We start from the raw sequence: 57,671 nt of genomic DNA, 5'->3' as shown, positions 1-57,671 counted from the left end.
TTTGATCAATTGAATCAAGTGAAAAGCGGATGGCACGGAAGCTCCATTTACTGGACTTTTGTGCCTTCTTTTTTCCATGTATGGGATGGAAAACCTGGGGCTAGAAAGAAGAATAGTCTTACTGAATGCTGCCAGTTGAGTGGCAGTGGAGGAGAAAGCAGATGAAAAGGAAAGACGACCCCGCGAAGGGCCGTCGATACATTCTCCAGTCAAACGGTCGATCTGATTATTTTCGGCCACTCCCACATCCCGCTATGGGAAGAGAGGAACGGCATCCTGTTGTTCAACCCCGGTTCTCCGACAGACAAGCGCAAACAGCCGCTCTTTACGTATGGCATCGTGGAAATCGGGGCTGAAATAACGGCCAGGCATGAAGCTTACGAACAAAAGTAGGCAGCGGTCAAGCGATCAGGAAAACACCTTGATGATCCAGTACACGATACGGCCAACGATGTAGCCGAGAAAGATAGTCCAGCCGATCTTAGCCCAGACGCTTAACCCTTTGACGTATTCACGCAAGCTTTTTCGGCGGGGCGGCAGATGGTTCACCGGATTCCACTCCTTTGGATGTTTGATTGTTGCGGATAAACAGGTAGATACCGGCCAGAATGATCAGACCGCCGACATACTGCGGCATGGTAACGACCTCTCCGAGGATAAAATAGGCGAGAATGGCAGTACCGATCGGCTCGCCGAGAATGCCCATGGAGATCGTCGTCGTGTTCAGCCACTTGATGATCCAGTTCAGGATCGAGTGGCCAAGCAAGGTAGGGAACAGTGCCAGGCAGAAGAACCAGCCCCAATTCGCCGCTGAATAGCCCGTGAGCGAATACCCGAATGCCAGATCGTACGCCACCAGGATGACGCTCGTGATCGAGTAGACGACCAATGTATAGCTGAAGGAAGAGAGGTATTGGCGAATATACTGGGCGATGAGCCAATAGCCGGTGACAGTGGCGGCTCCGGCCAAAGCGAGGATGTCTCCCCACAGGGCCATGCCTCCGACGCGAAAGTCGCCCCAGCCGATGACGAAGCTGCCGGCGATGGCGAGCAGGCCGCCTGTCAGCGCGAGCGGGCGCAACTTTTCCCCAAAGAAGAAGTACCCGCCGATAAAGGCGAACAGCGGCTGCAAGGTTACCAGGACAGTCGAGCTGGCGACGGATGTATAGTTGAGCGATTCGAACCAAAGCAAAAAATGGCTGGCCAAAAATGCGCCGGAAAGAGCGCAAAGCAACCACTGCTTCCGCGGCGTTCGCATAATTTCCGCAATGGCTCCCCGATTCCAGAACAGCAGCGGAAGGGTCAAAACGACCGAGAAAACGAGTCGGTAGGTCGCAATAATCGGCGAAGGCGCGTCAGACAGCTTGACGAAAATGGCGGATGTCGATATGGCTAAAACTCCGAAAAATAAGGCCAAATACGGAGGAAATAAAGGCTTGTCTATCTGCTTGTTCATGGGAAGCACCTCTTGTCATAATCGCTCGCATGAATCTTATTGTACCTGCCATGCGGAAAATTCACAATCGTTGTACGATGCCAGATCAAGGATAGAATGGCCGGGTGAGAGGTAATTCTAACACTATGAGAAAACGATGGCTGTTTTTGATGCTGAGCGCTTTCCTTCTCTTGCTGCCGGAGCCCGCTGCCGCAGTGCCGCTAACCAACGTCCAGGTCTTGATCGATGTAGGGCACGGAGGTGTGGATTCGGGAACATCTCACGGCACGATTTTCGAAAAAGAGATTAATCTGGAGGTGGGCAAACGCTTATATTGGATTTTGACCGAAAAGGGGTACAGAGCTGTCCTCAATCGGGATCGGGACGTCGCCTTGAGTGATGAAAATCAATGGTTGAACAATCCTTCCAGACATATCCGCGATTTGGCCCAACGACGACAGTTGGCCAAAGAGATCAGGCCACAGCTGATGATCAGTCTGCATGTCAATTGGTCCTCCGATGGCAGAAGACGGGGACCGGTAGTCATTTACCAGCAAAATGAACAAAGCTACTGGCTCGCCTCCCTGCTTCAGGATGCGATGAATCAGATGGCGAAAACAAACAGCCGACCTGTAAAGGGTAGGACGTACTATCTGCTTCGCCACGACTATTGTCCGACTGTCATTGTGGAGATGGGGTTCATTAGCAATTACGCTGACCGCACCATGCTGACCAATCCCGAGCAGCAGGAAAAGCTGGCCCGGGTGATCAGCGACGCCATTGGGGAATACCTTCTCCTGTCAGGCGAGCTCGCCGGAGACGGCAGCCGTGCATCAATGGGAGAGCAAAAGCGCACCTGGTGGGAACGATTATGGCATCCCGTTCGAAATTAACATGGAAATCGTCACAAACGACGCCTCCTTCTGTATCCGCGGTATGTACTCGGACAGGACGGAGGCCGTCTTTTTTCCCGGTGGCCCTACGTGGCCGATCGCAATATGGACAGGTCCGGCCTTGCTGTCGATCCGTTTGCATAGCCGCTCCATCTGCCGGGTGATGTGCGACAGCGTATAAACGTCATCCAAAAATATTCCGTTTTCCAGATAAGGAACGCCCAGCTCCTTTGCGATCTTTTTCGCCACGCTGCGTGCCGTGGTTTTGCTGTCCAGGTAAATGAGGCTTCGTTCCTTGCATACCTGCAGGACAATTCGCATCACGCGCTCGTCTGCGGTCGCCTTGGAGCCCATGTGATTATTCATGCCGATTGCATGAGGAACGTCGTCAATCGCATTTTCCACACGCTTGCGAATCTCCTCGTTGCTCATTTTCGTGGTAATCCCCCCTGGCCCCATCCAGGACGCCTTTCCTTTCATCGGCTCCATCGGCAAATGGACAAATACATCATGCCCCTTTTCATGGGCAAGCTCCGCGTCCCGTTTGGTGCTCGGCAGAAAGGGCATGACAGCCACCGTCAAAGGAACGGGCAAAGCCAGGATCTCTTCTGTTCCCTCCATGTTGTTGCCAAAGTCATCGATGACAAACGCGACTTGATTGGTTTTTGCCCCTGAAATCGGCTTGAGCGGGGGACTTTCAATGACTTCCTGAGCACTTGTCGTTCCCGCAAAAATACTCATGGAAACGATCATGATTGCAATCGTGAGCGCAAGTGTTTTTTGCAGGCTTCCCCGTTTACCGAGTGTCATTCGCATCGCCAGCCTTTCTTTTTCCTCTTAGTGTGTGTCAGCCAGCTGCCGATTACCCGACTTGCTTGGCAGCACCTGAGCTTTGCCAGTTATCCGAACCCTATGGTAAGATGAAGGATAGCGAAAAAAGTGAGAGGGTGCGGACGAATATGAGCCATTTGGTGTTGATTGACGGGAACAGTATCGCCAATAGGGCGTTTTACGCTTTGCCGCTTTTGTCCACGTCGGCGGGATTGCACACAAATGCGGTACTGGGCTTTACCACCATGCTGCTCAAGGTGCTGGACGAAATGAAGCCGACCCATGTGCTGGTTGCGTTTGACGCGGGCAAGGTAGTGTTTCGCCACAGCGAATTTGCCGAGTACAAGGGCGGCCGGAGCAAAACGCCGCCGGAATTGTCGGAGCAGTTCCCGCTGATTCGCGAGCTGCTGGACGCGTTTTCGATCCAGCGGTTTGAGCTGGAAGGGTATGAAGCGGATGACATCATCGGTACCCTGACGCTACAAGCGGACGAAAACAATTGGAAAACGACGGTTATTACCGGAGACAAGGACATGCTGCAGCTTGTTTCCGACAACGTCTCGGTCGCCTTGACGCGCAAAGGCGTGAGCGAGATCGAGATGTATACGCCTGCGGAAATCTCCGGGAAATACGGCTTGAAGCCGCTCCAGATCATCGACCTCAAAGGGCTGATGGGAGACAGTTCGGACAACATCCCGGGCGTTCCGGGCGTAGGCGAAAAAACGGCGCTCAAGCTGCTTCACGAATACGGATCAGTCGAGTCGGTGCTGGAGAATATTGACAAGGTGTCAGGCAAAAAGCTCCAGGAAAATTTACGGGAAAACGTCGACAAGGCAAAGCTGAGCAAGGCGCTGGCCACGATCATGCGCGATGCTCCGGTGGAAGTGGACGTTGAACAGACGGCCTTCTCCGGCTATGCGGCTGACCCGGTTATCAATTTCTTTAAAAAAATGGAGTTCAAATCGCTCCTGCCGAAAGTAAAAGGGACAACCGGTACAGATGACGACGGTCAAAAAGACGCGAAACCATTTGCCTTCGATGTCGTCTACAGCGAGGAGACGGGACGCTTTCAGGACAAGCTGACATCGCCGATGGCCATGTACGTGGAGATGGATGGAGAAAACTACCACCATTCGCCGATTCTCGGCTTTGGCCTTGCCGCCGATGGCGTTTCCCTGTACATTCCCTTTGATGTGGCGGAAAAGTGGCCCGCTTTCCGCCAGTGGCTGGCGGATGATGCGAAGGAAAAGTGGGTTTTTGACGGGAAACGGGACACGGTCGGATTGGCGTGGCACGGACTGGAGATGGCGGGGATCGGCTTTGACATCTATCTGGCTTCGTACCTGCTCAATGCGGCCGAGAGCAGTCCGCAGGTGTCTGATATTGCCGTTCACTATGCGGATGTGCGGGTGCTGCCGGACGAAGAGGTTTACGGCAAGGGGGCCAAGCGCCTCGTCCCGGAAACCGATGTGCTGAGCGAGCACGTGGCGCTGAAGGCCGCCGCGCTGTACCAGAGCGTACCGAAAATCAAGGAAGAGATGGGCGCAAGCAAGCTCGATGAATTGCTGGCTCAGATGGAAGGGCCGCTCAGCCTCGTTTTGGCCGCTATGGAAAAACAAGGGGTAAAGGTAAACGAGCAGCGGCTGCAGCAAATGGGCGAGGAACTGGACGCGCAGCTGGAGAAGCTGACCGACCAAATTTATGAATTGGCCGGAACCTCGTTTAATATCAACTCGCCGAAGCAGCTCGGAGAAATTTTGTTCGACAGACTGGCTCTTCCGGTGCTGAAGAAAACGAAGACGGGACCGTCCACCAGTGCGGACGTCTTGGAAAAACTGGCCCCTTACCATCCGATTATCGAGTCGATCCTGCACTTCCGCCAGCTCGGCAAGCTGCGTTCCACGTATATTGAGGGACTCACGAAGGAAATCCATCCGGGCACGGGCAAGGTGCACACCATTTTCAATCAGGCGACGACCGCGACAGGCCGCCTGTCCAGTACGGATCCCAACCTGCAAAACATCCCGATCCGCCTGGAAGAGGGACGGAAAATACGTCAGGCGTTTATTCCCTCCGAAGACGGCTGGTTTATACTGGCGGCGGACTATTCCCAGATCGAGCTGCGCGTGCTGGCTCACATCTCGGGGGATGAGAATCTGATCGACGCGTTCCAGAAAGGGATGGACATTCACACCCGGACGGCAATGGATGTGTTTGACGTATCCGAAGCCGAGGTCACTTCCCTGATGAGGCGGCAAGCCAAGGCCGTCAACTTTGGCATTGTCTACGGCATCAGCGACTACGGCTTGTCCCAGAATCTCAATATTACCCGGAAAGAAGCCGGGGATTTCATCGAACGTTACTTCGCCGTCTTCTCCGGGGTAAAACGCTATATGGAAGACATCGTCAAGCAAGCGAAGGAGGACGGTTATGTCACGACGCTGCTGAATCGCAGACGGTACCTGCCGGACATCAAGAGCAGCAACTTCAACCTGCGCTCCTTTGCAGAGCGGACGGCGATGAACACGCCGATCCAGGGTACGGCCGCTGATATTATCAAGCTTGCAATGATCCGCATGCAGGACAGCCTGCGCGAACAGGGTCTGAAGAGCCGGATGCTGCTTCAGGTGCATGACGAATTGGTTTTTGAAGTGCCGGAAGAAGAGTTGGAAACCATGCAGCAGCTCGTCCCCGATGTGATGGAAAACGCCCTCAAGCTGGATGTTCCCTTGAAGGTGGACGTCAACTACGGACGAAGCTGGTACGATGCCAAGTAGCCAGGCGATGCAGACCAAATCGGAGAAAAGAGGGCAAGCCGGACGTTTGGATTGTCCGCGGGCGTGACAAACAGACAACAGGAGGAGGGAGAACCATGCCGGAATTGCCAGAGGTGGAGACGGTGGTGCGTACGCTGCGCCGGCTCGTCTTGGGAAAAACAATCGGGAGCGTCAGCGTCCTGCTCCCGCGAATCATACGCAGGCCGGACGATATGGAGGAGTTCAAAGCGATGCTCGTCGGACAGACGATCCATGAGATCAAGCGGCGCGCCAAGTTTATCCAGTTCATACTGGATCGGGACGTGCTTGTCTCTCATCTGCGGATGGAAGGGCGCTACGGTCTTTACCGCTCGGATGAGCCCGTCGAAAAGCATACGCACGTCATTTTCCACTTTACCGATGGGACAGAGCTGCGGTATCGCGACGTCCGGCAGTTCGGGACCATGGACCTCTTTCCGCTGGGCAAGGAGACCGTGGAAGGACCGCTTGCCAAGCTCGGTGTCGAGCCGTTGGCGGAGGAGTTTACGCCAGATGTGCTGCGCGGGCTGCTCAAGGGGCGGACGACGAAAATCAAGCCGCTCCTTTTGAATCAGGAATGTATTGTCGGTTTGGGGAATATTTATGTGGACGAGTCCCTCTTTCGGGCGCGGATTCATCCCGAGCGTCCCGCCGGAAAGCTGACCGCCCAGCAGGTGGCCAAGCTGCATGAGGCGATTGTCGCCACGCTCTCGGAAGCCGTTGAACAGGGAGGCAGCTCCATCAAATCTTACGTGAACGGTCAAGGGGAGATGGGCATGTTCCAGCAATCCCTCCTGGTGTACGGACGCAAGGGAGAGCCGTGCGTCAACTGCGGCACGGCCATCATCCGCTTTGTCGTCGGCGGGAGAGGGACGCATATTTGCCCGGCTTGTCAAAAGACGCCGGACACGCGAAAAAAAGGGGCTCAGCAGCCAAAGGGAGGGTGAGCGGATGATTCTGGGACTGACAGGAGGCATAGCGACTGGCAAAAGTACGGTTACGGCCATGCTTCGGGAGCAGGGAATCCCTGTCATCGATGCGGATCAGATTGCCCGCGATGTGGTTGAGCCGGGCAAACCGGCCTATGAAGCGATTGTTCGCCACTTTGGACGGGAGATTTTGCTGCCAGGCGGGCAGATCGATCGAAAAAAGCTGGGGGAGATCGTTTTTTCGGATGAAGCGGAGCGCCAAAGGCTGAATGCGATCGTCCACCCTGAAGTCCGCCGCGTCATGCGCGAAGAAGCGGAAGCCGCAGAGCAAAACGGCGCCAAAATTGTGTTTATGGACATTCCGCTGCTTTTTGAAAGCAAGCTGCAGCATATGGTAGACAAGGTTGTCGTCGTCTACGCTCCCGCTCAACTGCAGCTGGCCCGGATGATGGAACGGGACGAGTTTGAGGAAGAGCAGGCGCAAAAGCGTTTGCGAGCGCAATTGCCGATCGACCAGAAGCGCGCGGAAGCCGACTTTGTCATCGACAATACCGGTTCACGGGAAGAGACCCAGAAACAAGTGATTCAGCTTTTGGAACGGTTGAAGACGGAAGTGGCTCCATGACGCGGAGCAAAAAAGCCTTTGTCTTTCTGTTCTTTTTGATGGCCGTGTTTTTCCTGCTCAATACACCGACCGTTTGGAAGTGGATGTATCCGATCAAATACCAAAAGGAGATTCTGGAGGCGTCCAGCCGCTATCAGGTCGACCCGTACCTGATTTTGGCCGTCATCCGTTCCGAGAGCGGGTTTGAGACGGACAGAGTATCGCGCAAGGGAGCGATCGGGCTCATGCAGGTCATGCCCGACACGGCGGAATGGATCGTCGAACAGGCTGGCCTTCGACCAACAAGCGAGCAATATTTGTACGATCCGGTGGTGAATATCAATATCGGCACGTGGTATTTGTCTTTTTTGGAGAAACGGTATGAGGGAGATTTGGTGAAGGTGATCGCCGCCTACAATGCCGGACCGGGCAAGGTGAGCAGCTGGCTCACGCAGGAGCAGTGGAACGGCAAGCGGGAGACGATCGAGGACATCCCGTTTGGAGAGACGCGCCTGTACGTGCAGAGAGTCCTTTACTACCATGATCGCTATCGGAGCATCTATACGGAGCAATTGCAATAAAGCCGCTTCCCTTGTTTCAAGGTGAAGCGGCTTTGTTTGTATGGTCGCTGATGGAGGTTTAGTCAAATCCGCTGCGATCGATTATACTTAACTTACTTGATTTGGAAACTGCGAAAGTAGGTATCGTATGCACAGGATCGGAGTCGTCGGGCCACAACCATCCGTGGAACGAATGATTGACATGGGCAAGGAATTTGAGAAGGACATGAGGTTTTTTCCTTACCCCTACGAGAGGTTTCAAGAGACGCGCGAGCTTGTGAAGACCAACGCTGATCAAGTGGACGTATGGCTGTTCTCGGGCAAGCTCTCGTATATGATTGCCAGGCAGGAGCTTGGTACGGCGGAAAACATGGTGCATGTCCAACATACGGAAGCGAGTCTGTACAGATGCTTTTTGATGATGGCCAAGGAGCAGGGAAGATTTTTGGAGCGGGTCAGCATCGACGAGTTGGAAAAGACGCAGCTTGATTTCGCGCTGCAGCAGCTGGAGATCGAGCCGCGCGACGTTTACCTGAAAATTTACGATGTGGATACGAATCCGGAGGAACTGCTGGACTTTCACCTGCAGTTGTGGAGGGAAGGGAAAACCGACGGGGCGATCACCTGTTTCGAGGGAATCTACAGGGGCCTGAAGGCGGCGGGAGTACCTGTTTACTGGTTCACGCCGACGCGTCTGGAGATTTTGCAGACGTTTCGGATCGTCGCCGAAAAGGTGCGGACGCTGTATTTCAAGGATACGCAGATCGGGGTCGAGATCATCGAGATCGAGCAGTTTGACCGGGTCGCCGAGAAGGCAAAAAGCCCGTACCACTTGCAGCATCTGGAGCTGCGCCTGAAGGAAGCGCTGCTGCATTTGTGCGAAAAGCTCAACGGCTCGCTTCTGGAAAAAGGGAACGGACGTTATGTCGTATTCAGCTCGCGGGGAGCGATTGAACGAGAAATCGACATCTTGAGGGAGACAATCCGGCAGTTGTCGCTTGTCGCGGAGTCCATGGTCGCAGTAGGCGTCGGGTTTGGCGAGACCGTTTTTACTGCGGAGGTAAATGCCCGCCGAGCGATTCAGCAGTCGAAGGAAAAGGCGGAGAGAGGGATCGTGATCGTCCAGGAGGATGGCACCGTGATCGAAGCGGCCGGTCTGGAAAACGAGCTGGCCTATTCGTCCCGCATGCAGGACAGAGAGTTTCTGGACAAGCTGAAGAAGGGAAATATCAGCGTCAGAACGTACAACAAGATCGAAGCGCTGGTCCGCAGAATGGGCTGGAGCGATTTCACGACCAAGGACCTCGCTCTCCACCTCCATCTGGACGAGCGGAATGCCCGGAGAATTGTCGCATATTTATGCGAGGTGGACCTCGCGGAATGCGTGGGCGAGGAATCAGTCTCCACACGCGGAAGGCCGAGCAAAATCTATCGGCTGAAATAAATGAACAAGCACTTGTCTTTTGTACCGCCCAAATAAAAAGGGCGGTTATTTTTTTGTCATATGGAAATACATTTGCAAGTAATTTATATTTATTCAGTACCATGTTTTTTTAATCTACATGAAAAAAGTGTTGAAATACTCAAAGTATTTCTTATAATACTTATATCAGGGTATTTACCCTTAAATAACCCTAAATTGACCGCTAGATGCCGGAAAGGAATGTTTCTATGAAAAAAGTACTCATCGTTATGTTGTCTCTCCTTTTGGTCGTGCTTGCTGCCGGATGCTCCCAGGACAGCTCCGCGCCGGGCCAGCAGGCTCCTTCCACCATTGACCGGGTGAAAGAGAAAAAGAAGCTGGTCATCGGTACGGGCGTTGCCTATCTGCCGTTTGAAATGAAAGACAAGGACGGAAACTTCGTCGGTTACGACATCGACATGGGGAATGCCATCGGGAAAGCGCTGGGCGTGGAGGTTGAATTCAAGCAAATGAAATTCAGCGGCTTGATCCCGGCCTTGCAGACAGGCGATATCGATATGGCCATCGCCGCCATGACGATCCGCGGAGACCGCGCGCTGTCTGTCAGCTTCTCGGACCCATACTATTCCACCGGACAAGTCATCATGGCACCGAAAGCGGACAATACGACGAAATCCTGGCAGGACCTCGATCAGCCTGGCAAGAAGATCGCCGTATCCCAAGGTACGACAGGGGCCCTTTTGGCCAAGCAAATCTTCAAGCAAGCGCAAGTCATGGACTTTGAAAACGTCGCTTCCGCGGCACTGGCTCTGAACCAGGGGCAAGCGGACGGAGTTGTGACAGAGGAAGTTGTCGTTCGCGAATACGAAGCGCAAAAAGACTACAGTGTCAAAGGCATCTATGATCTCATCTCTTCGGAAAACCTGGGGATTGCGGTTCAACTGAATGACTTTGCCACCATACAATGGCTGAACACATTCCTGCATGCGTATAAAAACAGCCCAGAAGACAAGGCTTCTATCGATAAATGGTTTAACTCCAGCGATTGGAGAAGCAATGTGGAGCAGAAGAAGTAAGCGCGGGTTTGCCCTAGTCGGGAAGAGCCGATTTGTCAGGTTCTTCCCGACGCTTGTCTTGTCTAATAAAAATGCTGCGATTGGGAGGGTGAGCATGTGAACTACCAGATGGACTGGAGTGTCATCACCGATAATTTCGACATCTTCATGGAAGGGTTATTGGTTACCTTGAAAATCTCCGCGCTGTCGCTTGCGATCAGCATACCGATCGGCATCGCGGCCGGTTTGTGCCGGATCTCCCGCAACCGGATCCTTTCGTTTTTGGCGGCAAGCTATGTGGAGGTCATCCGGGGGATTCCGCTGTTGGTGCTGCTTTTGTGGATTTTCTTTGTTCTCGGCAAGTTTATGAAGCTCGGCTCGTTCTGGTCGGCAGTGATCGGTCTCGCGGTGTTCTCCGGCGCCTTCGTGGCGGAAATCGTACGGGCGGGGATTCAGTCCGTGCCGCGGGGGCAGATGGAAGCGGCACGTTCTTCGGGGATGAACTACTATCAGGCAATGCGGCTGATTATTTTGCCGCAGGCGCTGCGCAAGGTGCTGCCGCCGCTCGCTTCCCAGTTCATCATCCTGATCAAAGACTCGTCGCTTGCCTCTGTCATCGCCGTCGTCGATCTCAGTCTGGTCGGACACAATCTGGTCGCGACGACATTCCGGGTGCTGGAGGTATGGACGTTTATCGCCGCGGTGTATTTTGTCATTACATTCAGCCTTTCGCAGATCATTCGCTACTTTGAGCGGAAGTACCGCGTGCTGGAATAACTTTTTGACGAGGAGAAGGAGGGCTGCTTCATGATTTCCATCCGAAACGTCTCCAAAAGCTACGGGCAGGTGAAGGTCCTGCACGATATCAATCTGGAGATTCCGCAGTCGCAGGTGTTTGCCCTGATCGGACCGAGCGGAGCGGGGAAAAGCACGTTGATTCGCACGGTCAATGCACTGGAGAATATCCAGGAAGGGGAAATTTTGATCGACGGCGTCTCTGTGCATGACAAAAAAACGGATATCAACAAGCTCCGCGCCGACATCGGGTTTGTGTTTCAATCGTTCAATCTGTATCCGCATCTGACGGCTCTGGAGAATGTCACGATCGCTCCGGTCAACGTGAAAAACATGAGCAGAAAGGAAGCGGAGGAAAAAGGAAAAGAACTGCTGGCCTCTCTGGGGCTGGGCGACAAATTCGCCTCGTATCCCGGCCAGCTGTCGGGCGGGCAGCAGCAGCGCGTGGCGATTGCCAGAGCGCTGGCGATGGACCCCAAAGTCATGCTGTTCGACGAGCCTACATCAGCGCTCGATCCGGAAATGGTCAAGGAAGTGCTGGATGCCATCCGCAAGCTCGCGTCGACGGGCATGACGATGGCCGTCGTGACGCACGAGATGGGCTTTGCCAAGGAAATTTGCAACCAAATCGTCTTTATGACGGAAGGAAAGATTGTCGAAGTGGCGGAGCCGAAGGAGTTTTTCAGCAGTCCAAAAACGGACCGGGCGCAGGACTTTCTGGCAAAGGTGCTCAACCACTGATCGATAGAACCAAAGGAGAGGAACACGATGAAATTATGGGGCGGACGTTTTACGAAGCCGACGGACAAGCTGGTCGAGGAATTTACCGCTTCGATCGGCTTTGACCAAAAGATGGCGGAAGACGATATCCGTGGCTCGCTGGCTCATGTAAAGATGCTGGGGGCTTGCGGCATTATTCCGCAGGAGGATGCCGATACGATCTCCGAGGGTTTGCGCGCCATTCTCCGGGATGTCCGGGAGGGACGTTTTGTGTTCTCCGTGGAAAACGAAGACGTCCATATGAACATTGAAAAAAGCCTGATCGAGCGGATCGGTCCCGTAGGCGGCAAGCTGCACACCGGACGCTCCCGGAACGACCAGGTGGCGACGGATATGCACCTCTACCTGCGCCGCGAGACGAAGCAGATTATCGCGTTGGTGACGGAGCTGCTGCAAGCCTTGACGGATTCGGCCAAGGAGCATCAGGACGTGATCATCCCGGGCTACACCCATTTGCAGCGGGCCCAGCCCGTGCTCCTGGCCCATCATTTGCTCGCGTATTTCGGCATGTTCGCCCGCGATGCGGAAAGGCTGCAGGACGCGCTCAAGCGGATTGACATCCTGCCGCTGGGAGCGGGAGCATTGGCCGGCACCACCTTTCCGATCGATCGGGAGCTCGTCGCCAGCGAGCTGGGCTTTGCCCGCATCTACGAAAACTCGATGGACGCCGTGAGCGACCGGGATTTCGTCCTGGAATTCCTCGGGGCTTCCTCCATTTTGATGATGCACCTGTCCCGCTTCTGCGAAGAGATGGTTCTCTGGTCGTCTACCGAATTCGGCTTCGTGGAGCTGGACGACGCGTACTGCACAGGCTCTTCGATCATGCCGCAAAAGAAAAATCCCGACGTGGCCGAGCTTTTGCGCGGCAAGACAGGCAGAGTGTACGGCAATCTGTTCGGGCTGTTGACCGTACTCAAAGGCTTGCCGCTCACCTACAACAAGGATCTGCAGGAAGACAAGGAAGGCATGTTTGACACCGTGGAGACGGTAAAGGGGGCCTTGGCCCTGTTCGCGGGGATGGTTCGCACGATGGAAGTCCGCCGGGAGCGGCTGGCGCAGGCAGTCAAGGAGGATTTCTCCAACGCGACAGACCTCGCCGACTACCTGGTCCGAAAAGGCATGCCGTTCCGCCAGGCGCACGAGGTGATCGGAAAGCTGGTCTTGTATTGCATCACCAAGGGCAAATTCCTCGCCGACCTCACACTGGAGGAGTACCAGGAGCACAGCCCGCATTTTGAGCAGGACGTGTATGCGGCCATCGACGTGAGGACAGTGGTCGACGCCCGCGACGTATTCGGCGGCACCGGCAGCAAGCGCGTGCAAGCGGCCATCGAACGTGCCGACCAAACCATCTCCGAGCTGAAGGACTGGGTGGACGAGGCAATGAAAGTCGAGCCGCTGGACTAAACAGGGGAATATTGGAATCGATTAGCTCTTTCATAAGAAGACAATGCAAAACACGGGTACCGTCCACAGGTGCCCGTGTTTTTTAATAAGTGTAAACTCTTAAACACTCGACTGAATAAAATACGAGAGCTCAAGCGATCTGGATCGCTGGCCATGCCGCTTTCTCATTTACTGACGGTATTTCACTGTCAGGAAATCTCCAGCTGAGAAAGCTATCCAGCAAACTCATGATCGCAGCCGTATATTGTCCACGTTATAATTTGCTTCTGTTTAGGACAACTCTTTTTCCCGTTTCATTCTTTGAGAAATGGGATGATCATCTTTTAGCTCCAGCAAATCCCACAGGTTCCCGTACAGATCCTTAAATACCGCAACCATTCCATATGATTGCTCTTTAGGTTCTCTCACAAATTCGATACCTCTAGAAACCATTTCATGATAATCTCTCCAAAAATCGTCTGTATGTAAGAAGAGAAAAACTCTACCGCCTGTCTGATTGCCTATAAAGGGCTCTTGCTCAGGCTTAGATGCCCTTGCAAGCAATAAAGTAGTGCCAACCGAACCAGGGGGAGATACTACTACCCACCGTTTATCTCGCTCTGGTTGATAGATGTCCTCTACTAATGTGAAATTTAGCTTTTTCGTATAAAACTCTATTGCCTCGTCATAATCTTTCACAACGAGAGCGATATGCACGATTGACTGTACCATATTTTGAACTCCTCCAATTATTTTGACTTGCTTCAATCATCTTGCCAGCACATCCAAATTAATAGTTGAAATGATTCATGAAAGCAATTATCACATATCATTTCCTATCCATTCTGCTCTTCTAAAAAACAAAAGTTGATTCTTTATTTTACTGCATCTCATGCAATCCTGGAATCAACCGATAAGCGTCCCCAAACATAACTGCCGCTAACGAATCACTGCCAGTCAAATCTAGTTTTTTTTTCAGTAAACCTCTATGATTCGCTTTCAAGAAAGACGGTCAAAGGAAACAAGCTGTAGAGATGAAAAAGGGAGAAAACAGCGAAGGTCTTTGGGACACTACCCAGGCCTCCATCCAAAAGCGGAACACGTATTTAGCGTCCAACCTCTGAGTTGCCTCCTGAATATACTGCTTTTGGACGCGGTTCCGCTTTTGGATGGGGGCCGGACAGACGGGCTTCCGTGCAGTGTCCCACCGAACCTGAAGCGTTTTCTCCCTTTTTCATCTCCTCCGCCAAAGCCCCTCCATCAGCTTTTCTTAAAAAAACTCTCCAAACAGCGAAAAGCAGGCCAAAAACAAGGAAAAATCAGGACAAACGAATAAGGCAAATCGTCCAAATATTTATTTTTCAGTAAAACACATTGATAATTGTGTCATACTTATTATAATAAGAGTAACGGATAAGTGTAACTCAATAAGGGAAGGGGTTTCTAAATATGACTATCAAAATAGGTATAAATGGTTTCGGCCGAATTGGGCGCATGGTATTCCGCCGCGCCGTTCAGGACCCCAACATCGAAATCGTCGCTATCAACGCCAGCTATCCGCCTGAAACACTCGCTCACCTGTTGAAATACGACACCATTCACGGACGGTTTAACCATAAAGTGGAAGTACAAGACAACAAAATCATCGTAGACGGAAAGCCTACCGTTGTCCTCTCAGACCGCGACCCGCTCAAGCTCCCCTGGGGAGACCTCGGCGTGGAAATCGTCGTGGAAGCGACCGGAAAGTTTAAGGACCGCGAAGGGGCTGGCAAGCATCTTGCGAGCGGCGCGAAAAAAGTAGTTATCACCGCACCGGCTAAAGAAGAGGATGCGACTATCGTGATGGGTGTAAACCATGACATCTACGATCACGAGAAGCACCACATCATCTCCAATGCGTCTTGCACGACCAACTGCCTGGCGCCGGTTGCCAAGGTGCTGCATGAGTCGTTTGGCATCGAGCAGGGCCTGATGACCACGGTCCACTCCATCACCAACGACCAGGTAAACATCGACAATCCGCATAAAGACTTGCGCCGTGCTCGTGCGGCCGGAGAATCGATCATCCCGACGACGACTGGTGCGGCCCGTGCCGTAGGAAAGGTATTGCCAGAATTGAACGGCAAACTGAACGGCTTTGCGCTGCGTGTACCGACGCCAAACGTCTCCGTGGTCGATCTCGTCATCAACACCAAGAAGCCGGTCACCGTAGATGAAGTAAACCGCGTGCTGCGCGAAGCGGCGGACGGCAGCATGAAAGGGTATATCGAATTCTGCGACGAGCCGCTCGTCTCCAGCGACTTCAACGGAAATGACCACTCCACGATCATCGACGGACTGTCCACCCTGGTGATGGGCACCAATCAAGTCAAAGTGATCGCCTGGTATGACAACGAGTGGGGCTACTCCTGCCGCGTAGTCGATTTGGTTCGCCACGTGTCCGAAGACCACTACCGGGCTCGCCAAGAGGCTCAGGCAGCAGTTGGCGCGAAGTGATTTCGAAAAGGGAACAGTGAATAATGAAAAATGAAAGCGAAAACCCCCAGCTGCTTGGGGGTTTTTGAGCATCTTTTTTCGTGTTCCATGCCAGAATCGTCACATAAAAAAGGCGGAGAAGCAATTTCTCCGTCCCATTAGGTAATACCTTAATCCCGGCAGCCAGCATTTCAAAACAACAGCTACGTCTCCTGGTTCTCTGCCAATCCACCGATGGAAAAAAGCTGATCGTCTTCGAAGCCGACGATAAACAGCTTGATATTTGTTTTCAAATCCAGATCATAGCTCGCCCGCACATCATTTCCTCGTCCGTCTTTCAGGATGCGGACGGTCGGACGATGACAGTAATCCGGGTCGACGCGGCAGACGACGCCTACTTCGCCGGTGTTCAGCACCACACTGCTTCCGATGGGAAATATCGCGATGTGGCTTCGGAATGCATTGATCAACCGATGATCAAACAAGTGGCCGCCAGCCCCCATGAGATATTCAAGGGCGTCCTGGGGCATGTAGCGCTTGCGCCAGGGGCGAGGAGAAGTGAGCGAGTCGTAAATATCGCAAATGCCGACAATTTGTGCATATTCGTGAATATTCTTACCCTTCAGACCTTGAGGAAATCCGCTGCCGTCGAGCCGTTCATGGTGCTGCAGGCAGACGTGGGCAGAGAGAAGGGAGATATCATGCTGCTTGCGCAGAATATTGAACCCGAGGAGGCAGTGCTGCTTGGCGATTTCCATTTCCTCCTGGCTCCAGCGTTCGGTCTTCTGCAGCATCTCGGCAGGCAATTGGGTCTTGCCGATATCGTGCAGCATCGCGCCGATCCCCAGCTCCATCAGCTGATTGCGGTTGTACCCGATCGACATGCCCACGGCAGTAGACAGCACCGCGACGTTTACGGAATGGTGGTACAGCGATGGGGAGTGAGTAGAAATACTGGCCAGATGCATGACGATTTGCCTATTTTGCATCAGGTCGTCCAGGATGGACCCAAACGCGTGTTGAAAGTGAAGGCCCATTTCCTTGAGCGAGATTTTGCGGGCCAATTTATTGGAGTTGGTGATCTGCTTGACGGTTTTCTCGATGGTTTCTACAGCGACCTGGCGGGTCTCCGGACGGATGACATCCTCGACCACGATGTCCCCGGTGCGCGGATCGTCTATGTATAGAGAGTCGATGCCGGACCGCACCAGCCCCTGGATGAGGCGATCGGTAAGAGTCATGCCGACGCCAAGCAAAACCTTGCCGTCTTCCGTGAAGATCGTGCGTCCCACTTTCATCCCGGGGAGCACCTGTCTGATTGAAACTAATCTCATACGAATCCCTCCAGCTTGTACCATTATTGTACTCCAATAGTCAGGTGTGTGAAATAGGTAGAAGGATTGACTTGACTTCCGCTGTCAAATTGAGGGACACTAGTAAAAGCATTGACAGTATTGGAGTTGATTTCGGATGCGATGTCCGTTTTGCGAGTATAACGGGACTAGAGTCCTAGATTCCCGCCCTTTTAACAATAACAAGTCAATCCGGCGTCGACGCGAATGCGAAGCGTGCGAGCGCCGTTTCACGACGTTTGAAGTGGTCGAGGAGACGCCGCTGTTGATCATCAAAAAGGACGGAACGCGTGAGGAGTTCAGCCGGGAGAAGGTCCTGCGCGGGTTGGTCCGGGCATGCGAGAAACGGCCTGTCTCGCTTGAGGTGCTGGAGAACGTCGTAAACGAGATTGAAAGAGAGCTGCGCAGCTGCGGTCAAGCCGAAATACCGAGCAAGGATGTCGGGGAAAAGGTCATGGAGCGCTTGTACCATGTGGATGAAGTGGCATACGTCCGTTTCGCATCGGTCTACCGCCAGTTCAAAGACATCAACGTCTTCATGAAAGAATTGGAGGAGCTGCTGTCCCAGGCACGCGGCAGCACCGAATAAGAATAGCGATTGCAACCACGCTTCTTCTAGGTATTTAGTCTTGGGCGACGGGCGTTTTGCCTCCGCCTTTTTTGGCGTTCACGTAAAACAGTTGTCGCTGCGGGGGGTGTCCGCTGACCGCGCCTTCCAGCCACTCTCGTATCTATCGACAGCCGGACATGCTATAATAGGAGAACCAGAATGGACAGGAAGGAACAAGACACATGCGCCGTCTCGTTTGGAACGAACTGTTGCCCAAAGATCGTTACGTGGTCCGGATGATGAGGCCGCTCAGCTTTGCCGAGCTGGGCTACGTCACGCAGCTGTATTTGCCGATCATCGGTTCAGATTCGTTTTCCCTCTATCAACTGCTCGTTCACGAGGTGCAGGAGGCAAGCGGGGCGGCAGCTGAAAGCACACACCGCAATCTGATGCTGATGAGCGGACTTACGCTGGATCGTTTGCTGTCCGCCCGGGAACGGCTGGAAGCGCTCGGGCTCGTCTCTGTCCGCCGCAGGGAGAATCTGCAGCGGGACTACTTTTACGAGTACATGGTGAAGCCCCCGCTGACGCCGAACGAATTTTTCGGGGATTACGTATTGTCGCTCATGTTGTTAAACAAAATTGAAAATATTCGATACCAGCAGCTTCGCCAAAAATATGCGGACCTCCTGGGCGCAGCGCTGGATCAGGACTATACCGTAACCGAAGATGTGACCAAGGATTTTCACGAAGTGTTCCAATCCTTGAAAGCTTCCGAGCTGGAAGTGCATCGCGGCTCGGAGCGGGAGCGGTTCCTCTCGGAGATGGAGAAAAGCTATCCTCCGGCGCCGATGCAGGCCGGGTTTGAGCCTTCCGTGGACCATCCGCTCAGCCTGTCTTCGCTGCGCCATTACCTCCCGGACAACGCCAGCTCCGACAAGGTCTTTTCCAAGGAAGGCGTCGAGGTTCTCTACAGGCTGCACCATTTCTACCAGCTTGACAGCTGGGGACTGGGCCAGGAGCTGAGAGACTGGACGCTGTACAAGCCGGACGGCTCGCTCGACAGCGAGGTGCTTCGCAAACGGCTGATTCAGCGCTACACCGACGACAAGCTGGTGCGGACGGTGCCGAGCGCGATCCCCGGAGAAGAAGAGTGGGGGCCGGGCCAGCTGCCTCCGCCAGGCAGCGAAATGTTCGTCCGCGTCTGCCGCCAGCTGTCACCGCTTACCCTGCTGGAGAAGGTCGTCGGAGGCCGCGTGAGCAAGGTGTTTCTGGAGCGTGCCGAGAGCCTTCTGTTCAGCGATCAGATGACGGTTGAGGTGGTCAATGCGCTGCTTCTCCATACGCTCGGCAGTATGCAGATGGAGCTGCCCAAGGCGTACATGGAGACGATCCGCGACAGCTGGAAGGCTAAGCGGATTGCGACAGTGGATGAAGCCGTCCGCCAGATACTGGAACGCGCCGACCAGAAAGCGCAGCACGCAGAGAAGACAAGGCAGACAAAGACGGGCAAGGATACTCCCGTGCGGCGCAACGGCCGCGCCGTTTTGCAGGACAAGCTGCCTGCTTCGGTGGAATGGCAGCTTTCCCAGGAGCAGCAACAGCAGCAAAAGGCAGCAGAGCAGCAGCAAAAAGAGCCGGAGCGGGTCAAGACGATAGAGGATGATCCGGAACTGAAAAAGATGCTCGAATCCCTCAGGAAGCGGCAGAGAGGAGTGTAAAAAGCCAGATGGAATCAATCGGTGAATTTATGCAAGAGCTGGCCAAGCGGACACCGCGGCAGCTGCTGACGCCAGACCAGCAGCTGGACAAGATGTTCCGGTCATCCGGCTATCTTCAGGCGTTTCAGCAGGCGCATCCCGAGCTTGGCCGCGAGGATTATCTCAAAGCGCTCTCCAGCGTCTATACCGCCGTAAAGGAGCAGTACTGGTGCGAGCGCTGTCCCGGACTGGAGAAATGCCCGAATCTGGTCAAGGGACACAGAACAAGGCTCGAATTGAATCAAGGTTCCATTGTGAGTCCCATCGCTCCTTGTGAAAAGCAGCAGGTGTACGAGGAAGACCAGCGCCGCCGCCGGTTGATGCGCAGCTACTATATTTCCGAAGAAACGATGCAGGCCAGCTTTGAGAAATTGGAGCTGGATGCGGAGAATCGGGCGGCCGTTGCAGCGGGGATATTGTTTTGCGAGCGTGCAGGGACTGGCGAAAAGGTAAAAGGGCTGTATTTGCACGGACCGTTCGGGGTCGGAAAAAGCTATCTGATGGGGGCGATCGCTCGCGAGCTTTCCGAACGGAACGTCCCCTCGCTGATGGTCTATGTTCCGGATTTCATCCGGGAGATGAAAGATTCGCTGGCTGATCATTCCCATTCGGAGAAGCTGGAGGTATTAAAGGAAGTGCCGGTGCTCATCCTCGATGACATCGGAGCGGAAAATCTGACGCCATGGGTGCGCGACGAGATCATCGGCGTGATTTTGAATCACCGCGTGAACAATCATCTGCCCACCTTGTTTACTTCCAACTACTCGCTGGAAGAGCTGGAGGAGCACATGTCGATCTCCAACGGCAACCGGATCGAACGGACAAAGGCGGCTCGCGTTTTGGAGCGAATCCGCCATTATGTCGATGTATTCGCGATTATGCGAAAAAACCAGCGAATCGAAGAGTCATAGTCAAAACGGATGCGAGAGGTGCCACTTGGTTAAAGCCAGCACCTCTCTTGCTTTGTAGTAAGGGCTGTACAAGACATGGGATGTCACACCGACTGGCGAAGCATCCAGATCGATCGTCTCGGCCATGTCGACCGCGCGTGCCAGATGGTAGTCGTGGCTGACGACGAGCGCCTGCGAGAGACCGTGCTGCTGCATGATCTCCTTGCTGAAAAGCAGATTTTCGTAGGTATCGCGGGCTTGATGCTCCATGAAAATCCGATCTTCGGGCACCCCCTGCTCAACCAGATAATTTCTCATCACGCTAGCTTCCGTGGACGTTTTCCCTTCGCCGAGACCTCCCGTTACCAGCAAATAAGGTACATACCCTTGACGATAAAGCTCCAGCGCCTGATCCAACCGCTCCCGCAGCCCCGGACTCGGGCGTTCGCCCCAGACGGCTGCGCCGAGAACGATCGCCACGTCCGCTTTTCGCGGCACAGCTTCCTCGATCGTGCGCTCGATTTTCCACAAAAGATATCCGGCCCAAATTCCCAAAATCGCGATGCAAACGGCAAGTATTCGCAGTATTCGCCGTTTTCCGCGTTTTTTTGGCTGCATGCGGAAAGGATACATGTGAACGGACTTTCCATCGTGATTCCCTGTTTGCTCATTCATTTTGTGTATAGCTCCTGTATCTGAATTTTTTCGTTATGGACAGTGTAACTGCCCAACCCGTTGAAAAATGTTCTGGTGCCCGACGGATGCTTGCTGGGAAAGGAAAGGTAGTCTCTCTCACCGAATCGCGCAGCCGCTCTTTAAGAAATACTGACGATTTCATCAAGGAAATCGTTACGAAAAGATTTATTCGACCTATCAAATAAATTTGACCAAAATTTGGTCTGACACGGTTTGGACACAATTTAGACACAATTAAAACTCGTGACTCATGTAAAATTATTCCCTGGTGCCGATAACCATAAAAGGGACTTTTAAATACCAACGGGGGAGGAAGATCATGAACTGGAGAAAACTGTTACTTGGGTTTCTCGCTCTGCTGCTCGTAAGTGGGGGCGGAACCGTAGGGACAGCATTGGCAGCGGATGAAATCTCACGTCTGGTCCTGTCCAAAAACGAATTAGCGATGGAGACCGGAGACACGATCGCGTTGTCAGTAACCGCAGTGTATGTCTCGGGGAAAACAGAGGATGTCACGATAAAGACGGAATGGAATAGCGAAAACGCAAGTGTAGCCTCCGTCTATGCGGGAACGGTTACAGCCAAATCGGTAGGGACCTCCGTGATTACCGGCTCTTACATGGGAAAACAAGCGGTAGCCACAGCGACCGTGACCCAAAAGCTGAAAGCCTTGACAGTGGACAAGCAGTCGGTCGATATCAGGAAGGGCAAATCCCAGCAGCTGAAATTGACCGGTTTCTATAGTGACGGAAAAACAGACGAGGTGACAGAAAAAGCGGACTGGGCAATCGATAATACATCGGTGGCCACTGTGACCAACGGACTGATCGAGGGGCATGGTTCAGGTACGGCTACGGTAACAGCCAAGTTCGGACGCCTGACCGTCGCCATCCCGGTCAGCGTGGAAATCGTCCGGCGTTTGGAGCCCGAAAAAAAGCAGCTTTCCTTGCTTACCGGAAAATTTGAAACGATCAAATTGACAGCGCTGTACCCGGATGGCTCGGTTGAAGACAACGTCGCCGATCTGGCCGAATGGTCCAGCGACAACGAAGCGGTAGCGGACGCGATCAAGGGGAAAATCACCGCATACGGACCAGGTACGGCGGTCATCACGGCCAAGTACGGCACGAAAACCGCTACCATTCAGGTAGATGTCGACTCGACTCGCACGCTGACGGTGAACAAGCAGGATCTGTTCATGCACATAGGAGACGAGCAAACGCTGGAGCTCACAGCTCTGTATGCGGATGGCAAATCGGATAACGTCACCGAAACAGCGGAGTGGAGCTCGGACAAGTCTAATGTCGCTTCCGTCAGCAAAGGGAAAATTATTGCCCATGCCTCAGGCGAAGCGGTCATTACCGCGAAATATGCAGACAAAAGCGTACAAATCAGGGTGGACGTAGAGGTTCCTCGCTACCTCGATCCGAAGCCTGCATACTTGTCGATGCGCTCAGGAAGCTCGGAGAAAATTACGCTGGAAGCCACCTTTATTTCCGGGAAACCGGAGAATATCACCGCAAAGGCAGAGTGGTCCTCTTCCAACAGCGACATCGTGTTTGTCAAGGACGGCACCGTTTCTGCCTATAAAGCCGGATCAGCCACGATTACAGCGAAATACGGCGGAAAGCAAGTGGCCATTCCGGTCGATGTAGACCTTCCGCAAAAATTGACGCTGGATCAAACAACGCTGAATCTGCAAATCGGCGCCTCTGCAGACATTAAGGCAACCGTCATCTATCCGGGCGGGGCCAATGAAGATGTGACAGCCAAAGCGGAATGGAAGAGCAGCGCGGAGAATGTAGCGACCGTTCGCCAAGGAACTGTGATTGGCGTCGGAACCGGCGCGGCCACGATTACGGCTACCTATGCGAACCGCTCCGTCAGTCTGTCGGTAAACGTAGGCGTCATTCAAAGCATCGTTCCGAGCCAAAAGAAGCTGGTCATGAAGAACGGACAGAGTGAAACGATCAAGCTGACCGCCACCTACACCGATGGCAAAGAAAAGGATATCACCGCTCAGGCTGACTGGAAGAGCGCCAATCCGGGAGTAGCAGAGGTCGTGCTCGGCAAAGTAACGGCGATGGCTTCCGGAAAAACAACGATCACCGCTGTTTTTGACGGCAAGACGATCTCGATTCCCGTCGAGGTGGATCAGGCGCAAACGCTGAGCATCGAGCCGCGCATGCTGGTGCTGACCGTCAACGAATCGGCCGATATCACGCTGACCGCCTCAGATGCTTCCGGCGTATCCCGCAAGGTTACAGATGACGCCGAATGGAAATCCAGCAATCCGAAGGTTGCGGATGTCGACAAAGGCCATGTCATCGGCTACGGCAGCGGCCGCGCTACCATTACCGCCACTTACGGCGGCAGAAGCGTCACCGTTCCAGTCGAGGTCGGAATCGTTACGACGCTGGAAGCAAACAAGCGATTTGTGTCGCTGAAAACCGGGAAAAGCGTACAGGTCGAGCTGACCGCCAAGTTCTCCGACGGCAGAACCTCGAACGTCAGCGCGGATGCCGAATGGAAAGTGTCCGGCTACAAAATCGCCGATGTGTCAAAAGGATTGATTACGGGTGTCGGCTACGGCAAGACGACCGTCACCGCCCGCTACAACGGCAAATCCGTTACCATTCCGGTCGAAGTGGATACGCTGAAGTATTTGAAAACAGACGTGGTTCAGATCGAAATGAGTAAAGGAGAGACAAAAAAGGTGAAGGCGATCGCCACCTATACGGATGGCACAGAGGAAGACGTGACCATACCTGCTCTCTGGACAACCTCCCGCCTGCTGACCGCCGACGTGAAGGACGGCATCATCAAGGCGACAGGTACAGGAAAGGCGACCATCACCGTTACGTATGGCGGCAAGCGTACACCGGTTGTCGTGATCGTGAAATAACGAATCTTGCCACAATGAGAACCCTGCGAAAAGTGCAGGGTTCTTTTTTGCGGACAGCGTTATTGCACAGGAAAACAGGAAGGGATCACGCTGTTTTTCCACCCGGCAAGAGAGGAAGACAATGCTTAGGTCCTGTGTCCTGTTTCATCTGATTGGACAAAAATATTAGGTAAAAATACCTAAAAAATCCATCGATTATTGCCGATATTAAAATGTGCATGAAATCATATCTTCTGCTTTTTCAGAAGAACAGCGATCCTACCTTTCTATGACAAAAGGAGACTGACAGCATGAAAAAGAGCATCAAAGCAAGCAGTATCGTTTTTACCGCATTTTCTCTCATTCTTTCAGCAGGAGCAGGTCCGGCAGCGGCAGCAGATTACGATACGGCGACGCTTGTCTCCACTTATTCCTTCCCCCCTGTGTTGCAGGAGATAACAGTGGAAAAGACGGGAAGCATCACGGGTACGGTAGTGGTAGATACACGGTATGAAGCGGATGTATCGCTCTTGTTCACCGATGAAAATGGAAAGGAGCGCGGGGCGATTCAAATTTGGAATGGAGGCAAGGAGAAGCTGCCTGCGGGCATCTCGACCAAAGCGAAAAACGGCAAAGATAGAGTTCTCCATCCGTCCGGACAAAGCATTGAGATCAATGTCAAAACACTCACGTTTACGATCCCCGCAAAGTCATTGGATCTGGCCCCAGGCGAGTACATGGTAGTCGTAAGGGGGCGCGACAGCGCGTTTTTCGTACCGAATGTGACGCGAGAGGAGTACTCCAAGAAAAAGCAAATCGTTCTGCCTGATATGAGAGTAGAGAAGGTTTTCCCTGGGGAAATCAAAGTCGACAAGGCTGGCGCCATTCAGATTACAATCAAGTCTTCCGCTGTTTCCGTACAAGCCAAATGGGTGCTGGTCATCATCGATGAGGATGGCGTGGAAGTAGAGCGCATCGCCATAAATCCAAAGAACCCGAAGGTTTCACTGGGAAGCCTGAAGCTTTCGTCCGGGGAATACACGCTTTATCTGGAGGTGACAGACGGCGGCGGAGTCCTTCGCTCGAAACCGGCTGTGCTTGTCATTCCCGTATCGGGAGCGGCAGGAAGCGGCACAGGGACAGCCGGTACCGGTACCGGCGGATTGACTGGCAGTGGAGCGGTCGGCACGGGAACTGCGGGCAACGGCGGATTTGCGCCGAGCGTCAACTTTCCTGGACAAATCCTCTTGTCGGAGGACGGCGCGATCCAGATTCGACTGAACATTACCAGCGAATACGCAAAGGCGCGATTTACGCTGCTGATTGCAAATGAGGATGGCAAGGTCGTCAAACGGATTCCGATCAACCTGAAAAGCCCAACCATCTCCGGAAAGGGCCTGTCTCTTCTGGCAGGCGAATACTCGCTTATTCTGGAAATGGTGAATGGCGGCAAGAAATCGTACTCTTCCGCTGTTTCCTGGACGATCTCATCGAAAAGCAGCTCGACGTTTACGATTCCGAGCGGTGCCTCCTTTCCAGGAAGCCTCAAGGTAAACAGCGATGGAACGATCAGTATCACGCTGCAGTGGAAAACCTCGTACAACGGCTACGAATGGTTTATCGTCGTCTACGATGAATACGGCAAGTCGCTAAAGCGTGTCTCGCTGAATCCGCAAAACCCGATCTTCTCCTTGCAGGGATTAAACCTGCCGACAGGAGGATACACGGTTGTCATCGAGGTGGAGGACACGGCGAGCGGTTCACGGGCCATCTCGCTTCCGGCTTTTGTCACGGTCAACCAGACCAAAGATATCGTTATTTTCATCGACGGTCAGCTGCAAACCTTCCAAAAGCCTCCGGTCGAAATCGACGGGCGTACGCTGGTTCCTTTGCGTGCGATCTTCGAAGCGCTGGGAGCAAAGGTGGATTGGGATGAGGCGACACAAACCGTAACGGCTACGAAAGACAACAACACGATACAGCTGACGATCGGGTCCAAGGTTGCTTACAAAAACGGGAAAAAGATCAACTTGGATGTACCGGCGCAGCTTTACAACGGAGACACGACGATGGTGCCGATCCGCTTTGTCAGCGAGGCGCTGGGAGCGAAGGTAGGCTGGGATGCGTACTCCAACTCGGTTGTCATCAGCAACGAGTAGGGAAAGAGCAGGAAAACGGGGAGACAGGACTTTTCCGCTGTCCGAAAGCCAGGCAGATTTCGGGCGCCATCCTCCTTGCTGAATGAAATGGTAATCACATAAAAAATCCCTCTTGCTTTGGCGGGCTCCAGACGAAGGTGCTGACGCTAGCAAGAGGGATTTTCTATTGTATGGCCATGCTCGAAATCAGGAGACAACAGCTTTGGCTTTCAGGTTTTTCCGCTCGATTCGGACAATATTCCACACAATCACCAGCAGAACGACCAATTGGGGAACGGTTCCCTCCCAGCTGGCGTATAGACCCAGCGAAGGAGCGTCGACTAAAAGATCGGACATATGGGCAGGCAGCTTGCCAGAAATCTGCAGCGCGTGGATGCTTACGCCGATAAATTTGAACGCCAAATAGTAAAGGAGCAGGCAGGCGACCAGAAAGAACGAGCGAATCGGTATGCGGGAGCTCATTTTGATCAGCACAAAGCCGATCACGGCCAGTAAGATCAGGGCAACTCCGATGCCGAGAAAGAGGTCGGACATTTGAATGGAAGACGCCATCCCGATGTAGAAGATGATCGTTTCCGCACCTTCCCGCATCACAGCGAGAAAAGACGTCAGAGCCAATGACCAGAGCGTCCCTTTGGCCACCGACGCGCCAATCGATTTTTCCACGAACTGGTTCCAGGCGCGCAGGTTTGACTTGCTGTGCAGCCAAGCGCCGATTGTCACCATGAAAACAACGGCGATCAGCCCGGTGATCCCTTCGATCAGCTCGCGGGAATTGCCGGTGGACAGATGGGACAAAAACATGGTCAGGACAAGCGCGAACGCCCCTGAGAGGACAATGCCCGCTCCGGCCCCGGACCAGATCCACTTCCGCTTGTCGGCATTTCCCGTGCGATTTAAAAACGTCAGCAGGGCCGCGATGACCAGGATGGCTTCCAGGCCTTCGCGGAACAGGATCACGCCGGCGTCCCAAGCGGTGTAGGACGCAGACTGGCTGTACGGCATGAGTTCGTCTCCCAGCTCGGCAAGCAGCGCCTCCGCCTGGTCAAGCTTTGGCGGCTGGGAGAGCAAAAGGCTCGGGATGGAGACCATCTTGTTTTCGATCCGGTTGTACGCATCCTGCGACTTCGTCAGAACGGCTCCCTCGACCGTTGGCCACGCTGCAATGAACTGGTCCATTTTGTCGGCGGCGTCTGTCGCCCGTCCGCTTTGTACATCTGTTTGCACAGCGCCGAGCAGCTGAAGCAAGTCGGAGATGCTGCGAATCTCGCTCATGCTGCCCGAATCTCCGCTGGCAGACACAGATTTTCCGGCCAAATAATCGTCCAGGACGGCGATCAATTCCTGCACTTTCTGCGTTGCCTTTTCCTTGTCCGGCGGCTCAGTGTTAAGTGCAATCCGGACGCCGGTTAGTTTGACTTCGATCTTTCCGTAAAACTTGCCGTCTTCCTGGCGGATCAGGCTCTCCGCCTTGTACCAGCCATTGACGAACGATTGGTAGCTGCTGTTGGCCTCGGCCCATTTATCTGCCTGGATCGCAGTCAGGCTGTTTTGGATCCGCGGCAGGATTTTTTTGATGCTCTCGTGCGCTTTTTCCTGCTTGCTCTCGCCGTCGAGGGAGGAGACGTACGCGTCCATCTCTTTTGCCAAGGCAGACACGCTCGCATAAACGGCATCCGTATCGGGATTTGCTTGCGAGAGCTCTTGCTCGATAGCTGCAATAGCCTCCTTGACGGCCTTCGCCTCTGGACCGCTGCTCTTGGCCGCGCCTGCAATCGGAGCAGGGGCGGCAGCATCCGGGGAATCCGTACTTGTGCCTGGCGTGGAATTACTGCTCGTACCAGACGAGGAAGCTTCCTCAGCTTCCTCCGCAGCTGTTTCCGCCCAGAGCGTTTTCAGCTTGGAGATTGCGTCCTTCACTTGATCTATATTTTTGTCTCCTGCTGAGATCAACGCGTCGCTGACGAGCGAGATCAGCTGGTCTGACTGCTTGGCAGCGCCCGATTCGGGAGCGGCAAATGAGGAGGCCGGCAACACAAGCAGGAAGCATAGCAGCAGAATCGATATTGTGCGTTTCAAAATGCCCACCTCCAACCTCACAGTAATGTATCTCCGATATAACCGCCCTGCTCGACGCCGGGCAGGCATGCGTACAGTCCGCTGCCGACGTGCACGATGTACTCATTCAAACGGTCCCGGGCGGCGAGCTTTTGCTGCATCGGGACAAATTGCTTGCGCGGATCGCGGTTGTAGCAGATAAACAGCAGACCCGCATCGAGCTGGCCGGTCTTGAGGTCAATGCCGTTCGAGTAGGAGTAGCCTCGGCGCAGGATTTGCACCTTGCCCTCCATATGTGCAAGCGCCACGTGCGAGGTCGGATCGATGAGCGGCCTTCCTTTGGCATCTTTTTTGCTGAACTCGAGCTTGGCGAATTCGTCCTTCTCCCCGATTGGCGCACCGGAATCGCGGTGGCGGCCAAAGGTCAGCTCCTGTTCGCTGAGCGAGGTGCGGTCCCACACTTCAATACGCATGCGAATCCGGCGGACGACCATGTAGCTGCCGCCTGTCATCCAGGCCGGACCGTCAGTGGGGGGAACCCAGACGACCTCATCGGCAACGCTCGCATTTTTTACATCGGGGTTGTTCGTCCCGTCTTTAAAGCCGAGCAAATTGCGGGGAGTGGAGCCTTTCGGATCAGCTGCTCCTGTGCGCTGGAAGCCTTGCTGGAGCCAGCGGAGGACAGCTTTCCCCCGGGCGATCCGGGCCAGGTTGCGGATCCCGTGGAAGGCGACCTGCGGATCGTTGGCGCATACCTGCACGACCACATCGCCATCCGACCAATCTTCGGCCAGCGCGTCCCCTTTGAAGCGGGGCATGTCGATCAGCGCCTCCGGCCGTTTCCCGGCCAGGCCAAACCTCTGGTCAAAGAAGGAAGCGCCCACCCCGAATGTAAAGGTGAGTTTTGTCGGCATTAGCCCAATGGCCTCGCCTGTATCCGTAGGGGGAAGGAATGCATTCGTGCTTTCATCCCCGACGCCCTGCCCCGCAGTCATCCGCGCACAGGCCTCTGTCCAGCTCTTGAACAGCTCTCGCACTGCTTGGACATCGGTTGTCGTCAGATCAAAAGCACCCATGCAAATAAAATCCTGCATGGGCGTCACAATGCCAGACTGATGCTTCCCGTAAAAGGGAACGATGTCTTCGGAAGTAGATGGATGAGTGTCGGAGGACCCTGATGCCGCTGTCTTGTTGTTCATCATCAGACTGCCCACGCCGCCGGCGCCGAGCAGCAGCCCGACGCCTCCTGCTCCGGCCAGCTTCAGCAAGTCGCGTCGGGTGTATGTTTTCCGGTCCTGATTGGAATCCATCCGTTACCCCTCCAACACCGTGCCGATTTTGGACAATGGCTCGGCTAAAGCGTCAATCGTTTGGCTCAGTTTTTTCGTTTCTTCCGGTTTCAGTTCTGTGTAGAGGACAAAATCGGTTCCTTTGCGGTACGGAGCAAGGGACTGGTCAAGCTCGGCAAAGCGGGTGTCGATTTCTTTCGCCAGGGCTGCATCCTTTTTCTCCAGCGTCGGCTTCAGGACCAGGTAAATTTCCTTGGCGCCTTCGACGTTGGCTGCGAAATCGTAAAGGTCGGTATGGGAGTAGCGCTCTTCCTCGCCGGTAACCTTGCTGGAGGAGACCTCGTTCAGCAGCTCGACAGCGCCGGTCACGAGCATCTGGGTGTCGATCTCGGCATGCTCCACTTTCACCCGGAGCTGCTTCACGTCCTGCAGCAGCTGGTCGGCTACCTTGTCCATTCCTTCGGTCGATTTGTCTACCCACAGCGCTTTTTCCAGACGGTGGAAGCCGCGCCATTCGTTATCCGGCACATCGCCTTCGCGGGCGTCGATCCACGGATCGAAATCTCCGAGCGATTCCGCGATCGGCTCGATTCTTTCAAAGTACATGCGGGTAGGCGCATACAGCTTTTTGGCTGTTTCCAGATCGCCCGCCTTGACGGCTTTGACGAAGGCGTCCGTTTCTTTTACGAATTGATCCGTTTGGCTGATGACGAATTTGTGGTATTGTTCGATCGCTGCTTGGTCTGCTTGGGTTGGCTCGGCGGACTGGCCGCTTGGATTTGCTTCACCGCTCTGGTTGGAGCCGGAAGCCGCGTTGGATGGCGTTTGACCGGCCAAAGCGTCGTTTTTTTCGGCAGTTCCGGCTTGGCCGCAAGCGGCAAGCATCATCGACAGGCTCAGAACGGCAAGGAGTTTGGTAGGGGTGGACTTGGTGGACACGGGAGTTTCCCCTTTCTGGCTTTGCGTTTTCGTTTTTTGTGGTTTTTAGTGAGTAAGCAAGGTTTGATGAATAAAAGGAAAAGAAAAAAGTTGGGTATAAGTAATTGATAATGTTTATCATTATCAGGGCTGTTGTTATAGTAATGGGGGGAGGCGAAATCGTCAACTGTTTTTTGTTGGAGATAGGGAGTGATAAAGAGGGGAGTGTTTACCAGAAGGGTGAGGATGTATAATGGATGGGGATAATTATTTTGTGTTTAGGAGGAGAAATTTTTTAGTTGCATCATATTTTTGGATGTGCTATACTCCTATTTGTAAGTTGAGAGAAACAGAAAAAATATGGGGCATTAGCTCAGCTGGGAGAGCGCTACACTGGCAGTGTAGAGGTCAGCGGTTCGATCCCGCTATGCTCCACCATATATCGATACCCAAACGGCAGAAATGCCGTTTTTTATTGTTGTGTTGATTCGTTTTTTACATGAAATTAATTGTTAAGTTATTCTGCCCGTTACCGTAATGATTCTGTGAGTCTAAAACATTATTTTCTCGGAACAAAGGTCAGCGGTTCGACCATCCTTTGCTCTATAGAGCCACTTGCACAAGTGCAAGTGGTTTTTTGTATTTCGCTTTGCTATAAGGAAATAGACAATGTATTGACTAAAATCATCTTCCTTGTTACGATGAAATTAGACTATATATTGTCTAAATAGGGAGATGCTTATGGATATTTATAGAGAATTATTTTTGATGCAGCAGACTTATGCCACCCTGTTTTCACTTGCAAATAAGATTCAGATAAAAGGCGACGAATACCTTAAGAGCCTGACATCCAGACAGTACATGGCGATGTTGGCGATTGCCCATCTGCGGGAAGACGAAACAACGCTCAACAACATCGGAAGAAAACTTGGCACCAGCAAGCAAAATGTGAAACAAATCATCACGATATTGGAGAAGAAAGGATACATTCACATTACACCCAGCCGAAAGGACAAGCGCGCTGTCAATGTCAAAATCACGGAATCGGGAAAACAGGTTTTATTGGAAAACGCCGAAAAAGGTATCTATTTTATTTCAGATCTTTTTACAGAATTCACGGCGAAGGAACTGGAACAAATGTGGGGCCTGTTGAAGAAATTGTATCGTTTTGACGGTGAAGACCAGGACGGTTTTGAAAAGGAAGGCTACCTGGAACCAGTTGAAAATCAAAATGAAATACAAACAAGAGTGTTAATGGAATTCGTAAAGCGAAGAAAACAATCAAAGAAGGAGAATGCAAATGATTAAGAATAAATTGGAGAGGCCCATTTGTATTGAGGAATATGTAACCATTAATGGCATCAGTCAATTTTTATATCACGTGGGAACAAACTCTGATAATCCCGTCATGTTGTTTTTGCATGGAGGACCTGGATCGGTTGAATCCTTACTCGCGAGGGCATTTCAGGAAAAATGGGAGGAAATTTATACTGTTGTACATTGGGATCAGCGCGGAGCCGGGAAAACATTGACAAAGAATCCAGATAAGCTCCCTACCATTGAATTGCTGCTACAGGATTTGTATGAAATCATTCAATACCTGAAGAGCAAATATGGCAAGGAAAAGATCGTAATTCTCGGCCATTCATGGGGCAGTGTTTTAGGATCGGTGTTTATCAGAAAACATCCTGAAGAGGCAGCTTATTACATAGGCGTCGGGCAAGTTGTCGATATGCTGGAAAATGAGCAAGTTGGCTATAACAAACTTATCGAAATGATTGAGCTATCCGGTGATAAAAAATCTAAAAAAAAGCTTCAGTCAATCGGTGAATATCCCGGTAATAAGATCGCTTTTGACAGAGAATTTTTGAAAAAGTGTGGCAAAATCAGGAAGCTCCAAGGGAAATATAACTTGGGCATGAAAATAGATCTTTCGATTTGGATAACGGTATTCAAGAGCCCCATTTTCAGATTTTCGGATATTATCGCGTTTATGAAGATTTTTCGTGCAAATGCACATCTTCACAGGTTTCTGGGGGATTTCAACCTCCGAAATGAAAAGGCAGAATATAAAGTGCCACTCTATTATATTTTGGGGGGAAATGACTGGCAGGTCCCTTATGTCGTTGCCCAGAAATACTTTGAAGAGATTAAAGCCCCGAATAAAGGCATATATATCATTCCCGATGCAGGACATATGACGATGATGGAACAACCTGAGCTATTTTTTGATGCGCTGCTGGAAATAAACAAGAAGGAATTATTGAGGGAATAATTTTAGTAGGGCGAAAGATCGTATGTTCAGTGTATTAACTGTTTTCCCTCCTTCCTTGTTCTGTATTTGGCATGATATGCCATTTTTGTGTGATACGTAATGCAATCTTTTTACTCCTGCAGGATCCTCATATTTTTTGCTAATGTACCTTCACTTAAAATAATTGTTTTCTGCTTATGTTTTGCTATATGGAAGACAACAAAGGAATATCCTATTCTCTTTCTGTAGCTTCAGTCAAAAAGAACGTACGAAGGAAACAAAACTGTAAGCAACCATACTAAGATCACTTGGTTTTTTCGCGTAACAAAGCCTTCTAGGGGGCGACCAGAATACATCCCGTAGATATCTCTTTCAACACCTTTGCTCCCTCCTTTGACAACAAGCTCCATCATCATATACACTCTTTTTATTCTGACCGTCCGGAATAAATAAAGATACAATAAGGTGAAAGAATGCCCAAAGTAGGAATGGAACCAAAGCGTCGAGCTGATGTCATCAACGCCACGCTCACCTGCATCAGCAATCACGGGATTGACGGCATGACGCTGGAAAAGGTCGCGGAATATGCGGACTGCTCCAAAGGAGTGGTCACCTATTATTTCAAGAATAAGGACAATCTAACGATCGAAGCCTTCAAGGCGTTCCTGGCGTACTATGGTCTAAAGATCGAATCGGAAATAGAAAACACGATGACAGCCGGGGAAATGATTGACGTAACGCTGCAACACATCCTGCCGCCATACCGCGATGACACAGGGAAGCGGATTAATGTTTCGCAGCTGGATGGCATTGAAAGGATGTTTATCCCGCATGAAGATCAGGCAAGGCTCTTCCTGCAGTTTTTCTCGAAAGCCATGCTGGACCGCAATTTGCAGGAAGTGGTATCCAAGAGCTATACGGCTGATATCCAAGGCATCGCGAAGATTTTTGACTACGGCAACAGGACGGGTCATATGTCGGTAGAAGATCCCCAAAGCGCCGCATATGGGCTGCTGGCGATGGTAGTCGGCCTGAGTTTCTTTCGAGTAGCGGGCATTCCGCCCGTTAATGGCGAAGACAACCGGCACATTTGCGAGGAATATATGAAACGCTTTACCAAAAATGATAAGTAATAGCGAAACGAGGGGGATGATTATGAATATTACGAAGGTAGAAGCCGGAGGGTCAAACATTGCCGTCGTGAGCGGCAACGAGATCGTGATAGGGGATGTACAGTCAGCCTTGGATCTTATGGCTACCGTCCACTACGAAACAGGCTGCGACCGCATCGTTATAGACAAGTCTCTCATAAGCGAAAGCTTTTTCGATTTGAAAACACGCCTTGCGGGGGAAATTCTTCAGAAGTTCATCAATTATCGTATGAAGGTTGCCATTGTCGGAGATTTCTCTGTGTATGCAAGCAAAAGCTTGAAAGACTTCATCTATGAATCCAACAACGGAAACGACATCTTTTTCTTGCCGACCGAACAACAAGCGATTGAAAAGGTAAGCAGGACGAAATAGCAGATCGAGAGGGAGGGAGACAGGTGTCGATCGCACGGCGTAGTCATGCTGAATGAGCGGTCTATTTCTTTTGGTTAAACGCTGTGACGATGGCGACAACCAGCGTGAAGAATCGACATGGCTGAATTGTTCCAAAGCGAATCCTGGTATATAATAAGGAACTAATTGATGAATCACTAACCTGTTAAGGAGGCGGCAACCCGATGGCGAAATCAGAGACGACCTCAGTGAATCGCAAGACGGAGATTATATCGGCGGCAATCGAGGTATTTGCGGAGATCGGATACTACAGGGCCACGACGGCACAAGTCGCAAAACGGGCCGAAATCTCGCAGCCATATATTTTTCGCTTTTTCTCGACCAAAGAAGCCTTGTTGCTGGCTGCGCTGGAGGTATCCTGGACGCGAGTAATCGATTCCTTCCGCAAGGTCGTGGAGTCCGCGTCGCCGGAGCAGCTGGAGAAAGACCTGATCCGGGTCTATGAGGATATTTTGAGCGCGCACCAGAATGAAATACTGCTTCAGATGCAGGCGCAAACGATTCAGGAAGACTCGATCCGGGAAGCGATGCGCAATGGATTCGGAGAAGTGCGCCGCTTGGTTTTGGAAGCCTTTCGTGCAGCCGGTATTCCCAATCCCGAAGAACGAACGATGCTGTTCCTGGCGCGGGGGATGCTGTGCAACATCTCGATAGCGCTGAACATGCCAGAATTGAAGGAATTTTAAGAGGGGATATACTTCTTATTTTCAAAAATTGTAATTGACTGATCAATTACAGCGTGATACAGTTTTCTCAAGTTAGTGATTAATCAATCACAGATATTCGATTCATCCAATTGTTAGTGATTGATCAATTACAATTTCAAACGAGGTGATCCCATTGGAAAAAGCGATTGTGGTAGGAGCAACCGGCGGTACAGGCGCTGCGATTATGGAAGAGCTAGCCAAGCGAGGAATTCGAACGGTGGCCTTCGGTAGATCTATTCAGAAGCTGGAGCAGCTGAGGGCAAGGCTGGGTAATCCGGAAAATGTCACGATTGCAGCTGGCGACGCTTTCCGTCCGAATGACATCGTCAGGGCTGCGGAAGGCGCCGATGTCCTGTTTCACTGCGCGAACGTGCCGTATCACGAGATGGAAAGCAAGCTGATTCTTCTAGGCGAATCCGTGATGGAGGCAGCCGACCGGCTGGGTCTGAAGGTAGTCGCCATCGACGGAATTTATCCCTACGGCAGAAGACAGATGGACCGGGTGACCGAGGAGCATCCGAAGCAGCCGCATACCAGAAAAGGAAAGACAAGGCTTGTCTATGAAAAGATGCTGTTCGACAGCAAGTGGAGCCGGGCCAAGGTCATGATCGTCCGCTTGCCAGATTACTACGGTCCCACGGCGAACGAGGCTTCTTATCTGGGATCGACGTTGGAAGCCATCGCGGCTGGCAAGATGGCCTTTTTCATCGGCAACATGCGGGTTCCCCGGGAGTTTGTTTACTTGCCGGACGCGGCATTCATGATTGCGGAACTGGCCGCCAGGGACGAGGCCTATGAGCAGAACTGGAATATACCGGGTGCGGGTCTGATTTCGGGCAAGGAGATCGTGCGAATCGCTCGGCAGGCAAGCGGAAGCGCCAAGCCCGTTATTCCGCTCGGCAGAGCAGGGCTGTCAGTGCTTGGAATGTTTGCGCCGGTGATGAAGGAGGTCGTGGAGATGCTCTATTTAACGGAAGAGCCGCTTGTCTTGAGTGGGGAAAAATACGAGAGATTGATCGGACCGATCCGGGCGACAGCCTTTGAACAAGGCATTGCGAAGACGGTACGCATGCTGCAAAGAAGGAATCGTTCTCTACAGAAGTAATTGATTGATCACTAATTTATTTCTATATAACTAACCATTGTGGGAGGCCGCTACACTGACAGTGCAGTGGTTAGCGTTTCGATCCTGGGATTCTCCGTATCAAACCCAAAGCGCAGCCGATGCAGGCTGCGTTTTTTATATGCCGGATCGCTTTTTATAAAACGCAAAAGATAGGGGTGACGACTCCCTGGCCAGGGCAGGCGGTCCGGGAGATGCAGGAAAGAGAAACATAGGCTTGCAAACTTGGGGGCAACAAGTTATATTGTCATATAGTTAGATAATCTAATTTATTATTAGAGGTGGGGCTATGGGCAGGAAAAACAATCATGACCATTTTGCGGATCAGTCGCTGCCCAAGTTAGGCGTTCAGCCTTATCTGGAGCTCATGGACAAAACCGCTTCCGGCAGCACGGATCGGCATTCGGCACATCTCGGGTTGCTGATGATGTGGCTCGGAGACAACGTTTTAGACGTGATGGACTTGGAATTGTCGCCGTTTCACATTACCGAGAGCAAATTCGATTTGCTGTTGCTGCTTACGCTTCACGATGGGAGAGAACTGGTTACTCCCTCCGCGATCGCGGAGCGGCTTGGTATCCGTCGTGCTTCCGCGACGGCTTTATTGGATTGGCTGGAAAAGAGGAATTGGATTGCACGTGAGCAAAGCTCCCTGGATCGGCGGATGGTTCATGTCAGCATTACACCCGAGGGCCGTGCATTGGTCGAAAAAGCTCTTCCCACCTTTTGGTCTGCATGTTCCTCGCTGGTAAGCGAGCTCGAGCCTGAGGAACGCAAAGCATTGGAAAAGGTGCTGGCCAAGCTGAATGCCGCTATAGAAAGAAGGCTGGGAGTGGGAAGATAAATTTTTTTCTATTAATAATTAGATTATCTAACTATATATGCGATTCAGTTTGCAAATCGAAAAAATCGAAAAGAGGTGCACTATGCGTAATTATTCTTTGATGACTGCCGTTTTATGCTGGTCTGGGATGGTTGTCATGTCAAGTCTCTACGTGACCATTCCGCTTGTTTCCATGTTTGCAGAACAATTTGATGTCACACTCACACAAGCCGCCACATCGGGAAGCGTATTTTCTATCGGATTTGCGATCGGCTGCCTGATTTATGGGGCACTGTCCGATAAATACGGACGAAAGCCGGTCATTTTTGTCGGATTGATTGTTTTATCGCTAATTTCCTTGCTGCTCGGGGCAGTGGATCGCTTTTCCTGGATACTTGTACTCAGAGGATTGCAAGGCGCCGCTGCAGCCACTTTTTCTCCCGTCGCTTTGGCATACGCCGTAGAGATGTTTCCGGCAGAAAAAAGGGTGGCAACAATCGGTTTTATCAGCACAGGGTTTCTTGTTGCCGGGATCGTCGGACAGGTGTTCAGCGGTTCGATCGGTCAGGTATACGGATGGAATGCCGTATTTTACCTGCTGGCGGCGGTTTACGCTGCCACCTCGATGCTAGTGCTATGGCTGTTGCCGAAAGGAGAGGTTCAGCATCCTCATGCCAATATTTTGGAACCGCTACAGCAGATCGGAAAACTGTTTACTCAAAAAAATCTCATGCTGAGCTACCTTGTTGCTCTGGTGCTGTTGATGTCTTTCGTAAGCGTGTATACCGTGCTGGGAAATTACTTGAGCGAGCCTGATTTTGGGCTTACCAGCGAGGAAATACTTTCCGTCCGTGCGATCGGCGTTTTCGGCATGATGATATCGCCGTTTTCTGGAAAGCTGGCGAAAAGATTTGGGGTCCGTACCGTGTTGCGCTTCGCGCTGCTGCTGGCTGTTGCGGGCATAGCCCCATTGGGGACGGCCGACAATTTGTCTCTGTTGATAGGAATGTCTCTTATTTTTGTCAGCGGAATTTCATTGGCTGTTCCTTCCCTGATCTCTCTTGTAGGGCAACTGGCAGGCAAATCACGAGGTATTGCCGTCTCGGTTTATACGTTTATCCTGTTTGCGGGAACCAGTCTGGGGCCGGTTCTATCCATTTTCTTGATGAGAACAGGCAGCTTCGCGCAGACTTTTCTGTTGCTTGCACTCGTTCTCAGTATCGGATTGCTGGCTGCTTGCTTGATTCGCGGAGAGATTCCGGAAGAAATGGGCACCAGGCAGCAATCGTCATAGTATGATACGGACCCGACGGAAGAGGGAGCGGTTGCCCTGACATGAAAAATCCCATGTCGCTGCACATGATGAACGCGAATCGACATGGGATTTGTATATCCACAGCATGGAAGCGGTCCAGGAGCTACTCAACCAAAGCCTTGATCTTCGGAAACACCTTCAGAGCCGTCTTGTAAAACACATCCTCGTGATACTCCGCCGGAATCAACTCCTGAACGAACTGAATATACGGCTTCACCGGAGCAAGCGGCCAGTCGGTTCCAAACAAAAACTTGTCGTAGTGGTCGCAGTACGTGAGCGCATGGCGCAGATGGGCGAAAAAGAGCGGAGAGTCCTTCAGCCGGGCGCAATTGGCTGCGTCTCCAACCATCAAGCCGGAGAGATCGGCAAACATGTTGCGGTTTTTATAAACGACTTCCGCTCCATCCAGCACCCATGGATCGCCGAAGTGGGCCATCATAAAGGCAACCTCCCGATGCTTCACCGCCACCTCGTCCAGCGTAAGCGGGTGGGAGTACTTCAACAGTCCTCTCTCCGAATACGTATCGCCGGTATGGAAGACAACGGGAACCTTGTATTTGGCTGCCAACGCATAGACCGGGTCGTAGACGCTATCGTAGGCGTAGAAGGGATAGTAGCCCAGGTAGATTTTGAGCCCGACGGCGTTCGGCTTTTGCAGCTCTGCTTCCAGTCGCGCCACCGCAGCTTCATCCAGCTTGAAAGGATTGATTCCCAAGCAGTAGACGAGCTGCGGCGGAAGCTCCTCTGTCAAATCAAGGCCCATTGGCGTAGCTGCCTCCGCGTCGGGGAAGCCGTCCTGCTTTGTCTCCGTCAGGCCCATGCCGATTCCGAGCACTACTCCATTTTCCGCGTATTCCTGCAGGATGCCCGCGACAGAGTAGTCGACGCCCGACTTTTCCGCCGCAGTCCGCTTGAACTCCTCAATGTGGGACAAGTGCATGTGCGCATCAATGATTTTCATCGGGTGTCCTCCCTTGTTTGGAAAAACGTATCGCACGCAGGGCAGACAAGGAATCGGACGGGAGCGCCTTGTCGGCAAACAGGAAAAAGACGGGCGTTGTAAAGAAATCGCTGCTATTTGGCAGGTTCAGTTCGCGTATGACCGAGACGACAGCGATATCGTTGTTGGCGTAAACGTTCAGATCTGCTGTATCCAGGTCGGTGACGATCTGCATCTGATCCTTGCGGGAAGCGGAGCCAACCGTATAATCGGAGGCTTCGTTGACGGACAATTCTCCCTGCCCCAGCTTGTACAACAGTTCCTCGCCATTTGTTCCGACGGTTTTCAGCCAGACGTCATCGCCTGTTTCTTCAGTTTGCAAAAAGATGTCAGTCAACCACTCCTTGCCGGCAAAGTACGTTCCGGTATTCTGCGCGATCTCGACCGTATGGCAGAGGACAGGTACACCGGGCAGAAGCAAGTAGTATTGATGGCATGTCAGGCCGCGATACTTTTCCTGCTGCTTCACATAGTAGCTCAGCTTGATTCCCTGCCAGACATTTTGCCTGTTATCGACGAGTTCGACAAAAGAAGCTTCGCGCTCTTCCTTGATCAGGGAAAAAGCGTTCAGTTCGGCCACCTGGTTGCCAATCCCGCCGGTCCACGGATTCCACCATGATTTGGGCCCCCGCTCGGGAAAGGAGGTAGCCAGCCATTCCTGGCCATTGCAGGATAGCGAGTAGAGCGACGGAGAAAATTCGGGAGCTGCCTTGATGCGCAGTCGACCATTGTCGGCAATAAAGACTTGCTGACCTTGTTCTTCCGTCGTCTCCTGTAAAACGTTTCCTCGCCCGATCGGGAAAACGGCGCTGCGCAAATGAGTCTCATGAGTGGCAAAGCGTCCGTCTACCCGCACGATTTCATATGGCCTGTCCGGGGTGGCAAAGGAGTAGCTGGATTCCGTCTTTTCCTCATCCTCATCAAAATGTTGGGCTTGGAAAGAATCGGAGCTGCTCTCCAGGGAGGCGGTCAATTCTCCCTCGAGATACTGCTGCTTGTACTCTTTCACTTGTACACCAAATTCCCCGCTGCTGACAAACGGATTTCCTTCGTCTGCAACCAGCTCCAGATGAGAAGTCAGCGACAAGTCCGCAGGCAGCGCTTCCCGCCGGGCAAATGCACGGAACTCTTTCCAATCGGTGTAGCTTCCGTGTGAGATATAGACAGGGCCAAACGCTCTTTTGCCATGTGGCTCAAGGATGCCGAGATTGGTTTCCAAAGATGCGTACCCTTGGAAATCAAAGCGGTATTCCTCAGGCCAGCACATCCCCCAAGAAGTCTTTTCCCCCCTTGAAAACAGCCAGTTTTCACTGAACAGCTCGCCGTCCCAATAATCCGTATCGCTGCCGTAGGATGCCGGTGTCTCGACATACCGGCCTTGATACGGAAGAATGGGGCGGTGAAAAGGATGAACAACGCCTTGACTCACCCACAGCTCCGTACTCGGCTTGTCAGCGGAAAGGTTTTCCAGATCCAGCTCGTGAACCACTGTGCCGTCTCCAAACAGAAGCGTCTTTGAGAACAACGCGATCTGAGGATATGCTCCGGAGCGGTAGGCAACGCGGAAGCCGATCGCTCCTTTTTCCACGATAAACTCGACCTGCTCGGCACGTTTTTTGGAAAACTCGCTGGAATACGGTTTGCCGATCTTGGGATAGGTGAGATAGGTCGGCTCTCCGCCTGCATTGCTGGCAACGGTTATTTCGTTATCCTCCTTGTTCAAGTAAAGAGCATGCAGGCCATGGTGCGCCTGCCAGGTTTGTTCCGTTTCCCCCGACAGCATCGCGCCGAGTCCTGTAAAGGCGGCACCGATCTTTTTGGAAAACGAAACAGTACCGCCATCCGCAAGCTTCGTCTCTACCTGTGCATTGCCCCCGTAAAAGCCGTGTTCATACAGGTCTCCGGCAATCGGCAGCGAGATGCGCTCCTTGCCTGACAGCCGGAGTGTGTGGCGCTGCTCATGTATGCGGAGAAAGGAACAAGAGGGCAGCTCGAATGAAAACTGGGCTTCTTCTTCAAAGTTGTTCTCCACATCCAGATAGAACTGCACGGGCTGTCCCGGGTAGGAGAGGCCAGGTACATGCAGGGAAAGGGAAGCGGGAAACTTGGGGAGTATCCCCACCTGAAACAGCGCAGCTTTGCCGTTAATCAGGATGTGCGTGCAGACACGGGGATGCGTGCGCCAGACGCTTTGCTCTTCTGCGATCTCGCCGACAAAAAAACTTGCCGACAGCGTCGTTTCCCCCGTAACCGCAAGCTCCTTTTCATAATCAAAGCGGATGTTTTCGTCAGGCTCTCCCTTCAACGAAATATGCAGCGGCTTGCCCGATTTGTTGACGATCCGGTAGTGAATCCGGTATTCCCGGCCAAAGACCAGCTTCGGCTTTTCTACCTCTGCAGACAGCAGATAATCTTCTGTCTCGATCAGGCGCATACCTCGACCGAGCCGTTCAAACTCCACGCGCAGGCTCTTTTCTCCTTTTGCCCAGGAGTAGGTGAAGTAGTCAAAGCCGTTTTCCTTTCGTCCGTCCGGCTCTACGACGATCTCCCTCGTAGAGTCGCGATACCAGTCGAGCTCCTCAAAATAGTGGGCGATTGCCTCTGTCCGCAAGACAGTGGGAATCATGTTCATCAGATGAGTGGAATCGTCCCGGTCTTCCCAGAAAAAGCCGAATTTTTTATACAGCGGTACGGCCTTCGTGTTCCCGGCCCATGTATAGAGATCAAGTCGCGGCCAGCCGAGCTGGATCGTTTGCTCCAGCGCCCGTGCAAGCAGCATCCGTCCCACTTTTTTTCCCTGGTATTCAGGGCGCACATTGAGCAGCGGGATGTAGAGGGCACCGGTATCTTCCTGGTACTCTGCCAGGCTGCAATAGCCAACTACGGTTTCGCCATCCATCGCCAGATAGACAGCGAGGGCATCAGAGCTTGCTTCTTCCTGTAGAATCTGTTCCGCTGTTGTGATCGAGTTTCCGCCTCCCCAGCTATCCCGGCTGGCGTTCCACATATCGGCGACAGCCGCGGCCAGTTCGGGGCGATAGGGAACGATAGAAATGGATTCCATGATTGTCTGCACCTCGATAAATTAGGAATATTTGTCATCTTTCAAGAGAATACGTATGGGATGCTGGATTGGTTTCAGGTTTTGCCTTTTCCTTTGCTGGCGGTAGTGAAGTTGCCAAGCGGCTGAGGGGGAAAAAGGGAAGAGCGATGGTGGGGAGGCAGTGGAGCGCCGCATCCTGCCGACCTGGCGTCGTCATCCGGCTTTTGAGCCGGTGATGAAAAAGAATCGCTTCTCAAGCATAAAAAAAGAAATGCAATCAAAGACTGCATTTCCAACTGAATGCCGGAACACGAAGAAACGAATCCCTGATTCATACTCACGACCCTTTCTACTAAGACAAGAGGTCATCAGGTATTTCAAGGCCAGCCTTTTGGGCCTGCTCGATATGGTGTTTCGCCAAGGAGTCATCGGCAAAATCGTCTTCGTTGCGGTATATCCTTGCCAGCTCGATATGGGCATGTGGATATTCTCTTTCCAGTGCGGCATGAAAATAGGTGATGGCCGCAGCAATATCTTTGCTTGTGCCTGACCCCTGACTGTAACAGATTCCCAGGTTATAGGCGCCTACATCGCTGCCATCTTCATAATCCTGCTGATAATAATAGAAGGCCTTTTCACGGTCCCCTTTCAGGTCATGCAAGTAGCCAAGCCAGCCATGGTACGGCGAGCCCCATTCTTCGCCCTGTTGATAATGCCACAGTGCCTTGTCAATATCTTGCGGTACCAGCTGTCCTTCATAGTATAAGGCGCCCATGTTGTTGTGGGCCAGCGCAAGACCGTTGTCCGCAGCTTTGCCAAGCCAATACAATGCTTTATCTATATCGGGTGTTGTCCCTACGCCGTTTTGGTAGCAGATGCCGAGGCCGTTCATGGCATACAGGTTGCCTGTCGCAGCGCCCTTTTCGTACCAGAAAAAAGCCTTGTCGTCATCGAGATAGCCCTCCACGCTGTAATAGATGTGGGCAAGGTTGTTCATGGAGGGGGCATAGCCCCTTTCGGCGGCAATGGTATCGTATTGGATGGATTTCTCATAATCGCCCGCGTCGTAGGCATCCATGCTCAGGTTGTACAAAGTCTGCACCGATGTGTATTCGTCTACGCTGCCGTCATCAGTGCCAGCCGGATTCGCATAGGCCAGCAGGCGCTTGCGGACGTTGGCATCAAAATAGTAGTTGTAATAGACATCTTCGGCATCCTCCAGGACCGAGGTTTTATCGGCCCTCGACAGCCCGAACTCGTCCACCACATAAACGTCAGGACCTTTAAAGGCATAAGCGAAACCGTTGATGGGCGCTTTCCGTGCCACAAGATCAAATTCGAATCCGCTCAGCCGGTTTTCGGACGAAAAGGCGATCGCCCATAACCCGTTCTGCCGCAGGGCAAACGCGTTTTCGTACAGCCAAAGGATGTTTTGGTACTCTTCCAGAGGAAACAGCCACGCTGGATGATGGGGGTCGCCATTAAATACGCCTTTTTTGCCATCCTTTTGCGCCAGCACCAGATTGCTTTGACGTGATTCGATATAGGCTTGCAAATCAATCAGCGCATCATATTCATAGGGCAGCAGAAGGCTTTCCTGCTGGATGCCCAGGGCGCCATGCTTTTTCCCCTTGCGCAGGATCAGCATGTTAGGGAAGCTGGTTCGCATATTTATTTTCTCGAAGCCGGATTCGCAAACGGTGCCGTCCTTTTTGTACAAGGTGCTGTAGTTGGCATTCTTGTGCGGCTTTACGAGCAGAAGCCCCTCGCTGATGTGTTCCACAGCAGACAGCGGAAATTCGCCGATGTATACGAAATGCTCATTGAATATTTTCTTGTTTTTCTTTCCTTTTATAGCGGTATGGTAAAAGCGGTAGCCGCTCCTGAAAGCTTCGTCATATTCAAAATCGATCGCGATGAAGCCGGTCCTGTCCAATACTCCCCATTTCCTGTCTTTTTTTGCAGTGAAATATCCGCTGTAGTCCAGTGCTTCCAGTTCTTCATATTGTGTGGGGACGACCGTGCTGCCAGCAAGGTCGATCAGGCCGAAATGATCGTCGCGTTTGACAATTGCGATGTTGCCGTATTCAAAGTCGTATGCGTCATCCCATATCAAGGGGATGGCGATATGGCCTGATTTATGTACGTAGCCGAATTTGCCGTCCTTTGAGACTACGGCAAGGTCTTCGGGACCAAAACCGTAAAACTCGTCAAATTGCGGATGAAGCAATACTCTTCCATCCTTGTCTTTCAGGCCCCACAAGCCATTTTCCTTGTAAATCTCGACAGCGAGCTCTTCCTCGTAAGGCTGCCAGATGTGTCCCCAGCCATATTGGTAATCTTCATAATTGAGCAGCTCGGCAAACGACGCAAAGCCGGGACTCACGTCCATCAAGTCGGAGTAGCGCAGCAGCGAGATGTCGTTGTTTTCCATCGCATTCTTGATGACCTCGTTGTTATGGGCAATATTGGCCAGCCAGACTTCCGCCTGTTCGGAATGGGGGATGTCGTCCATATTGAACACGTCCCACGCATCCAGGTGGAAATACTGTTGTTCCAGTTTGTCGAGGTAGCGGAAGAGATTGTTTTTGGCGTGCGCAAAGGCCTCTTTGTTTTTGATCAGCGACCCCTGCTTCTCGAGGAATTCATAAAAGCGTTTCAGGTTTTCGACACCGGCCTGGGCATTGTAATACAGTCCGGCATTATCGGGCTCTGTGTGGTTGTTGTAATTATTGCCGGCGATAAATCCTCCTTCGACCAGGAGCGGCTGCAGTAAAAGGGGCATTTCATAGCCCCATTCCATCATCATTGTGTCGGTGTCCTGCGCTTCGGAAGGCGTGCTGATATTGTATACATACACTCTGTGCGACATGGCTCGGCTTCTCCTCGTTTTTTCAAATTTCACGATAAAACCTATATTATGATAAAATTTCCTTTGCTTGATTATAGCATCTATATGTTTTACACTCGAATTTCGAAAGACCTAATCGTTTATGCCATATCAACGAAAAAGTGTTTGAATTTACGGAAAAATCGGAAATATGTTAACAGGATTACATCTGCACAGCTGCAATTCTGATAGAATAGTTCAACAGGCTGAAGCTGCAGCTACCGAACCTTTCGGAAGCTTTGGACCAAAAGATCAGGAGGCGATTGTTCATGGGTATGCGGATGGAACAGATTGATCCGAAAAAGACGGCAATTCTTGTGATTGACATGCAAAACGATTTTATCGCAGAAGGAGCGCCGCTTGAGACACCGATGGGGCGCCGCATCCTGCCGACCTTGCATCGCCTTCTGGCCTTTGCCAGGGAAACAGGAATGTCGGTCATCTATACCGCGCATGTTCACCGCGAGGACGGGTCGGACCTTGGCATGTTTGGCGAAATTTATCCGCCGATCGCCGAAGGGGCCTGTCTCGTAGACGGCAAACCGGGTGCGGGAGTTTACCCGGAGTTGGCTCCGCTGCCTCATGAGCCGGTGATTAAAAAGCATCGCTACAGCGCGTTTTTCGGCACAGATTTGGACATCATTCTCAGAAGCAAGGGAATCGAGACCGTGGCCATAACCGGGGTAACCACGGAAAACTGCTGTCACGCTGCCGCCCGCGACGCCATGTATCTGGGGTATCGGGTCGCGTTTCTTTCCGATGCGACCGGGACGTATGACTATCCAGATACAGGCTTTGGCCCGATCCCGGCAGAAGAAGTGCACCGCGTCACGCTTGCTCTGCTCAATGTGTCGACCGCCCATGTCATGACGACGGATGATTTTATGCAATGTGTTGAAGGGCAGAAGGTATACAAATAGGCAGCTCCGCTTTTACCTGAAACGAGCCTTGGCAGGAGAGTGATGAACAGCCAATGAAAAGGCCAGTGAATGGGTTGTGTTATGATTTTCCATAATGTGGAACAATGAAAGTTCATGTCAAATGATGACATGAGCTTTTTTGGTTTAAATTGAACTCCCACACTTGTAAAAATTTTTTTTTGAGAGGGGCAGCTTCCTTTTTTCGTCTATAGTAGTGTACAACCAAAAAGGCACAGCTGCGCAGCAACCTTTTTGCGAGGAGGTAAAAACATGCAGGACGATCGGGAGATCATTGCGGAGGTACTTCAAGGAAACAAAGAAGCTTATGCTCTGATCGTCAACAGGTACAAGGGAAAAGTCGCTTCGATTCTGAGAAAAACGATGGGGCATTCTTATGAGGTCGAAGATATTGTGCAGGAAGTGTTTATCAAGGCGTACTACAGTCTGCCCGACTATCGACCGGGGCACTCTTTTTCGGCTTGGCTCTATCGGATCGCCATGAACCGGGGCATTGACGAATTGCGAAAGCGAAAACGAATGCCTGGTGTAGCCGAGGTGAGCAGTGAACTGAAGGACGAATCTCCGATCCCGGAGGAAGTTTATTTGGAAAAAGAGCAACGGGTTGCTTTGCGGCAGCAAATCATGGCGCTGAATAAAGATTACGGGACGCTGCTGGATATGCACTATCTCCAATTGTTGAGCTACAGGGAGATCAGCAGCAGATTGTCCCTGTCTGTCGATACGGTGCGGATGCGCCTTTCCCACGCGAGAAGAAAGCTTCGAGACCGCCTGAGCAAAAGCGGCAAATAAGGAGGGGATCCACTTGAAATGCCTGACGCAAGAACTCATGGTCGACTACATGGAAGATCAACTTTCTCCAGAACACAAAGCAAAACTGGAGCAGCATCTCGATCATTGCAAGCACTGTCAGCGACAGTTGGAGCAATGGGTCGACGAGCTGGATGAAGCGGGCAAGGTCCTCATAGAAGAACCCCTTTCCGAGGATTTGGACCGAAGGATTATCAGCGCACTTCCCTCACATCCAGTGGAAATGCTGCACCGGGCTAACGATACGAGGCAGTTGCCTATTTGGAAAAAGAGGAGTTTGGATATTATGAAAAAGACAACGATCGCCGCAGCGGCATTGGCAGTCGTGATTTCCGGCGGCATGATGTATTCGCCGGCGTTTTCTTCTTATGTAAACGGCGTATTTGCCAGCAGTCCGACGAACAAGGCGGAGTCTGTGGGAGTTGCGGGCAACGGCCTGCTGACCAGGCTGGGTAACGATGGTATTGCGGAAGCCGCCAAAAATGGATTCCTGCAAACGGTCAATGTAAGTGCTACTGATCAAGGATACACCCTGTCGGTCCATGAGGTAGTGGCCGATCCCTTCCGCATTGCCATTCTGACTTCCATTAAGGATAAAAGCAATAAGAAGGAATCGCACTGGGATTCTTATCAGGAAGGGCAAATCACGATTAAGGATAAGCAAGGGAATGTTTTGCATTCATCAACAGAAAAAGGAGCTTTGAAATGGGGGCTCACGGGAAAAGGCACGGGAAAAGGCACGAACGAAGATGGACCTTACATGGAGTTGGTACACGATCTCAGAAGCCTAAACGGTGGCAAAGAGCTTCCGGATGAGCTGATTGTAGCGTTCAACATTAAAAAAATCGGCAAGACCAACGGAAACTGGCAGTTGGAGGTGCCGGTGGATCTCAAAAAAGCGAAAGCGGCGACCCAAACATATGCCGTAAACAAGTCCTATACAACTCCGCAAGGTTTGAAGCTGGACGTCAAGCAGATTACGTTTGCGCCGACCGGTGTCGAGTTGGTCATTGACCGGAACACAGAAGAGATGGATTACAGCTTTGAGCTTGTGAATGAACAGGGTTCCGTTCTGGGAGCTTGGGTCCCTGGCTTTATTTACGCAAAAGACGGGGAGAAGAAAAATTTGATGAGTGATCCGAAACGGAGCAGGTGGCGTCCTTCCCAGGAAATCGGGGGAATCGTAAGGGATTTCCACTACTTCGAACCGATCGACGAATCGAAGAACATGATTCTCAGGCTCGGCTCTGTTTATAAACAGGAGCCGGCAGCGTTCCAAGCAAAGCTCGACCTTGCGAAGCTTGAGAAAGCCCCGGTTACGGTGGAGGAACAAGGGAATCGCTTCACTTTTAAGCATGAAAAGGACCAAGAAACCGACAAACCTGATCGTTACATCATCAGAGTCGACGCTGCGATTGGGGAAGGCACCGCACCTATGAACCCCTTGTCCACATTCGGAGTCATTACAGATGAAAACGGCAAAGAATACGATGCGGCATTCTTCATCGAAGAGAGAAAGCATGAAAACGGACAGCTTCATATTAACGGGGGATTTTTCATAGAGGGCGTCAAAAACCTGACAAAGGAACTGATCATCTCCTACGACAAAAAGTATAAGGAGCATCACGATGCAAAATGGGAGGTGCCGATCCTGCCCGGAAAGTAATACCAGGCGGCAAGTCCGGTGACAGGCGCAGGCAAATGTAGTACGAAAAACGAAGAGGCAGTCAAATGATAATCGATGATCCCCTTCATGCAGACAGAGGAAAGCAAGTTTCTCACTGTTTGCTTGAAGGGGATTTTTCCTGTTGATTAGAAAGTAGACAGATCGACTGCTTGCCCCGAAAAGGAGCTGTTTCCAATGATAAAACGAGTGATGGCTTGCATCCTCATTCTTTTTCTGGCGGTTATCGCAGTAGGAGGCTGCTCCGAATTCTTCGGAACCATTGCAGGTAGGCTTGCTGCAAACAAGCATGCTATTGATTATATTCACGAAAAATATAACATTCCGATTGAACGACTGGATGCAAGCATCCCTTCCTATCGATACGGTATGCGGCAGTATCTGACGGAAATCCGCGATTCCAAAGATGGAACCGTGTATTCAGTGCTTGTGAGAATGTGGGGCGAAGGCGATGTTATGGATATCGAGGAGATCCGTTAATCGTGCGACGTGTTGTGATTCTCATTGATCGAAATAAATTACTCGACTCGAGTTCATTGCCGTTTTGCCCGAGGGTATTGATCTGCATATAAAAAATCGCCCCTCTTTGAGAGAAGAAGGAGCGATTTTTCAAATTACTGCGTGAGCGAGTGATGCCTGTCAGCCGTTTAGACCCCAGCAGGGACGGTAGTTTCCTGGTATCTATCTTTCACGGTCAAGTGCGCAAGAAAGACGTCTCCTTAGACAACACGCCGATCCATCAATCCAGGTAGGATTCTGCGATCTTGACCAACTCTTCCTTGGTTACCGGATTGGGTGTTTCGATATGGTAGCGGATCGTTTGATTCGTGTTTGGCACGTCGTACACCCATTGAATATTTTTACCCGTGCCGAAATCCGTGAAGATCATTTCTACCCCTTTCACCGTGAGCTTTTCCTCTTTGTAGTCCCACTCTTTATGAACGAGGAACGTCTCTTTGCCACTTGTTCTGGACATCGTAACCCGGATGTCTTTTCCTTGGCTGGTGTAGGTGCTGAGGATTCTCCAGTGGTCCTTCGACAGCTCTACCGGCATCATGGCATACTCTTTCTTGGAATCCTCGGCCTGCTTCTTCAGTTTTTTCGCAATAGCTTCCTGTTCTTCCGGGCTGAGAGGATTCACATAAGTCATAGGCTCGAAGTCGACTCTTGCACTTTCAAACTTGTATTTGCCTTCCAGGCTGTCTAAAATCTTGACGGACTGATCCTTCATTTTGTCTCGGAGCTTAGACACATCCGTAAAGGATACTCCCTTGCTTTCGGTGTAAATTTTCATATCCGGAATGTCCGAGACGACATAAAAGAGACCGGCTGTGCCTTCTTTCAACACTTCGTCGGCGTATCCACCGCTTTTCAGCGAGCGGATTTGTTCATCTTTGGAAGGAGGAGTATAGCCCGATTCTTCCAATGTTTTTTTCTCATATACCACATTTCCCTGCTTGTTTTTCAAAGAGTGATAGTTGACTGCCGCAAAAGCCGAAGAGACTGTCAAAACCATTCCTGCCGCTACCAATAAACCCACTTTGTATTTCACGAAAAATCGCTCCTTTGTTTTTTGCTCGGCGTACAATTTCCCCATCACTTTTCCCGTCAAGTCTGCATCGGGAATTCGTGGGTCATGAAAAAGTTTTCTCAAATCCTGATCCTTGTCCGATCTCATTTGGTCCCACTTCCTTTCCTTGGGCATAGTACTTGCGGAATTTCGCAGCCGAACGTTCGTATTTTTTTCGAAGAGTGGCGCTGCTTTGATTCAGAATGAGGCTGATTTCCTGATAGCTCTTTTCCTCTACACAGCGTAAAATCAACAGGTTCCGCTCTTCCACCGACAATTTCGACATAGCCTTATGCACGGACTCGTCGAAATAATGGGCTTCGATTTGCTGATCCACGTGTTTGTTCTCTTTCTCGTCCCGATAAAAGAAGGGGAGATATTTCGCCAGTTTTCGCTTGCGAATCACATCGATGCACTGATTGTAGGCAATCTTGTACAGCCAGGCGCCAAACGGAATCTCCGGTTTGTATTTCTCCAAATAGCGATATGCCTTCAAAAATACTTCCTGGCCGCTGTCCTCAGCTTCGGAATGATGGCCCAGCATGTGATAGCAATAAAGAAAAATCGATTTTTGGTAGAGGTGCATAATCTTCTCGAATTTCTCGGTATCACCCTTCAATACGTCAGAGATGATCCCATGTAGTTCAGCTTCATCCAAACCGCTCACCCCCTTTCACCCTAAACAACGAAGGAGCCACATCAAAATGTGACGGTTACCGAAAAAAATATGGAATGGATGGACGGGAGCAGCCGTTATCGCCCGTGAAATCAAAGTTGGCACCTGTTCAACATACAGGAAATGGCGACAGGGCGGTCAACTTTTTTGTGGACAAGACAGCCATTGCCCAACTAAAGTTACGCTCGGAACGTTCATATCGATACGGGAATCCGCCGAAATGCCAGTGCACGGGCGACAGCTTGCATGCAGGAACGATTCAAGATCCTCGGGAAATCCAGGGATTAGGTTTCGGGGGTTTTGGAATTTTTTCCTATTGGGCTGTTTTGTGGTATACTAAAAGCAATTTACTGAATAGTCATTCATTTTCGTTGCCTAAACTATGGGGGGAAGAGTCCAATGGAAGCTGTTCTGCAAAAACAGAGGGTGAGCAGAAGGAAAAAAGCAGTCAAGGCTGCGATTATTGCGGTGGCTGTTTTACTTGCCATCAGCGCTGTTTTATTCGGAGTTGCAAACGCATACATCGAAAGGTCCCTGCCGCAAATCGAGGGCTCTCTCCCCGTAGCGGGACTGGCGGAAACCGTAACGGTCGTCAGAGATGATCACGGGGTGCCGCATATTTACGCCAAGAACGAACATGATTTGTACATGGCGCAAGGATATGTCACGGCACAGGACCGCCTCTTTCAGATGGACTTGAGCAGAAGGCAGGCTTCCGGCGAACTCAGCGAAGTCATTGGCGAAAAGGCGGTGGACCGCGATAAATATTTCCGGACACTGGGACTGCGCAGGGCAGCAAAGCTCTCCCAAGACGTTTACTCGCAGGAAGCGAAGGATATCCTGCAGTGGTATGCAGACGGGGTAAATGCCTTTATAAGCGAAGCAAAGGCAAAGGGAGCGTTGCCGATCGAATTTGCCCTGCTGGGCTATGAGCCGAAAGAATGGACGCCGCTCGACTCGCTGACCATCGGAAAATACATGGCCTATGATCTGGGCGGGCATTGGGAAGGGCAAGCGTTTCGCTATTATCTCCTGAACCGGTTTCCGAAAGAGAAAGCGTACGACCTGTTCCCGAACGAGGAAAAACAAGGGCCTTTGATCATTCCGTCCATAGGGGAAGGAAAGGTCGATGTCGAAAAAAGCTTTGCCAAGGCGGTCATTCCCCCTGAATTCAACGGGAGCAATAACTGGGTGGTTAGCGGTGAGAAAAGCGCGTCGGGCAAACCGCTTTTGGCGGATGATCCCCATCTGTCACTGGCTGCGCCAGCGATTTGGTACCAGACCCATCTCAAGGGCCCTTCGGTAAACGTAAGCGGCGTTATCTTTGCGGGAATCCCCGGCATCATCCTGGGCCATAACGATTCAGTGGCATGGGGCGTGACAAATACGGGGCCCGATGTGCAGGATTTGTATATCGAAAAGAGAAATCCAGACCAGCCCAACCAGTTTCTCTACATGGGAAAATGGGAAGAAGCACGGATTATTGATGAGCCGATTGCCGTGAAAGGCAAGGAGACGATCCCGCATCAGGTCACGATCACAAGACATGGCCCTGTCATTTCAGAGTTCGCTGAAGACAGCGGCAAGGATACCGTCTTCTCGTTGAAATGGACTGCGCTGGAGCCGTCCAGGGAGCTGGAAGCAGTTTTGCGCATGAATAAAGCGAAAAACTGGAATGAGTTTGAAACGGCACTCGAGGATTTCCACACACCAACGCAAAATTTCGTCTTTGCCGCGCAGGATGGGACGATCGCCTACAAGGCAAACGGGAAAATCCCCATCCGCAAAAAGGGAGATAGCCTGCTCCCTGTCCCCGGTTGGACGGATGAATACGAGTGGACGGGATACATCCCATACGATCAGCTCCCCAAGACCGTGAATCCAAAACAGGGTTTCATTTCCAGCGCAAATTACAAAGTCACGGATGACAGCTATCCGTACCACATCAGCAATGTCTGGGCTCAGCCGTACCGTCAGATGAGAATCCAGGAAGTTCTCCAGGAAAAAGAGAAGCTGACCGTAGAGGACATGCAAAAGCTGCAAATGGATCAAGCAAATCTGCAGGCCGAGGAATTTGTACCGGTTTTTTTGGAGCAGGTGAAAAAAGAGGCGCTCACGGACAAAGAAAAAGAGGTTCTCGCCGTGCTGGAACCATGGAACTTCGCTGACGACAAGGATATGGCCGCTCCTCTCGTTTTCCATACGTGGATGCGGCAAGTAGCAAATGTCCTGTTCAAGGAGCAAATACCGGACAGCATGAATGATTTGTTTGAAGGAAAAAGGCAAATCGTCGACGATCTGATCCGCAGAGCCCACGCAGGCAAGCCGGGGCCTTGGATTCAGGAGAAGGGTGGTCTATCCAAGGTTCTTCACACTTCTTTGCAGGACGCGATCGCGGAAATCGAAGCTGCCCAGGGGACGAATAGCGACAAATGGAAATGGGGTGCCGCTCATCAAATGTCGTTTCTCCATCCGCTCTCCAGCGTGACCGGACTGAATTACCTGTTTAACTGGGCAAAGCCGATCCCGGCAGGGGGGAGTGTTGTGACGGTTCAGGCTGCCGCCTACAATCAAAAGACGGGCCTTATCAACCACGGCGCTTCCTGGCGGTTTGTCGTCGATACCAATGATCTGACGAAGGCGTATCATGTAGTCGGACCCGGTCAGTCGGGACACGTCAAAAGCCCTTGGTACAACGACCAGTTTCGCGCATGGGTGGAGGGAGTGTACCATGCCACTTCCCTGGTGGAAGCTGATGGGAAAGGTCATGTGCTGACGCTTCAACCAAAATAAGCGCGGATCGGTCCGATAAACCGTGTCCAACCTCCAAGCGCCTTCATTTATGCAAAAGCAAGCCACGTCTGTAGCAGGACGTGGTTTTTGCTGCCCGGGCTAGGGCAGACCGCATGGAGACAAGCGGGGAGGAAACTTTTCATGGGTTCGGCCGGGCGAAAGCGATACGCAGAATGACATGATCACACCTATTTCCGCGAACTGAAGGAAGATATTCCGTTTTTTACAATGGAAAACGGCGAGTATAGGCGGTAAACGAAAAAAATCAGCTTCAGGGAGGACGTCAGTATGATGGAACCGCGCATTTCTGTTCTGACATTGGGTGTAGCTATCGCGACGGATTAGGGTTGCCGACAAAAGGGATCGTCGGCACGGAATTTGAACATGGCGCCGTCGCCTTTTTCGATCTGCAGGCAGGGGTTAAGCTTGCAAAAGTCAGCAGTTCGATTCCTAGGTCACCTTCCATGCTATGGTTATTGTTGTATCAAATGCTTTCCAAGCCCTCCTGCAGAAATTAACTCGCAATATAATGCGTAATTTACTCTTTATTATGCTATAATTTGATCAAGAGTTTTACCCGGAAAGGAGTGAGTAAATTTGCCCAAAATCCGTCCTATTTCAGATTTGCGTAATAACGCCAATGAGATTTCCGAGTTCTGCCGCAGAGAACGGGAGCCTGTATTTATCACCAAGAATGGCGCAGGAGACATGGTTGTCATGAGTATCGAGGAATATGAACGCCAGCAAGCTTTGATCGAGTTATACAGCAAGTTGTCCGAGGCCGAAGCGGAAATTGCAAACGGTGCTGCTGGAGAGGATTTCTTGGAAGTAGCTCGGAAGTTGAGGTCGAATATTCGTGGAAACATATAAGATATTGATATTTCCTAGCGCGAAACGCGATTTGCAGGAGATAATCGATTATATCAATCAGCGTTCTTCCTTTGACGATATCAGATTGTATGACGAGATCGTAGCGCATGTAGCATCACTTGAGGAGTTGCCATTTCGGTATCCTTTGGTGAAAAACCCCATTTTGCGTGCAAAAGGTTATCGGCTGCTCGCAGTGCATAGTTATTTGGTGTTTTATGTAATTGTGGGCGACGTAGTGCACGTCAGACGTATCTTGCATGGCAAAAGGCAATATGAATTTCTGTTGTAAAAAAGTAAAACCAATCGGCAGAGCTCTTCACTGACATTGTCAAACGTCCGTATTTCGACCCCGAGATGAGGGCCAGAAACAAAAGCGCTTGGGGTTTCCAAGCGCTTTTGTTTCTGGCCAAGACTGTCAATTTCGACGGCTGCTCGAAGAAAAGCAACCCGGTACTCATGCAGCTCTTTCGGCTGAAAAGCTGCCTTTATTGCAAGCTCGCCGAGATGGAAGGGCATCCTTGCGTCAAACGGGTTCGGAGCAAATCGTGATGTAATACCCGTCCAAGTCGCGCAAGGTGAACTCGTTGTGTCCCGCAAACGGATTGAAATGAGGCTCTTCCTCAATCCCGGTTCCAAGCGACTGCGCCCTTTCCCATGCACGCTCGAAATCGCCAACCCGGAAAAAGAGCAAAAGCCCGTTGCCAGGCATTCCATGATCAGGACTCGATAGCGACGGATGCTCATGGTCTCCCCAATGATGCAGGCAGAGCAGGATCGTTCCATCTGTATCGACAAGCTGATCGAATACGCCGTTGGAATGTGTGTTTTGACAGGCGAGCAGCGACTGGTACCATTTCGAACTGGCTTTGACATTATCCACTGCAATGATCGGTTCTGTTCGTACCATGACCGAGTTGCACTTCCTCTCTTCCAGAATAAGCTTAGGATAAGCTATAAAACAGAACTTTTAAACATCTTGTAGAAAAACAGGTCCCGTACAGGGATATGAGCAATATGCCTCAAGGATACTTGATTTGACTGTTGACACAACTTTGAGAATGTAATACAATTTCCAATAATTTAACATGCAAATAGTTATGAGTAGAAATAGTAGAAATGAAAAGATCTTTCAGAGAGCCGTTGGCTGGTGCGAAACGGCAGTATCGTTCATTTCGAACTCGTCTATGAACTGCTGCCTGACAATGTAGGGTAAGCCGGAGTTCCACCGTTACAAGGATAGATGGTGATGGCCATCGAATGAGCTCATTTCAGTTGAAATGAAGTAGAGTGGTACCGCGGGGTCAACCTCGTCTCTATACGTAGAGACGGGGTTTTTTTGTTGGTTAAAGTCCGGGTTTAACCGCCCCCGCTTGATATAAAGAAAAACAGGGAGTACTGGGGAGGAAACGCATATGACAAGAAACATTATCGTATTGGATACCACCTTGCGCGACGGGGAGCAAGTGCCGGGCGCCAAATTGAATGTCCACCAAAAAGTAGAGTTTGCGCAGCAGCTGAAGCGACTGCAGGTAGATATGATCGAAGCCGGTTTTCCCGCCTCTTCGGAGGGGGATTTTCAAGCTGTTCAGGAGATTGCCAAAAGCGTAGGGGATGCAGTCTCGATTACGGCCCTGGCGCGGGCTGTCAAAAGCGACATTGACGCCGTATACGAAAGCATCAAGCTCGCGCAGGACCCGTTTATCCATATCGTTCTGGGCACCTCGAACATCCACGTGGACAAGAAGTTTAACCGCTCCAAGGACGCCGTTCTGCAGATGGGGGTTGACGCGGTCAAGTACGCCAAGACGTTGCTCCCCCGCGTGCAGTACTCCACGGAGGACGCGTCGCGGTCGGATTTTGAATATTTGTGGAAGACGATTGAAGCCGTCGTCAAAGCCGGAGCAACCATCATCAACGTGCCGGATACGGTCGGGTACGCCGTCCCGGAGGAATTCGGCGAGTTGATCCGCAAGATCAACGAACGGCTGAAAAATGTCAATGAAGACGTAATCCTGAGCGTCCATTGTCATAACGACCTGGGGATGGCTACGGCGAATACATTGGCTGCCGTGAAAAACGGGGCGGAAAAGGTCGAAGTCACGATTAACGGCTTGGGCGAACGGGCCGGCAATACATCGCTGGAGGAAGTCGTGATGGGACTCAAGGTAAGGGAAAATTACTACAACTGCTCCACCAATATTAAAACGACTGAACTGCTGAGAACATCCAGACTGCTCACGTACCTGACCGGACTGGATGTCCAGGTAAACAAGGCGATTACCGGAGAAAACGCCTTTGCGCATTCTTCCGGCATTCATCAGGACGGATTGTTGAAGGATAAACAGGTGTATGAAATCATTTCGCCGGAGGACGTCGGGGCGGAAAGCATGGAACTGATCCTTACCGCTCGCTCCGGCCGCCATGCCTTTAAAAATGCGGTGGAAAGAATGGGCTTTGACACAGGCGATGCCGCAGACTTTGAAGCGCTGTTTGAAAAATTCCTCGCATTGGCCGATTCCAAAAAAGAAGTCTACGACCATGACGTGTACTACCTGGTCACCAATCACCGCGCCCTACAGCAGCGTAGCAGCGGACAGCTGTATGAGCTGGTATCCTTCCAGGTGATGACCAACGATCAGTACCCGACAGCCACCGTCAAGCTGAAAAAGGGTTCCGAGGAATTTACGGACAGTGCGGTTGGCGACGGTCCGATCGATGCTTTGTACAGTGTCATCAAATCGCTGGTGGGACTGGACGTAGAATTGAAGGATTACAAAATCAACAGCCTGTCCAGAGGTAAAGAAGCCATCGGACGGGTCAACATCCGAATCGATCATCAAGGCAAAACGTACTCCGGACGCGCTATGGATACAGATATCATCAAGGCGAGCGCCATGGCCTTTCTCAATGGCATTAACGCCGTCTTGCTGGATGTGACGACTGACAGCTTGCATCCGGTGCGATAAGCGGGACAATCAAAAACCCTTGGGAAACCAGGGGTTTTTGATTTGGCGACAGTTGCCCGAAAACATCATACCGACCGCAATTAGAATTCTCTTCCCAATCTTTTACAGCTAATGCCGGCTGAAAGCCCG

At 51.7% G+C, this 57,671-nt stretch carries 46 protein-coding genes, 1 tRNA gene, 3 pseudogenes and 1 other annotated feature; of the genes and pseudogenes, 35 read left to right on the top strand and 15 right to left on the bottom strand.

The window, feature by feature from the left end; genetic code table 11:
* Positions 1-192 precede the first annotated feature (192 nt).
* Positions 193-393: pseudogene (locus Q3F21_RS18505) on the top strand (metallophosphoesterase family protein); the annotation flags it as partial.
* 15 nt (positions 394-408) lie between these two features.
* Here Q3F21_RS18505 and Q3F21_RS18500 read toward each other — a convergent pair.
* On the bottom strand, positions 409-549 hold the full coding sequence (locus Q3F21_RS18500; protein WP_340256336.1) for a hypothetical protein: 141 nt from the start codon (positions 547-549) through the stop codon (positions 409-411).
* The gene (locus Q3F21_RS18495) at positions 512-1,456 is read right to left on the bottom strand and encodes a DMT family transporter (RefSeq protein WP_340256333.1); all 945 of its coding nucleotides are present in this window, start codon (positions 1,454-1,456) and stop codon (positions 512-514) included. Before Q3F21_RS18495 ends, Q3F21_RS18500 begins: the two co-directional genes overlap by 38 nt.
* A gap of 125 nt (positions 1,457-1,581) precedes the next feature.
* Here Q3F21_RS18495 and Q3F21_RS18490 point away from each other — a divergent pair, with 125 nt between their 5' ends.
* On the top strand, positions 1,582-2,328 hold the full coding sequence (locus Q3F21_RS18490; protein WP_340256330.1) for an N-acetylmuramoyl-L-alanine amidase family protein: 747 nt from the start codon (positions 1,582-1,584) through the stop codon (positions 2,326-2,328).
* On the opposite strand, the gene Q3F21_RS18485 is transcribed toward Q3F21_RS18490, so the two are convergent.
* Positions 2,305-3,144 (bottom strand): divergent polysaccharide deacetylase family protein, encoded by an 840-nt coding sequence (locus Q3F21_RS18485; RefSeq protein ID WP_340256327.1) that lies wholly within the window; start codon positions 3,142-3,144, stop codon positions 2,305-2,307. The two genes, Q3F21_RS18490 and Q3F21_RS18485, sit on opposite strands and share 24 nt — an antisense overlap.
* Before the next feature lie 143 nt (positions 3,145-3,287).
* Here Q3F21_RS18485 and polA point away from each other — a divergent pair, with 143 nt between their 5' ends.
* The 9 genes and pseudogenes from polA to argH all read left to right on the top strand — a co-directional run bounded on the left by polA (position 3,288) and on the right by argH (position 13,507).
* Positions 3,288-5,936 (top strand): DNA polymerase I, encoded by a 2,649-nt coding sequence (gene polA / locus Q3F21_RS18480; RefSeq protein ID WP_340256324.1) that lies wholly within the window; start codon positions 3,288-3,290, stop codon positions 5,934-5,936.
* Between the two features lie 95 nt (positions 5,937-6,031).
* Positions 6,032-6,901 carry a DNA-formamidopyrimidine glycosylase gene (gene mutM, locus Q3F21_RS18475; protein ID WP_340256321.1) on the top strand — a complete coding sequence of 290 codons (870 nt, stop codon included), beginning with the start codon at positions 6,032-6,034 and terminating at the stop codon, positions 6,899-6,901.
* A gap of 4 nt (positions 6,902-6,905) precedes the next feature.
* Positions 6,906-7,508 carry a dephospho-CoA kinase gene (coaE, locus tag Q3F21_RS18470; protein ID WP_340256317.1) on the top strand — a complete coding sequence of 201 codons (603 nt, stop codon included), beginning with the start codon at positions 6,906-6,908 and terminating at the stop codon, positions 7,506-7,508.
* A complete protein-coding gene (locus Q3F21_RS18465) occupies positions 7,505-8,068 on the top strand; it encodes a lytic transglycosylase domain-containing protein (protein WP_340256314.1) in 564 nt (187 codons plus the stop codon). Before coaE ends, Q3F21_RS18465 begins: the two co-directional genes overlap by 4 nt.
* 127 nt (positions 8,069-8,195) lie before the next feature.
* Positions 8,196-9,491, top strand: a complete 1,296-nt coding sequence (locus Q3F21_RS18460; RefSeq protein ID WP_340256311.1) for a hypothetical protein — start codon at positions 8,196-8,198, stop codon at positions 9,489-9,491.
* Between the two features lie 227 nt (positions 9,492-9,718).
* Positions 9,719-10,546 (top strand): transporter substrate-binding domain-containing protein, encoded by an 828-nt coding sequence (locus tag Q3F21_RS18455; protein ID WP_340256309.1) that lies wholly within the window; start codon positions 9,719-9,721, stop codon positions 10,544-10,546.
* 183 nt (positions 10,547-10,729) lie between these two features.
* A pseudogene (locus tag Q3F21_RS18450) lies at positions 10,730-11,302 on the top strand (amino acid ABC transporter permease); the annotation flags it as partial.
* Between the two features lie 30 nt (positions 11,303-11,332).
* The gene (locus Q3F21_RS18445) at positions 11,333-12,061 is read left to right on the top strand and encodes an amino acid ABC transporter ATP-binding protein (RefSeq protein ID WP_340256303.1); all 729 of its coding nucleotides are present in this window, start codon (positions 11,333-11,335) and stop codon (positions 12,059-12,061) included.
* 27 nt (positions 12,062-12,088) lie between these two features.
* The gene (gene argH / locus Q3F21_RS18440) at positions 12,089-13,507 is read left to right on the top strand and encodes an argininosuccinate lyase (protein ID WP_340256300.1); all 1,419 of its coding nucleotides are present in this window, start codon (positions 12,089-12,091) and stop codon (positions 13,505-13,507) included.
* A gap of 270 nt (positions 13,508-13,777) precedes the next feature.
* Here the strand turns inward: argH and Q3F21_RS18435 are convergent, their stop codons facing one another.
* The gene (locus Q3F21_RS18435; protein ID WP_340256298.1) at positions 13,778-14,218 is read right to left on the bottom strand and encodes a VOC family protein; all 441 of its coding nucleotides are present in this window, start codon (positions 14,216-14,218) and stop codon (positions 13,778-13,780) included.
* A gap of 717 nt (positions 14,219-14,935) precedes the next feature.
* Between Q3F21_RS18435 and Q3F21_RS18430 the strand changes: the two genes are divergently transcribed.
* Positions 14,936-15,982: a glyceraldehyde-3-phosphate dehydrogenase gene (locus Q3F21_RS18430; protein ID WP_340256295.1), complete on the top strand. Its 1,047-nt coding sequence runs from the start codon at positions 14,936-14,938 to the stop codon at positions 15,980-15,982.
* A 182-nt stretch (positions 15,983-16,164) separates the two neighbouring features.
* Here the strand turns inward: Q3F21_RS18430 and Q3F21_RS18425 are convergent, their stop codons facing one another.
* Complete coding sequence (locus tag Q3F21_RS18425) at positions 16,165-17,295, bottom strand: HD-GYP domain-containing protein (protein ID WP_340256292.1); 1,131 nt, start codon at positions 17,293-17,295, stop codon at positions 16,165-16,167.
* Between the two features lie 136 nt (positions 17,296-17,431).
* Between Q3F21_RS18425 and nrdR the strand changes: the two genes are divergently transcribed.
* The 3 genes from nrdR to dnaI all read left to right on the top strand — a co-directional run bounded on the left by nrdR (position 17,432) and on the right by dnaI (position 20,534).
* Positions 17,432-17,902: a transcriptional regulator NrdR gene (gene nrdR / locus Q3F21_RS18420; RefSeq protein ID WP_340256289.1), complete on the top strand. Its 471-nt coding sequence runs from the start codon at positions 17,432-17,434 to the stop codon at positions 17,900-17,902.
* Between the two features lie 203 nt (positions 17,903-18,105).
* Positions 18,106-19,584 carry a replication initiation and membrane attachment family protein gene (locus tag Q3F21_RS18415; protein ID WP_340256286.1) on the top strand — a complete coding sequence of 493 codons (1,479 nt, stop codon included), beginning with the start codon at positions 18,106-18,108 and terminating at the stop codon, positions 19,582-19,584.
* An 8-nt stretch (positions 19,585-19,592) separates the two neighbouring features.
* Positions 19,593-20,534 (top strand): primosomal protein DnaI, encoded by a 942-nt coding sequence (dnaI, locus tag Q3F21_RS18410; RefSeq protein WP_340256283.1) that lies wholly within the window; start codon positions 19,593-19,595, stop codon positions 20,532-20,534.
* On the opposite strand, the gene Q3F21_RS18405 is transcribed toward dnaI, so the two are convergent.
* Positions 20,535-21,188 (bottom strand): YdcF family protein, encoded by a 654-nt coding sequence (locus Q3F21_RS18405; RefSeq protein WP_340256280.1) that lies wholly within the window; start codon positions 21,186-21,188, stop codon positions 20,535-20,537.
* Positions 21,189-21,528: 340 nt separating this feature from the next.
* Here Q3F21_RS18405 and Q3F21_RS18400 point away from each other — a divergent pair, with 340 nt between their 5' ends.
* Both Q3F21_RS18400 and Q3F21_RS18395 read left to right on the top strand, forming a co-directional pair.
* Positions 21,529-24,114: an Ig-like domain-containing protein gene (locus Q3F21_RS18400; RefSeq protein ID WP_340256277.1), complete on the top strand. Its 2,586-nt coding sequence runs from the start codon at positions 21,529-21,531 to the stop codon at positions 24,112-24,114.
* Between the two features lie 290 nt (positions 24,115-24,404).
* Positions 24,405-26,252 carry a copper amine oxidase N-terminal domain-containing protein gene (locus Q3F21_RS18395; protein WP_340256274.1) on the top strand — a complete coding sequence of 616 codons (1,848 nt, stop codon included), beginning with the start codon at positions 24,405-24,407 and terminating at the stop codon, positions 26,250-26,252.
* Positions 26,253-26,438: 186 nt separating this feature from the next.
* Here the strand turns inward: Q3F21_RS18395 and Q3F21_RS18390 are convergent, their stop codons facing one another.
* The 3 genes from Q3F21_RS18390 to efeO are packed head-to-tail and all read right to left on the bottom strand — an operon-like array spanning position 26,439 to position 30,538.
* Positions 26,439-28,340, bottom strand: coding sequence for an FTR1 family iron permease (locus Q3F21_RS18390; protein ID WP_340256377.1), 1,902 nt, complete (start codon positions 28,338-28,340; stop codon positions 26,439-26,441).
* A gap of 8 nt (positions 28,341-28,348) precedes the next feature.
* Positions 28,349-29,620, bottom strand: coding sequence for an iron uptake transporter deferrochelatase/peroxidase subunit (efeB, locus tag Q3F21_RS18385; RefSeq protein ID WP_340256270.1), 1,272 nt, complete (start codon positions 29,618-29,620; stop codon positions 28,349-28,351).
* A 3-nt stretch (positions 29,621-29,623) separates the two neighbouring features.
* Positions 29,624-30,538, bottom strand: a complete 915-nt coding sequence (gene efeO, locus Q3F21_RS18380) for an iron uptake system protein EfeO (RefSeq protein ID WP_425341278.1) — start codon at positions 30,536-30,538, stop codon at positions 29,624-29,626.
* Positions 30,539-30,879: 341 nt separating this feature from the next.
* Here efeO and Q3F21_RS18375 point away from each other — a divergent pair.
* The 9 genes from Q3F21_RS18375 to Q3F21_RS18335 all read left to right on the top strand — a co-directional run bounded on the left by Q3F21_RS18375 (position 30,880) and on the right by Q3F21_RS18335 (position 38,281).
* A tRNA-Ala gene (locus tag Q3F21_RS18375) sits at positions 30,880-30,955 on the top strand.
* A gap of 303 nt (positions 30,956-31,258) precedes the next feature.
* Entirely contained in the window at positions 31,259-31,825 is a 567-nt protein-coding gene (locus Q3F21_RS18370) for a MarR family winged helix-turn-helix transcriptional regulator (protein WP_340256267.1), read from the top strand.
* Complete coding sequence (locus Q3F21_RS18365) at positions 31,818-32,792, top strand: alpha/beta fold hydrolase (protein WP_340256264.1); 975 nt, start codon at positions 31,818-31,820, stop codon at positions 32,790-32,792. Before Q3F21_RS18370 ends, Q3F21_RS18365 begins: the two co-directional genes overlap by 8 nt.
* Positions 32,793-33,244: 452 nt before the next feature.
* Positions 33,245-33,904, top strand: a complete 660-nt coding sequence (locus tag Q3F21_RS18360; protein WP_340256261.1) for a TetR/AcrR family transcriptional regulator — start codon at positions 33,245-33,247, stop codon at positions 33,902-33,904.
* A 22-nt stretch (positions 33,905-33,926) separates the two neighbouring features.
* On the top strand, positions 33,927-34,295 hold the full coding sequence (locus Q3F21_RS18355) for a DUF4180 domain-containing protein (protein ID WP_340256258.1): 369 nt from the start codon (positions 33,927-33,929) through the stop codon (positions 34,293-34,295).
* Between the two features lie 203 nt (positions 34,296-34,498).
* Positions 34,499-35,020: a TetR/AcrR family transcriptional regulator gene (locus Q3F21_RS18350; protein ID WP_340256255.1), complete on the top strand. Its 522-nt coding sequence runs from the start codon at positions 34,499-34,501 to the stop codon at positions 35,018-35,020.
* A 154-nt stretch (positions 35,021-35,174) separates the two neighbouring features.
* Positions 35,175-36,146, top strand: coding sequence for an SDR family NAD(P)-dependent oxidoreductase (locus Q3F21_RS18345; protein WP_340256252.1), 972 nt, complete (start codon positions 35,175-35,177; stop codon positions 36,144-36,146).
* 307 nt (positions 36,147-36,453) lie between these two features.
* Positions 36,454-37,008, top strand: coding sequence for a MarR family winged helix-turn-helix transcriptional regulator (locus tag Q3F21_RS18340; protein WP_340256249.1), 555 nt, complete (start codon positions 36,454-36,456; stop codon positions 37,006-37,008).
* An 82-nt stretch (positions 37,009-37,090) separates the two neighbouring features.
* Positions 37,091-38,281 carry an MFS transporter gene (locus tag Q3F21_RS18335; RefSeq protein ID WP_340256246.1) on the top strand — a complete coding sequence of 397 codons (1,191 nt, stop codon included), beginning with the start codon at positions 37,091-37,093 and terminating at the stop codon, positions 38,279-38,281.
* Between the two features lie 124 nt (positions 38,282-38,405).
* Here the strand turns inward: Q3F21_RS18335 and Q3F21_RS18330 are convergent, their stop codons facing one another.
* The 3 genes from Q3F21_RS18330 to Q3F21_RS18320 form a co-directional block, all read right to left on the bottom strand.
* Positions 38,406-39,263, bottom strand: a complete 858-nt coding sequence (locus Q3F21_RS18330; RefSeq protein WP_340256243.1) for an amidohydrolase family protein — start codon at positions 39,261-39,263, stop codon at positions 38,406-38,408.
* Positions 39,250-42,366, bottom strand: coding sequence for a GNAT family N-acetyltransferase (locus tag Q3F21_RS18325; RefSeq protein ID WP_340256240.1), 3,117 nt, complete (start codon positions 42,364-42,366; stop codon positions 39,250-39,252). Before Q3F21_RS18325 ends, Q3F21_RS18330 begins: the two co-directional genes overlap by 14 nt.
* A gap of 331 nt (positions 42,367-42,697) precedes the next feature.
* A complete protein-coding gene (locus Q3F21_RS18320; RefSeq protein WP_340256237.1) occupies positions 42,698-45,217 on the bottom strand; it encodes an SEL1-like repeat protein in 2,520 nt (839 codons plus the stop codon).
* Between the two features lie 287 nt (positions 45,218-45,504).
* On the opposite strand from Q3F21_RS18320, the gene Q3F21_RS18315 reads away from it, so the two are divergent.
* The 4 genes from Q3F21_RS18315 (at position 45,505) to Q3F21_RS18300 (ending at position 49,147) form a co-directional block, all read left to right on the top strand.
* Positions 45,505-46,155 (top strand): cysteine hydrolase family protein, encoded by a 651-nt coding sequence (locus Q3F21_RS18315; RefSeq protein ID WP_340256234.1) that lies wholly within the window; start codon positions 45,505-45,507, stop codon positions 46,153-46,155.
* 270 nt (positions 46,156-46,425) lie between these two features.
* Positions 46,426-46,965 carry an RNA polymerase sigma factor gene (locus Q3F21_RS18310; protein ID WP_340256231.1) on the top strand — a complete coding sequence of 180 codons (540 nt, stop codon included), beginning with the start codon at positions 46,426-46,428 and terminating at the stop codon, positions 46,963-46,965.
* Positions 46,966-46,978: 13 nt separating this feature from the next.
* Entirely contained in the window at positions 46,979-48,649 is a 1,671-nt protein-coding gene (locus Q3F21_RS18305) for a DUF4179 domain-containing protein (protein WP_340256228.1), read from the top strand.
* 195 nt (positions 48,650-48,844) lie between these two features.
* Positions 48,845-49,147, top strand: coding sequence for a hypothetical protein (locus Q3F21_RS18300; RefSeq protein WP_340256225.1), 303 nt, complete (start codon positions 48,845-48,847; stop codon positions 49,145-49,147).
* Between the two features lie 259 nt (positions 49,148-49,406).
* Here the strand turns inward: Q3F21_RS18300 and Q3F21_RS18295 are convergent, their stop codons facing one another.
* Entirely contained in the window at positions 49,407-50,219 is an 813-nt protein-coding gene (locus Q3F21_RS18295; RefSeq protein WP_340256222.1) for a hypothetical protein, read from the bottom strand.
* 82 nt (positions 50,220-50,301) lie between these two features.
* Positions 50,302-50,904: an RNA polymerase sigma factor gene (locus Q3F21_RS18290; protein WP_340256220.1), complete on the bottom strand. Its 603-nt coding sequence runs from the start codon at positions 50,902-50,904 to the stop codon at positions 50,302-50,304.
* A gap of 408 nt (positions 50,905-51,312) precedes the next feature.
* Between Q3F21_RS18290 and Q3F21_RS18285 the strand changes: the two genes are divergently transcribed.
* From Q3F21_RS18285 to Q3F21_RS27490, 4 genes and pseudogenes are all read left to right on the top strand, one after another.
* Entirely contained in the window at positions 51,313-53,706 is a 2,394-nt protein-coding gene (locus Q3F21_RS18285) for a penicillin acylase family protein (RefSeq protein WP_340256217.1), read from the top strand.
* Positions 53,707-53,997: 291 nt separating this feature from the next.
* A pseudogene (locus Q3F21_RS18280) lies at positions 53,998-54,137 on the top strand (VOC family protein); the annotation flags it as partial.
* 166 nt (positions 54,138-54,303) lie between these two features.
* Positions 54,304-54,576: a type II toxin-antitoxin system prevent-host-death family antitoxin gene (locus Q3F21_RS18275; protein ID WP_340256214.1), complete on the top strand. Its 273-nt coding sequence runs from the start codon at positions 54,304-54,306 to the stop codon at positions 54,574-54,576.
* Complete coding sequence (locus tag Q3F21_RS27490) at positions 54,563-54,865, top strand: type II toxin-antitoxin system RelE/ParE family toxin (protein ID WP_425341277.1); 303 nt, start codon at positions 54,563-54,565, stop codon at positions 54,863-54,865. The genes Q3F21_RS18275 and Q3F21_RS27490 overlap by 14 nt, the downstream gene beginning before the upstream one ends.
* A gap of 234 nt (positions 54,866-55,099) precedes the next feature.
* Here the strand turns inward: Q3F21_RS27490 and Q3F21_RS18270 are convergent, their stop codons facing one another.
* On the bottom strand, positions 55,100-55,483 hold the full coding sequence (locus tag Q3F21_RS18270) for a VOC family protein (RefSeq protein ID WP_340256211.1): 384 nt from the start codon (positions 55,481-55,483) through the stop codon (positions 55,100-55,102).
* 181 nt (positions 55,484-55,664) lie between these two features.
* Positions 55,665-55,894: a binding site (T-box leader), on the top strand.
* A gap of 94 nt (positions 55,895-55,988) precedes the next feature.
* Here Q3F21_RS18270 and Q3F21_RS18265 point away from each other — a divergent pair.
* A complete protein-coding gene (locus Q3F21_RS18265; protein ID WP_340256208.1) occupies positions 55,989-57,542 on the top strand; it encodes a 2-isopropylmalate synthase in 1,554 nt (517 codons plus the stop codon).
* The last annotated feature ends 129 nt before the right edge of the window (positions 57,543-57,671 follow it).

This window comes from Brevibacillus borstelensis, from assembly GCF_037834415.1.
GTDB classification, from domain to species: Bacteria; Bacillota; Bacilli; order Brevibacillales; family Brevibacillaceae; genus Brevibacillus; species Brevibacillus borstelensis_A.
The sequence above is the reverse complement of the archived record's forward strand: the minus strand, read 5'-3'. Positions and strand labels throughout refer to the sequence as shown.

Bases quoted from the DNA above. Each gene is read 5' to 3' on its own strand.
- Q3F21_RS18495 (WP_340256333.1), bottom strand. From the start codon at position 1,456: ATGAACAAGCAGATAGACAAGCCTTTATTTCCTCCGTATTTGGCCTTA.
- Q3F21_RS18490 (WP_340256330.1), top strand. From the start codon at position 1,582: ATGAGAAAACGATGGCTGTTTTTGATGCTGAGCGCTTTCCTTCTCTTG.
- Q3F21_RS18485 (WP_340256327.1), bottom strand. From the start codon at position 3,144: ATGCGAATGACACTCGGTAAACGGGGAAGCCTGCAAAAAACACTTGCG.
- polA (WP_340256324.1), top strand. From the start codon at position 3,288: ATGAGCCATTTGGTGTTGATTGACGGGAACAGTATCGCCAATAGGGCG.
- mutM (WP_340256321.1), top strand. From the start codon at position 6,032: ATGCCGGAATTGCCAGAGGTGGAGACGGTGGTGCGTACGCTGCGCCGG.
- coaE (WP_340256317.1), top strand. From the start codon at position 6,906: ATGATTCTGGGACTGACAGGAGGCATAGCGACTGGCAAAAGTACGGTT.
- Q3F21_RS18465 (WP_340256314.1), top strand. From the start codon at position 7,505: ATGACGCGGAGCAAAAAAGCCTTTGTCTTTCTGTTCTTTTTGATGGCC.
- Q3F21_RS18460 (WP_340256311.1), top strand. From the start codon at position 8,196: ATGCACAGGATCGGAGTCGTCGGGCCACAACCATCCGTGGAACGAATG.
- Q3F21_RS18455 (WP_340256309.1), top strand. From the start codon at position 9,719: ATGAAAAAAGTACTCATCGTTATGTTGTCTCTCCTTTTGGTCGTGCTT.
- Q3F21_RS18445 (WP_340256303.1), top strand. From the start codon at position 11,333: ATGATTTCCATCCGAAACGTCTCCAAAAGCTACGGGCAGGTGAAGGTC.
- argH (WP_340256300.1), top strand. From the start codon at position 12,089: ATGAAATTATGGGGCGGACGTTTTACGAAGCCGACGGACAAGCTGGTC.
- Q3F21_RS18435 (WP_340256298.1), bottom strand. From the start codon at position 14,218: ATGGTACAGTCAATCGTGCATATCGCTCTCGTTGTGAAAGATTATGAC.
- Q3F21_RS18430 (WP_340256295.1), top strand. From the start codon at position 14,936: ATGACTATCAAAATAGGTATAAATGGTTTCGGCCGAATTGGGCGCATG.
- Q3F21_RS18425 (WP_340256292.1), bottom strand. From the start codon at position 17,295: ATGAGATTAGTTTCAATCAGACAGGTGCTCCCCGGGATGAAAGTGGGA.
- nrdR (WP_340256289.1), top strand. From the start codon at position 17,432: ATGCGATGTCCGTTTTGCGAGTATAACGGGACTAGAGTCCTAGATTCC.
- Q3F21_RS18415 (WP_340256286.1), top strand. From the start codon at position 18,106: ATGCGCCGTCTCGTTTGGAACGAACTGTTGCCCAAAGATCGTTACGTG.
- dnaI (WP_340256283.1), top strand. From the start codon at position 19,593: ATGGAATCAATCGGTGAATTTATGCAAGAGCTGGCCAAGCGGACACCG.
- Q3F21_RS18405 (WP_340256280.1), bottom strand. From the start codon at position 21,188: ATGAATGAGCAAACAGGGAATCACGATGGAAAGTCCGTTCACATGTAT.
- Q3F21_RS18400 (WP_340256277.1), top strand. From the start codon at position 21,529: ATGAACTGGAGAAAACTGTTACTTGGGTTTCTCGCTCTGCTGCTCGTA.
- Q3F21_RS18395 (WP_340256274.1), top strand. From the start codon at position 24,405: ATGAAAAAGAGCATCAAAGCAAGCAGTATCGTTTTTACCGCATTTTCT.
- efeB (WP_340256270.1), bottom strand. From the start codon at position 29,620: ATGGATTCCAATCAGGACCGGAAAACATACACCCGACGCGACTTGCTG.
- Q3F21_RS18370 (WP_340256267.1), top strand. From the start codon at position 31,259: ATGGATATTTATAGAGAATTATTTTTGATGCAGCAGACTTATGCCACC.
- Q3F21_RS18365 (WP_340256264.1), top strand. From the start codon at position 31,818: ATGATTAAGAATAAATTGGAGAGGCCCATTTGTATTGAGGAATATGTA.
- Q3F21_RS18360 (WP_340256261.1), top strand. From the start codon at position 33,245: ATGCCCAAAGTAGGAATGGAACCAAAGCGTCGAGCTGATGTCATCAAC.
- Q3F21_RS18355 (WP_340256258.1), top strand. From the start codon at position 33,927: ATGAATATTACGAAGGTAGAAGCCGGAGGGTCAAACATTGCCGTCGTG.
- Q3F21_RS18350 (WP_340256255.1), top strand. From the start codon at position 34,499: ATGGCGAAATCAGAGACGACCTCAGTGAATCGCAAGACGGAGATTATA.
- Q3F21_RS18340 (WP_340256249.1), top strand. From the start codon at position 36,454: ATGGGCAGGAAAAACAATCATGACCATTTTGCGGATCAGTCGCTGCCC.
- Q3F21_RS18335 (WP_340256246.1), top strand. From the start codon at position 37,091: ATGCGTAATTATTCTTTGATGACTGCCGTTTTATGCTGGTCTGGGATG.
- Q3F21_RS18330 (WP_340256243.1), bottom strand. From the start codon at position 39,263: ATGAAAATCATTGATGCGCACATGCACTTGTCCCACATTGAGGAGTTC.
- Q3F21_RS18325 (WP_340256240.1), bottom strand. From the start codon at position 42,366: ATGGAATCCATTTCTATCGTTCCCTATCGCCCCGAACTGGCCGCGGCT.
- Q3F21_RS18320 (WP_340256237.1), bottom strand. From the start codon at position 45,217: ATGTCGCACAGAGTGTATGTATACAATATCAGCACGCCTTCCGAAGCG.
- Q3F21_RS18315 (WP_340256234.1), top strand. From the start codon at position 45,505: ATGGGTATGCGGATGGAACAGATTGATCCGAAAAAGACGGCAATTCTT.
- Q3F21_RS18310 (WP_340256231.1), top strand. From the start codon at position 46,426: ATGCAGGACGATCGGGAGATCATTGCGGAGGTACTTCAAGGAAACAAA.
- Q3F21_RS18300 (WP_340256225.1), top strand. From the start codon at position 48,845: ATGATAAAACGAGTGATGGCTTGCATCCTCATTCTTTTTCTGGCGGTT.
- Q3F21_RS18285 (WP_340256217.1), top strand. From the start codon at position 51,313: ATGGAAGCTGTTCTGCAAAAACAGAGGGTGAGCAGAAGGAAAAAAGCA.
- Q3F21_RS18270 (WP_340256211.1), bottom strand. From the start codon at position 55,483: ATGGTACGAACAGAACCGATCATTGCAGTGGATAATGTCAAAGCCAGT.
- Q3F21_RS18265 (WP_340256208.1), top strand. From the start codon at position 55,989: ATGACAAGAAACATTATCGTATTGGATACCACCTTGCGCGACGGGGAG.